This window comes from Sinorhizobium sp. KGO-5 (genome assembly GCF_036245905.1).
Lineage (GTDB): Bacteria > Pseudomonadota > Alphaproteobacteria > Rhizobiales > Rhizobiaceae > Sinorhizobium > Sinorhizobium meliloti_A.
Map to the genome: position 1 here is coordinate 1,204,741 of NZ_BDIZ01000001.1, position 56,868 is coordinate 1,261,608.

A 56,868-nucleotide genomic window follows, 5' to 3' on the forward strand; every position below is an offset into this window, starting at 1 on the left:
CCGATCGCCAGGCCGGTCGGAAGCGGAACGGAAGCCAGATGGTCGATTGCAAAGACCGCGACATAGGCCGTGAACGAACCGGCAGTGACGCCGAGGACGACAGGCATCCAGCGCCGGGCGGCGGAGATCTTGTCATCGCGATAGATGACGAACTCCTTCAGGAAGGCGAGGAAGAGTGCGGCAATGATCCCGCCGAGCACGGGCGAAATCGTCCAGCTCGCTGTGATGCCGGCGATCGCCCACCACTTGACGCTGGAAAGCCCGGCGGCGGCGACGCCTGCGCCGATAATGCCGCCGATGAGCGAATGCGTCGTCGAAACGGGCGCACGCGAGTAGGTCGCGATATTGATCCAGATCGCCGATGAGATAAGCGCCGAGAGCATCACCCAGACCAGCCCTTCGGCGCCGACCACCTGCGTGCCGTCGATGATCCCGGCCTCTACGGTCAGCGTGACCTTACGGCCGGCGATCAGCGCTCCGGCTATCTCGAACACCGCCGCAATCCCCAGCGCCACCGGCATCGATATCGCCTTTGCGCCGACCGCCGCTCCGACGTTGTTGGTGACGTCGTTGGCGCCGATGTTCATCGCCATGTAGCCCGCGACCGCCGCTGCTGCCACCACCACGGCCGCACCGGAGGCGCCGGTGAAATAGCTCGCCGCGAAACCCATGCTGAGGACCAGGAAGAGAGCGGCAAGTCCGGGAGCAGCCAATCTGCGCATGACGTGATGCGACGCTTCCTCGGCAAGGCTGAACTTGTCGAGATCCTTGTCGAGCGTCAGCTTTTCGAGGCGCGGTCGCGGCTTGGCCAATGGCTGTTCTCCAACTGTAATATTCGCCAGTAGCGGCACAAACGGGCGTATTCAAGAGGAATTGACGAGGGGGCGAGGGGGTGCGGCCGGGGCATTACCCGATCCGGCATGTCGCAGCCTGCGGCGAGCTTGCGTGTCCGACCAGTCGTCGGGGCGGGTGCCGTGGGCTTCCGCCTCGCCGTCAGTTGCTGGAGGCTTTCGGCCGCTGCTCCGGGTCGGGGCCGAGGCGTTTGCCGAAATCGAGGATAAGCTCTTTCAGCGAAGGCTCTGCAACGCGCTTTGCCGCCTCACGATAGTCGACCCATTCCAGCCGCCTGCTGCCCTTCTCCGGGAAGTTCTTGCAGAAATCCTCGACTTCGAGCGCATGCACCTGCACCTTGCAGGAGATCTCCAGGCCGTGGTCCATCCGCTTCTGATAGACGTAGGCGCCGATGGCGGCCCTCTGCACCTTGCCCTTCACCCCGGCTTCCTCATAGGCCTCGCGCTCGGCGACCTCGTGTGCCTGCTTGCCCTGCATCGGCCACCCCTTGGGGATGACCCACCGGCCGGTGTCGCGGCTGGTGATCACCAGGATTTCCAGCGCATTCGTCTTCCTGGCAAGCCGATAGCATAGCGCCGCATACTGCATTCGCGCCGGGCGACGCAGCATGAGTTGCACATCAGAAGCGAGCCGGTGCAGAAAGTTCAAGATTCCCGATACTCCTCAACGAATCAGTGGTTAGCGCGCGCGACCCGAGTATGAACCGTCGCATGCCGCTGTAAATGCGTTCGTCAAACGCGCCGCATTCATTCGGATTCACGCTCTTCCTTTTCGGGACTATGCATCACCCAGCTAACGCAAAGCGCGGAGTCGCGGTTCCGACCGAACCACTGTCCCATGACCATATTTAGGAAATCGGCTGGAATTTTACCACGGGGCACTCGCCATCCGTACTTTTGCGCTTGTCGGGCGCGCGACGGGTCAGGAACCCGCGCGATCGCGCTGCTGCAGGCGCAGGCGGGCAATGCGCACCCACTCTCCGCTGCGCTCGGCCTCGCGCGCTGCCGTGGCGACGAAATCGATGTGGCTCTGCGCGGCCGCCTTGGCGGTTTGCGGATCGCCGACCATGATCGCCGCATAGATCGCCTCGTGCTGCGCGAGAAGCTGGTCGCGCGCGCCGGGCGCGTCGAAGACGGAATTGCGGTGGAAGAAGATGCCTTGGGTCAGCAGCCTGTAACAGGCCCTGAGGGTGTGAAGCAGGATGATATTATGAGCGCTTTCGCCGATGGCATTGTGCAGTTCGATATCGGCTTCGAGTTCTTCGGCGAAGTTGCCGCTCTCGTGTGCGGCGCGCATGCGTTTGATGACGCGGGTAAGAATGTCGCGATCGAAGTCGGTTGCGCGGGTCGCCGCCAGTTCCGCCGTCAAGCCTTCGAGTTCGCCCCGGTATTCGAGATAGTCCTGGGTCGCCTTGTGGTGGCGTCCGATGAGCTCGATCAGGGGTTTGGAAAAGATCTGGCCGACCACGTCGGCGACGAACGTGCCGCCGCCATGCCGGCTTTCGACGAGACCGCGCGCCTCCAACTCCTTGAGCGCCTCACGCAGGATCGGCCGCGACACGTCGAAGCGCCTGGAGAGTTCTCGCTCGCCCGGCAAGCGATCGCCGTCGCGTAATACGCCCTCGAGGATCAGAAGCTCGATCTGCTGCACCACCTCGTCGGCCGTCCGGCCATGGCTAATACGGGCATAGAGGTCGTCCTGGTCTTCGGTCACGGCCACGTCTCCCGGAGCGCCAAGGGCATTGTGCACAGGTGTCGCCGGCCTCCGCTTCCATTCGGCAATCTAACAGGACCGATCAAGTGGTCAAATTGATTGTCCACTCTGCCGATGTTGACAAAGATCGAACTGCGTCAAAGCGCCCTGTTCTTTTTACCTTATCCGTTGATAAGAAGGTGATGATGAACGCGTGAGGGGGAAGAAGCGCTTCATGCCAAAGGGCAGTTTTGCATTTCCGGTGGCGCCCATGCGCGCCCAGGCGCTCGGCGAGGTCCATTCACGGCCCTATGCACTGGTGACGACCCCGCGCGTCATCTTTCAACTCGCCTTCATGACGGAGGGCGGGTCGATCGTCGATCACGCCGTGATGTCCGAGTTGTCGCGCTCGCGCGGCATCGCCCCGCCCGGTCGCGACGCCAATCACCACGCGATCCCTTGGGGACAGGGAACGCTGCGCTGGGAGCGGCACACGGAATTCTCCACCTATTTCTGGGACGCGCCCGCGCCGGAAAGCTTCGGCGGCGAGGTGCCGATCCATCCGTTCGGCGACGGTTTTTCGCCCCCGGGCTCGCTGATTTCCGGAGTTCGTCTGGAAATTCGTCCCGATACGCCGGAGACCCGCGAGGCGATCGCGGCTTTCGATCCCACGAGCCTCTGTTACAGCGAAACCAAGAACGGCCAGGCGGTGCTCCTGACCGACTTTCGCCAGAACGGCGACGGGCTGACCCAGGTGCTGGTCATCGATCGCGGCATGACGGAGGCGGGAACCGGCGCCCTGGTGCAGCGCCTGCTCGACATCGAGACCTACCGCACGCTCGCCATTCTCGGCCTGCCGCTTGCACAGTCGCTGTCGCCGGAGATCCGCCGCACCGAGGACGGCCTGACGGCGGTGACGCAGCGCATGAAGGAAAACGTCCGCGAGGAGGCTGACGAGATGCTGGCGGAGATCACCCGCCTTGCCGCCGATCTCGAAGCGGGTGCCGCCCTCAGCCTCTATCGCTTCGGCGCCAGCCGCGCCTATTATGGCATTGTCCAGGAACGCATCCGCACGCTTTCCGAAACGCCGGTGCCCGGTTACGAGACCATCGGCACCTTCCTCGAACGCAGGCTGGCGCCGGCAATGCGCACCTGTCAGTCGGTCGAGGAGCGGCAGGCGAACCTTTCGCGCAAGCTCGCTCGCGCTACGGCTCTCCTGAGAAGCTGGATCGACGTCGAACTGGAACGGCAGAACAGCGCCCTGTTGAATTCGATGGATCGCCGCGCCAAGCTGCAATTGCGCCTGCAGCAGACCGTCGAAGGATTGTCGGTGGCGGCGATTTCCTATTATGTCGTCGGGCTCTTCGGCTACCTCGCCAAGGCCGTCAGTCATGAAATACCCGTTGATCCCGGTCTCCTGACGGGCCTCGCCGTTCCCTTCGCGGTCGCCGGGGTCTGGCTGGTGGTGCGGCGCATTCGCCGGCATCACGACGAGCACGGATAGTCTATTGCTCCCAGTAGGGCACCGGGCCGTAGAGTGCGGCGAGATAGTCGATGAACTGCCTGACCTTGGCCGGTAGGAATTGCCGGCTCGGATAGACCGCCGAAAGCGTCAGCTTGTGCGATCCTTCCCATTGCGGCAGCACCTGAACCAGGCGCCCCTCCCGAAGTTCCCTGCCGATGTCCCAGGTGGACCGCAGGGCGATGCCGGCACCGGCAATCACCGCTTCGCGGATGATTTCCGACGAGTTGGTGACGAGCGGTCCCTCCGGCCGGTAGGAGAGGCTGCCGTCGGGCCCCTCCAGCTTCCAGTTGTCGTTGTTGTGCGCCGGCAGACAGATGTGATGCGCGAGTTCGCCGATCTCCGTCGGCGCTCCATGACGGGCGACATAGCTCGGTGCCGCGCAGAGAAGCCGGCGCACCGGCGCGAGCTTGCGGGCGACGAGGCTGGAATCGCTGAGTTCGCCTATTCGGATGGCGAGGTCGAAACCTTCTGCGACGATGTCGGTGAAATCGTCGGTCAGCACGATGTGCAGCTTCAGGTCGGGATGGTCCTTCATGAAACCGGTCAGATGCGGTGCGATGTGCATGCGGCCGAAGGAGGTCGGCGCGGAAATGCGCAGCGTCCCCTGGACCTGGGACGAGCGGCCCGAAGCATAGGCCTCCGCTTCCTCCAGACCGGCGAGAATGCCGAGAACGCGGTCATAGAAACCCTGGCCGGCCTCCGTCAGCGAAATCTGCCGAGTCGTGCGCTGCAGGAGCCGCGTGCCCAGCCTGTCTTCGAGCCGCTTGATACGTTTGGAAATCACGGCTGCGGAAAAACCGAGCGCGCGTCCCGCCGCCGACATGCTACCGGTCGACACGACCCGCGCGAAAATCTCGAGATCGCCTAGATTCGTCATCAATCCTGATCATTGTTTCCAAAGGCGAAAAGATCATTAACATTTGCCGGGTGTCCGTCCAGCCCTGTAAAAGGTTAGAGCGGGATGCGCTGAGGTCATTGCTTGTGTATGTCCTCGTCTCAAGTCCGCCGCACACTTTTGGGCGACATGCATTAGTGGTAAGCAAAAAATACCACTTTGCTGTGAATGGGAGGCGCTCATGCCCGAGACGATCGGCTTTCTGAAGCCAAGGCAGGCCGTCCTCGACCGTCGGGGGGAAATCGTCGCCGATCTTGCCGATCTGTTGCCGGAAGGCGGCCTCATCAGCGACGAGCGCGGCCTCAAGCCCTTCGAGACGGATGCGTTTATCGCCTATCGGCGGATGCCGCTCGCGGTCGTCCTTCCTCAGACGACGGAGCAGGTGGCCGCGGTGCTCAAATATTGCAGCCGCTACGGCATTCCGATCGTGCCGCGGGGCGCCGGCACCTCTCTCTCCGGCGGCGCCATTCCTCAGGAGGACGCGATCGTCGTCGGTCTGTCGAAGATGTCGCGCATCCTGGATATCGATCTGTTCAACCGCACGGCGACGGTTCAGGCGGGCGTGACCAATCTCAATATTTCCGATGCAGTTTCGGCCGACGGCTTCTTCTATGCGCCGGATCCGAGTTCGCAGCTCGCCTGCACCATAGGCGGGAACATCGGGATGAATTCCGGCGGCGCGCACTGTCTGAAGTACGGGGTTACGACCAACAACCTTCTGGGTGTCAAGATGGTGCTTTTCGACGGCACCGTGATCGAACTCGGCGGCAAGGCGCTCGACGCGCCGGGATACGACCTGCTTGGGCTCGTCTGCGGTTCGGAGGGGCAGCTCGGCATCATCACGGAAGCGACGGTGCGGCTGATTGCGAAGCCCGAGGGAGCGCGGCCCGTCCTCTTCGGGTTTGCCTCCTCCGAGTCCGCCGGCAGCTGCGTCGCCGATATCATCGGATCGGGCATCATCCCCGTCGCAATCGAATTCATGGACAAGCCGGCGATCGAGATCTGCGAGGCTTTCGCCCAGGCCGGCTATCCCCTCGACGTCGAAGCATTGCTGATCGTCGAAGTGGAAGGCTCCGAGGCCGAAATGGATGCCATGCTCGCCGGCATCATCGAGATCGCCCGTCGCCACGGCGTGATGACGATCAAGGAATCGCAATCGGCTCTGGAAGCGGCACTGATCTGGAAGGGGCGTAAGTCGGCCTTCGGCGCAACCGGCCGGATTGCCGATTATATCTGCATGGACGGAACGGTGCCGCTGAGCCAGCTCTCTCATGTGTTGAGGCGGACCGGCGAGATCGTCGCCGGCTACGGCCTGCGCGTTGCGAATGTCTTCCATGCCGGCGACGGCAACATGCATCCGCTGATCCTCTACAACATCAATGATCCGGAGGAAGCTGCCCGCGCGGAAGCTGCCGGCAATGACATACTGAAGCTCTGTGTCGAGGCGGGCGGCTGCCTGACCGGGGAACACGGCGTCGGCATCGAGAAACGCGATCTGATGCTGCACCAGTACAGCAGGGCCGATCTCGGTCAGCAGATGGCGGCGCGCGCCGCCTTCGATCCGCAATGGCTTATGAACCCGTCGAAGGTTTTTCCGCTCGAAGGGCGGCCCGCGGCATGATCGTCCATTTCGAGCCGGCAAGCGAGGAGGGGATCGCGTCCGTCGTGCGGTCCGCGGCGGCCGAGCGCGTCACGCTCGCCGTAGTCGGCGGCGGCACGCGCGCAGGTCTCGGCAATCCCACGCGTGCTGACAGAACGCTCTCGACCAGGCGTCTTTCCGGCATCGTCACCTATGACCCGGCCGAGATGACCATGAGTGCGCTTGCCGGAACGCCGCTCGCCGAAGTCGAGGCGGCACTGCACGCCAAGGGCCAGATGCTCTCCTTCGAACCGATGGACCACCGGCCGATTTTCGCAACGACGGGCGAACCCACGATAGGCGGGGTCTTCGCCGCCAATGTCTCCGGGCCTCGCCGCTACGTCGCCGGTGCCGCTCGCGACAGCTTGCTCGGGGTGCGTTTCGTCAATGGCCGGGGAGAACTCATCAAGGCCGGCGGCCGGGTGATGAAGAACGTGACGGGGCTCGATCTCGTCAAGCTCATGGCGGGGTCCTACGGCACGCTCGGCATTCTGACCGAAGTCACCTTCAAGGTGCTGCCACTCCCGCCGGCGGCGGCGACCGTCGTCGTCTCCGGGCTGAACGATGCGGAAGCCGCTGCGGTGATGGCGGAGGCCATGGCGCAGCCGGTGGAGGTTTCGGGTGCGTCGCATCTGCCGGAAAGCGTGCGCAGCCGCTTTCTCGACGGCGTATTGCCGGATGGCGCCGCAACGGTGCTCCGGCTCGAAGGCCTTGCGGCATCCGTTGCCATTCGGGCGGAGAAGCTCGGCGAAAAACTGTCGCGCTTCGGGCGGATTTCGCAACTCGACGAGGCGCAGACAGGAACCCTCTGGACGGAAATCCGCGACGTGAAGCCTTATGCCGATGGCACCAGACGGCCTTTGTGGCGCATATCGGTCGCCCCTTCGGCGGGCCATCAGCTCGTCGCCGCATTGCGCCTGCAGACCGGTGTCGATGCGTTCTACGACTGGCAGGGCGGTCTGGTCTGGCTGCGCATGGAGGCAGACCCGGAGGCGGAACTGCTCCGCCGTTATATTGGCGCGGTCGGCGGCGGACATGCGGCGCTTCTGCGTGCCGACGAGGAGGCGCGCGGCCGCATTCCGGCCTTCGAACCGCAATCCCCGGCCGTGGCACAATTATCGGAACGCATCCGCGCCCAATTCGACCCCTCGGGCATATTCAATCCAGGGCGCGCGGCCGCGTTGGTCCAGAACTAGGCGAAGGGACCTTTCGCCATCGTGCGGTCTAAAAGATCGGCCTAAGACGAAGAGAATCGATCATGACGATTTCCGGCTCGCCCGACGGAGATCAAAGTGATCCAAGGCGCAAGGCGCCACATGGAGTACTCGGTTGCAGACCAACTTCTCCCCTGAGCAGCTCGCCGACCCGCATGTCGCCGAATCCGAAACGATCCTGCGCAAATGCGTGCATTGCGGTTTCTGCACGGCCACTTGTCCGACCTACGTGGTTCTCGGCGACGAACTCGACAGTCCGCGCGGGCGGATCTATCTGATCAAGGACATGCTCGAAAACGGTCGTGCGGCAGACAGCGAGACGGTCACCCATATCGACCGCTGTCTCTCGTGTCTTTCCTGCCTGACCACCTGTCCTTCGGGTGTAGACTACATGCATCTTGTCGACCACGCCCGCGCCCATATCGAGAAGACCTACAAGCGGCCGTTCAAGGACCGGCTCGCCCGCGCCGTCATTGCCGCCACTCTTCCTTATCCGTCGCGGTTCCGGCTGGCGCTCGGGGCTGCCGGTCTTGCGCGCCCGCTCGCCGGATTGCTGAAGAGGGTTCCCTTCCTCAGGACCTTCGGCGTCATGCTCGATCTGGCGCCGAGCGCGCTGCCGGTATCGCGGGGGGCAAAGCCGGCGGTCTACGCGGCAAAAGGCACGCCGCGCGCCCGCGTCGCGCTTCTGACCGGCTGCGCGCAGCCGGTGCTGCGGCCGGAAATCAACGATGCGACCATCCGTCTGCTCACGGGCCAAGGAGTCGAGGTCGTCGTTTCGGCGGGAGAGGGCTGTTGCGGGGCACTCGTCCATCACATGGGACGGGATGAGGCGGGGCTGAAGGCTGCTCGGCACAACATCGATGTCTGGCTGAAGGCGGCGGAGGAGGATGGGCTCGACGCCATCATCATTACCGCATCCGGCTGCGGGACGACGATCAAGGATTACGGCCATATGCTGCGGCTCGACCCGGCCTATGCGGAGAAGGCGGCGAGGGTTTCCGCGCTGGCCAAGGACGTCACCGAATATCTCGCGACCCTCGACCTGCCGGAGCCGGGGGCACGGAATCTCACCGTTGCCTACCACTCCGCATGCTCGATGCAGCATGGGCAGAAAATCACCGCGGCACCGAAGCAGCTCCTTAAACGGGCGGGCTTTTCGGTTCGCGAGCCGGCGGAGGGGCATCTCTGTTGCGGTTCGGCCGGCACCTACAACATTCTGCAGCCGGAGATCTCGGCGAAGCTGAAGGCGCGGAAGGTGAGAAATATAGAGGCGACCAAGCCTGAAGTGATCGCCACCGGGAATATCGGCTGCATCACGCAGATCGCCAGCGGCACGGAGATACCGATCCTGCACACGGTGGAGCTGCTCGACTGGGCCTATGGCGGTCCAAAGCCGGCGGGGTTGTGACAGTCAGGGGGTGAGCAGGGGACCCTCATCCGCCTGCCGGCACCTTCTCCTATTTTGAGTGCGAGAAGGGACTCGCGGAAAGGTCCCTGTCCCCTCTCCCCGCGTGCGGGAAGAGGGCTGGTCCTCGGGTGAGGAGAGGTCCAGTGCCGCCGTCAGCCGCCGAAAATGGTGCGGAAAATGTCGACGCCGCGATCGTCGAAATAGGTGTCGCCGGGCTTGCTGCCGGGGCCGATGACGACGACTTTCGTGCCGATCCCGGCGCGCTCATAGAGGTGTTCGACATCCTCGTTCATCATCCGGATGCAGCCCGAGGACATGTTCTGGCCGATGGTCCAGGGCTGGTTGGTCCCGTGGATACGGAAGATCGTGTCGCGGCCACCCTTGTAGAGATAGAGCGCGCGGGCGCCGAGCGGATTGTCGATGCCGCCGGGCTGCGTGATCGGCAGGATGCGGCCATTCGCTCTCTCGCGCACGCGCATCTCGGCCGGCGGCGTCCAGCTCGGCCATTCGGCCTTTCGGCCAACCTTGACGACACCGGACCAGCCGAAGCCGTCGCGGCCGACGCCGATGCCATAGCGCGTCGCCCGGTTCGGGCCGTCGATGTAATAAAGATACTTGCTGTTGGTATCGACGATGATGGTGCCGGGAGCCTCGTCCGTGCGGAAGCGCACCTTGGTGCGCCAGTATCTCTGAGGCGGCTTCTTCTGCTTGGCGACTTGAATGATGTCGGAACTTTTTACGCCCGCGCCGACAGTATCGGCCGGAGTAAATGCCGAAGCGTTTCCGGAGACAAGAAGAGCAGCGGCCGCAACTGCAAGCGCGGCCATCCCCGTGACATGACGTCTCATTACGATTTCCCTCTGAACCCTCGTTGCAAGCAAGCCACGCGATTTAACCGCAAGTGGGCGCCCGCGATACATTCTATAGTGCAACGATTTCGACGAGACTTGTATCTGAGGGAACATCTGTTGCTTCAAAACCACGGTTTGCGGCGATGAAGAGGGAAAAGAAGTATTGTGCATCCATGGTCGCTATATCACGACGACTTTTGTGCCGACCTTAACTCTCTCATAGAGATCGACCACGTCCTCGTTACGCATGCGGATACAGCCGGAGGAAACGCCGTAGCCGATCGTCCAGGGTGCATTGGTGCCGTGGATGCGATAGAGCGTCGAGCCCAGATACATGGCGCGAGCGCCGAGCGGATTCTCCGGTCCGCCGTCCATCCGCGCCGGCAGATAGTGGCCCCGCGCTGCCTCACGCGCGATCATTTCCTGCGGCGGCGTCCAGTTGGGCCACTCGGCCTTGCGCGTGATCCTGTGCTCTCCCGCCCATTCGAAGCCCGGCTTGCCGACTCCGACGCCGTAGCGCCGCGCGTCGCCGTTGCCAGTGACGAGATAGAGAAAGCGGTTGTTGGTGTCGATGACGATGGTCCCGGGCTTCTCCTTCGTCTCGTAAGCGACCATTTGCGGGAGGAACTGCGGATCGATTCTCGACTTTGCCGGCTTCTGTCTGCGCGTGATCGAGGCTGGCTGAACGGCTGCGTTGGCGGGGCGGCGGCTGAGCTCGCGCCGCTCGACCCGCTTTCGGGTGGTCGTGGGAACCTGCTGGCGATAGACCACGCGCTTGCCCGTCAGCTGCATCACCCAGGGGGCGGTCAGATCCGGGCTGACGATGACAGGCGGACGGTTTTGATAACGGTCCTGTGCGGCTGCAACCCCGGAAAGGATCGAAAGAAAGCATGCGGCAAAACAAAGGGATTTCTTCAGCATCGGACGGACTCGCTACTTGGCCGGAACAATCTGGAGGAGCCCGGGTGAGTTGCCTCGCCAAGGCCCTTACGTTCAATTCAATGGGGCGGAGCTCTGGGGAAATCGCATGCGCGTTCCAGCGCTCCGGCAATGGCGCGATGCTCTCATCTGTCCGCAACCGAACCGTAAACGGTGCGGCGCTCAAGGGCGGCCTCGGCAATAAAGCTTTGGGTAGGGTTATTCGCCTCTTTATCGATGTGGTTTGCAAATGGTAAACGGAACAAAAGAGAAACGATGGAGAGAGGCGAAATGGCAGCCAGGGGCTTGATTACGGGGGAAGACGGCCTTGATCGCTGTGCCTGGCACGGCAATCTGGAGGATTACCGCCGCTATCACGACGAAGAATGGGGCCGGCCGGTCGCCGACGATCACAGGTTGTTCGAAAAGATCTGCCTCGAAGGCTTTCAGTCGGGCCTCTCCTGGCTGACGATCCTGAGAAAGCGCGATGCGTTTCGCGCCGCATTTGCGGGCTTCGATTTCGACAAGGTCGCCGAGTTCGGCGAGGAGGACGTCGAGCGTTGCCTCGCCGATGCCGGCATCGTTCGCCATCGCGGCAAGATCGTCTCGACCATCAACAATGCCCGCCGGGCGAAGGAGCTGCGCGCGGAATTCGGTTCACTGGCGGCCTATTTCTGGTCGCATGAGCCCGATGGAAGCGAGCGTCCGAAGATCATCGATTTCGAGACCCTCATCGCCAATCCGACGACGCCGGCCTCAGTGCGGATTTCGAAGGATCTGAAGAAGCGTGGCTGGACCTTTGTCGGCCCGACCACCGTCTATGCCTTCATGCAGGCGATGGGCCTCGTCAACGACCATATCGAGGGCTGCTTCTGCCGCGCGCCGATAGAGGACCTGCGCCGGCGCTTCGCACGTCCGGCGGCCTGATTGCCGCATCCGGCAAGAACATCGCCCTCCCCATTCGACGGGAGGGCGATGTTCTCTGATAGCAGTAGACTATCAAGGTTGGGCCGGGTATGGCCTGGCCGATTTGAAGGAGCGGAGCGCGTAGTATATCGCACCCGCTATGGCGACGCCGAAGAACCAGCCGTAGACGCCCCACCATGCCGGCATGACGGATGTAAGCCCCGGCAGGATCGAGGAGAAGACGATCCCGATGCCGGCGGCGATCAGCGCGTTGACGTGCCAGCCGTTCTCGAAGCGGAACTCGCCGTGTTCGCGGTAGAGCGCCTCCACATCCACGCGGCCCTTCCGGATGAGGTAGTAGTCGACCATCATGACGCCGAAGATCGGGCCCATCGTATTACCGATCATGTTGACGAAGTGCGCGGCCCCGCCTTCCCAAGGCGCGAATGGATAGAGCGCGAGGGCGATCAGCGCCGCGATATAGCCACCCTTCTTGAAGTCGATGTGCTTGGGAAAGACGTTGGCGAAGTCGAAGGCGGGCGAGACGAAGTTGGCGACGACGTTGATGCCGAGAGTCGCCACCGCGAAGGTCAGTGCGGCGAGCAGCGCCAGGAACCAGCTGTCGAACTTGGCCGAGATCTGGTCGGGGTGCAGCAGCACCTCGCCATAGACATTGAAGGCGGCGATGGTTGTAACGCCGGCGACCAGCGAGAACAGGATGAGGTTGACGGGCAGGCCCCAGAGGTTGCCGACCTTCAGCGACCGTTCGCTCGGGCAGTAGCGCGAGAAGTCGCAGAAATTGAGATAGAGCGCGGAGAAATAGGTCACCCAGATCGCGGCCACTGCGCCAAGTGCGGCGAGCGACCCCGGTACGCCGGGCACGCCGGCATTCTTGGTCTTTTCAAGCAACACGTCCATCGGGATCGTGTGGCTGAACGAGAAGCCGCCCGCCTTGACGACGAGATAGATCGCAAGCAGCAGCATCATCACCCAGACTGCTGGACCGGCCCAGTCCTGGAACTTTCGAACAGTCTCCATGCCGTTCTGGATGATCAGCAGTTGAAGACCCCAAACGACGACGTAGCAGACGAGTTCGAGGGTGGAATGACCGAGCATGTCGCTCGACTGGTGGAACTGAAGCAGGCTTTCATTGCGGACAAGCAGCGCGACGATGGCGCCCGAGGCTGCCGCCGTCTGGGCGCCGTACCAAAAGCACGCGACGATGGCGCGGACGATTGCCGGGAAGTTCGCGCCCCAGATACCGAAGGACGCCCGGGCCAGGACCGGGAACGGCACGCCGGTGCGGACGCCGGCAACGCCGACAAGCTGCATCAGGAAGAAGATGATGAGCGAGCCGATGCCGATCGCCAGGAGAAAGTTCATAAAGCTGCCGCAGAAGAGAAACAGGCTGGCGGCAAGATAGTAGCCCCACAGGCTGTGCACGTCCGATGTCCAGACGTTGAAAATGGAGAATGCGCCCCAGTTGCGTTCTTTGGCGGGCGCGAGGTCTTCGTTATACAATTGTGGAGATGCACCGGGTGGTATCGTCATCGTTTCCCCTCTTGACGTCATGGCACCTGTGCCTATGGAAGAGGAGCTTGCCGCCCACTGTCAATATCGCTGCGGGCTCAAAGTGCTACAGCGACCTTTGCGCGCCTCATAAGACGCGCGGCGCTGTAGGAAACGTATCGGAGGACTGCATCCTCTCCACCCTCATCCCTGTGCTCGTCACAGGGATCCAGCAGCGCCGCGTCTGCGGCGCGGGAAGCGTTCTTTCAGCCCAAGGACTTGGTCTGGCTGGATTCCTGTGACGAGCACAGGAATGAGGAGATCAAACAGGCGGCGGCGGGTGGCCCTTAGAGCGGAATGAGGAAAACTGTGCGCCGCCCGCATGCCGCTCTTCTTGCAATCGATCACGTTCATGCTTTTAGGTCGACCCGACCTAAGAGCATCGTGATCTAGCCGCCATTGCGGGCCAGCCATTCCTTCATCATCCTGATCTCCGCTTCCTGGGCCTTGATGATGTCATCCGCGAGTTTGCGGATCGCTTCGTCCTTGCCGTGTTCGAGCTCGACCTTCGCCATGTCGATCGCTCCCTGGTGATGAGCGATCATGGCGCGTACGAAATCGAGATCGGCATTGCCGCTGAAGGTGATATCCATGTCCTTGTGCATCTTGGCGTTCGCCTCGGCGAAGGCCTTGCTCGACGGGGACGCGTCACCCGCCGCGCCGCTCTCTGCCGAACCGTGATGCATGCTGCCGTGGTCGGTCTCCTGCGCCAGCACGGGAACAGCAGCGAACGTGGCGGCGAGAAACAGGGCAGACAGGGATCGTTTGAGGACCATTTCGTTTCCTTTCATCGAGTCCGCCGCTCACATGGGCGGACAGAATGCAAAGATGATGGAAATTGGCACGCGCCGTCAGGCGTCCGGATTGTCGCTATCCGGAAGGGCGAACACGCCTTCGAGCGAACCCTCTGCGCCCTCGTCCGTAAGCGTCGAATTGCCGATGCAATAGAGTGGCGAAGGATGTCCCGTTATGCCGCGGACGGTGGTCGAGAAGCAGAAGGACGAGGAGCTTTCCGTCGCCTGTTCCAGAATGTTCAGGATCGTGGAACGGTCGCCTCTGTCATAGGCCCTGACAAGGTCGACGATGCCGCAGGGATTGCGCCGCAGACCGAGGAGGGCAGCGGTTTTGGAACCTATCATAAAGGCGCCGCTGGAAAGGTCGCAGCGCCATGGCTCCACCAGGCAACCCGCCTGCGACACGCGGCGGGTCCAGGCTCTGTGCGTCTCCGGACTCAAAGGTTTTATGGATCCGGATCCCGGTGTCATGAAGTTCAGCATATCGCTCAGTCCCCAAAGTCGCCCTCGATCTGCTGCGTAACCTATACGCGTAAATTGCGAGATATACAATCACGGCATTGTGATCGGGCCTTTCGCGCAGGAACGCATGCAACGCCGCAATGTTCCGCAAGGCCGCACGCGCGCGGTCTTGCGGCTTGTCGCCGCCCTTGCCGCCCCTGCCATGATCCGGTAGGGAAGGCACCGACCAAGCTTGAAGTCCGGAATGCTTTCAATGAATGAAAAACAGAAGAAAACGCAGAAGCTCAGGGCACGCCTGCCGCGCGGCTTCGTCGACCGGTCGGCCGCGGACATTCGCGCCGTCGACGAAATGATCGCGAAAATCCGCGAAGTCTACGAACGTTACGGCTTTGATCCGGTCGAGACGCCGCTTTTCGAATATACCGACGCGCTCGGCAAGTTCCTGCCCGACAGCGACCGGCCGAATGAAGGTGTCTTTTCGCTGACCGACGACGACGACCAGTGGCTGAGCCTGCGCTACGATCTGACTGCGCCTCTCGCACGTCACGTGGCCGAGAATTTCAATGAAATCCAGCTTCCCTATCGTACCTATCGCGCCGGTTACGTTTTCCGCAACGAGAAGCCGGGCCCGGGCCGCTTCCGCCAGTTCATGCAGTTCGATGCCGATACGGTCGGTGCCGCCGGCGTGCAGGCCGATGCCGAAATGTGCATGATGATGGCCGACACGATGGAGGCGCTCGGCATTGCCCGCGGCGATTACGTGATCCGCGTCAACAACCGCAAGGTACTCGACGGCGTTCTGGAGGCGATCGGTCTCGGCGGAGTCGAGCAGACGAATACGCGGCTGACGGTGCTGCGCGCCATCGACAAGCTCGACAAGTTCGGTCCGCAAGGCGTGCGGCTGTTGCTGGGTGAAGGGCGCAAGGACGAGAGCGGCGACTTCACCAAGGGCGCCGGGCTGAACGAGGAGCAGATCGGCAAGATCCTTTTCTTCGTTGGGATCACGGACTATGCGAGCAGCGCGGACGATCTGGCGGCGCTCGTCGCCGGAACGGCCCGCGGCGCCGAGGGCGTCACCGAGTTGAACACGATCCGCAGCCTTGTACTCAGCGCCGGTTACGAGGCGGGCCGCATCAAGATCGACCCCTCCGTCGTGCGCGGCCTCGAATATTATACCGGTCCGGTCTTCGAAGCGGAGTTGCAGTTCGCCGTCACCAATGAAAAGGGCGAGAAGGTCGTCTTCGGCTCCGTCGGCGGGGGCGGCCGCTACGACGGCCTCGTGTCGCGCTTCATGGGTCAGCCGGTGCCGGCGACCGGCTTCTCCATCGGCGTGTCGCGGCTGATGACGGCACTCAAGAATCTGGGCAAGCTGGGCGCCGAACAGGTCACCGCTCCGGTTGTCGTTTGCGTCATGGATCGCGATATCGAAAGCATGGGGCGTTACCAGCGCTTCGTGCAGGATCTGCGGCATGCCGGCATCCGCGCCGAAATGTACCAGGGCAACAAGAAGAACTTCGGCGACCAGCTCAAATATGCCGACCGTCGCGGATCGCCGATCGCCGTGATTCAGGGGGGCGACGAGCGCGCCTCCGGCGTTGTGCAGATCAAGGACCTGATCGAAGGCAAGCGCCTTTCGGGCGAAATCGAGGATAATGTCGCCTGGCGCGAGGCGCGTGTCGCGCAGGTTTCCGTCCCGGAAGGCGAACTCGTCGCGAAGGTGCGCGAAATTCTGGCGGAACAGGCCGAGGACCGGAAAAGGGCGGGTTGACCGCAATGCCTCTGATCAATCTTCCCGCCTTTGCCGGTGACCTTCTCGCAGATTTCGAGCGGCGGAACACGCTGCGCGTCGATACGCCGGTCATCCAGCCGGCGGAGCCTTTCCTCGACATGGCCGGCGAAGATCTGCGCCGGCGCATTTTCATGACCGAGAGCGAGACCGGCGAGAGCCTTTGCCTGCGCCCCGAGTTCACCATTCCCGTCTGCCTCCGCCATATCGAGACCGCAACCGGTACGCCGCAGCGCTACGCCTACCTGGGCGAGGTGTTCCGGCAGCGCCGCGAAGGATCGAGTGAATTCTACCAGGCGGGCATCGAAGACCTTGGCGATCCGGATACGGCCGCTGCCGACGCCCGCGTGGTCGGCGACGCTATGTTCGTCCTCGCCAACCGGTTGCCGGGCGAGCGGCTGAACGTGACGCTCGGCGACCAGTCGGTGTTCGAAGCGGTGATTGCCGCATGCGGCCTGCCCGGGGGCTGGCAGAAGCGCCTCATCCATGCCTTCGGCGATCAGAAGCAGTTGGAACGGCTCCTGGCGGCGCTCGCCGATCCGAAGTCGCCCGGCGTCTTCGGTCACGACGTCGAGCGCGTCGCGTCGCTCGGCATGCTCGAGGACGAGGAGCGGCTCGTCGCCCATATCGGCGAGACGATGAAGGCGACCGGCTATTCGACCAATGCGAGCCGCTCGCCCCGCGATATAGCGCGGCGCCTGAAGGAAAAAGTCGAACTCGCCGCCACCCGGCTGGACAAGGAGGCGCTCGGCGTCATGCGCGCGTTCTTGGCTTTCGATCTGCCGCTCGCCGATGCTCCGGCGGCGCTCCACCGCTTCGCCGGCAAGGCGGGCCTGAAGATCGATGATGCGCTGGCGCTTTTCGACGCGCGCGTGGCCGCGCTTGCAAGGACCGGCGCCGATCCCGGCCTGATGCGCTACCGCGCCGCCTTCGGACGGCCGCTTGATTACTACACCGGGCTCGTCTTCGAAATCGGAGTCGAAGGCACGCCGGCGGTGCTCGCCGGCGGCGGCCGGTTCGACCGCCTTTTGACTTTGCTCGGTGCCCGCGAGCATATTCCGGCCGTCGGCTTTTCCCTCTGGCTCGACCGGATAGAACAGGCGATCGCTGCGGGGAGGGCGGAATGACCGTCACCATTGCGCTGCCCTCCAAGGGGCGAATGAAGGATGAGGCCTCGGCGATCCTCGAACGCGCCGGAATGAAGATTGCGGCAGTCGGCAGCGACCGGTCCTATCGCGGCCGCATTGAAGGGTGGGACGACGTCGAGATCGCCTATTTGTCCGCCTCGGAAATCGCCCGTGAGATCGGCAGCGGCGCGGTCGATTTCGGCGTCACGGGCGAGGACCTCGTGCGCGAAGGCCTGGCGGACGCCGATGCCCGTGTCGACTTCGCCGCCCGGCTCGGCTTCGGTCACGCTGATGTGGTCGTCGCGGTACCCGAGATCTGGTACGACGTCGACACCATGGCCGACCTCGGCGATGTCGCGGCGGACTTCCGCGCCCGCCATGGCCGCCGGCTTGCGATCGCCACCAAATACTGGCGTCTGACGCAGCATTTCTTCTCGGGCAGCCACGGCATCCAGCTCTACCGCATCGTCGAGAGCCTGGGAGCGACCGAAGGCGCGCCCGCGTCCGGCTCCGCCGACATCATCGTCGACATCACCTCGACGGGCTCGACGCTCAAGGCCAACCATCTGAAGATCCTTTCTGACGGCGTGATCCTGCGCTCCGAGGCCTGCCTCGTGCGGGCGCGCAAGGCCGCCCACGAGGGCAATCCGGTGATCGACCGGATCGTCGCTGCCGTGCAGGCCGCGCTCTGAGCGCGAGGACGGCGAAGGTGAAGACCGGCAAATTTGCCTTCGACCCTGACAAATGCAACCGACGCTCCCTATGTTGGGGCGGCAGACACCCTTTCGATTTCCCACCTAGAGGCATCCGTCATGGCTGATCTTTCTTCGTTTCCGATCACGGCTCGCTGGCCGGCGAAAAGTCCCGATATCATCCAGCTCTATTCGCTCCCGACGCCGAACGGCGTTAAGGTCTCGATCGCGCTCGAAGAACTGGGCCTGGGCTATGAGGCACACCGCATTTCCTTCGATACCAACGAGCAGAAGTCGCCCGAATTCCTGTCGCTCAATCCGAACGGCCGCATTCCGGCGATCATCGATCCGAACGGACCGGACGGAAAGCCGATCGGCCTCTTCGAATCCGGCGCGATTCTGATCTATCTTGCAGAAAAGACCGGCAAGCTCCTCCCGGCCGATGCGGCCCGCCGTTACGAGACGCTGTGCTGGGTGATGTTCCAGATGGGCGGCATCGGACCGATGTTCGGGCAGTTCGGCCATTTCTTCAAATTTGCCGCCGACAAGGTCGCCAACAACCCCTATCCGGTTCAGCGCTATCGCGACGAAGCGAAGCGTCTTCTCGGCGTCCTTGAAGCGCGGCTCGAGGGCCGTCAATGGCTGATGGGGGACGAATACACCATCGCCGACATCGCGACCTATCCTTGGGTGGAAGGGGCTCGCAAGTTCTATGGCGGCGCCGAGGTGCTCGACTATAAGAGCTTCCCGAACGTCATGGACTGGGTGGATCGCGGCCTGGCACGCCCCGCCGCCCAAAAGGGCATGGAGATCCCGCGCAAGGAGTAGTTTCGGGCGGGGGCCTCCGCCGGAGATTGACCGGGTGCCGGCCGGGAGGATAGCGATGGGCAGAGACGATTGAGACGGATGGAGCAGGTGTCGGGAAGACTTGTTGTTGTCGGTGGCGGTCAAGCCGCATTCGCTTTGGTCGCCAAGCTTCGCGCCCTCAAGGACATGCGTCCGATCACCGTGGTTGCCGCCGAAGCGAGCCTGCCCTACCAGCGGCCGCCGCTCTCCAAGAAATATCTGCTGCGCGAAATGACCCTCGATCGCCTGCTTTACCGGCCGGAGCCCTGGTATGCGGAGCACGAGATCGACATACGTCTTTCGACCGCCGCGACGGCGATCGATCGCGCCGCCAAACGCGTGACGCTCAGCGATGGCTCCAAACTTGCCTATGAGACGCTTGCCCTCGCGACCGGCGCCACGCCGCGTCGGCTGCCGGCTGCGGCGGGCGGCGATCTCGCGGGCGTTTTCGTCGTGCGCGATTTCCGGGATGCCGACCGGCTGGCAGAGGAGATGCAGCCCGGCCGGCGGGTGCTGGTCGTCGGTGGCGGTTACATCGGCCTCGAGGCTGCGGCGGTTGCCCGGACCACGGGGCTCGAGGTCACAGTCATCGAAATGGCCGACCGGATCCTTCAGCGTGTCGCCTCCGGCGCCACCTCGGCGATCGTCCGCGAAATTCACCGCTCGCACGGCGTGGATATACGTGAACGCATAGGGCTCCATCGTCTGATCGGCGACAACGGCCGCGTTACGGCGGCGGAACTCTCCGACGGCTCCGTCATTCCCGTCGATATCGTGATCGTCGGCATTGGCGTGGCGGCGAATGATGCGCTGGCGCACGAAGCCGGCATCGAAACCGCAAACGGCATTGTCGTCGACAGCCATGGCCGGACCTCAGATCCAACGATCTTCGCCATGGGCGACTGCGCCGTCCTGCCGTGGGACGGCATGCGCATCCGCCTCGAATCCGTGCAGAATGCCGTCGACCAGGCGGAAGCGGTTGCCGCGGTTCTCGCGGGCAGCACCGATCCCTACGACCCGAAGCCCTGGTTCTGGTCCGACCAGTACGACGTAAAACTGCAGATTGCCGGCTTCGGCCTCGGCCACGACGAAACGCTCGTCCGCCAGGGCCAGCGCGAGGGCAGCGTCTCGGTCTGGTATTTCCGCCAGGGCAAACTGGTCGCCGTCGATGCGATCAACGACGCCAAGGCCTATGTGACGGGGAAGAAGCTTCTCGAGGCGGGCGCCACGCCGGACCGTGTGCTGCTCGCCAATCCGCAGGTCGATCTGAAGGCATTGCTGACTTAGAGCACTTCCAGGAGAAGTGTGTAACGGTTTTCCGTCCGGAAATGCGTTGGACCAAAGGGTCAGAGCATTTCAGTGTTTCCATGAAACATTGAAATGCTCCAGCGCGGCCGCATGCGCTCCGGCATCATAAAACAAAAAGGGCGGCTCGAGAGCCGCCCTTCGGATCCGGATGGATCGTGCTAAGGCTGTCGCCTTATCACATCATGTCCATTCCGCCCATTCCGCCCATGCCGCCCGGCATTGCCGGAGCGTCCTTCTTGGGCAGTTCGGCGATCATGGCTTCGGTGGTGATGAGCAGCGAAGCGACCGAGGCTGCGTCCTGAAGCGCGGTGCGAACGACCTTGACCGGGTCGATGATGCCCATGGCGATCATGTCGCCATATTCGCCGGTCTGGGCGTTGTAGCCGAAGTCGTCGGTGTTCTTCTCGAGGATCTTGCCGACAACGATGGATGCTTCGTCGCCAGCGTTTTCGACGATCTGACGGGCCGGAGACTGCAGAGCGCGGCGAACGATGTTGACGCCGGCGTCCTGATCGTCGTTTTCACCCTTGACGGTGATCTTGACGGAAGAACGCAGCAGGGCAACACCGCCGCCCGGTACGATGCCTTCCTGAACTGCAGCGCGCGTCGCGTTGAGGGCGTCGTCGATGCGGTCCTTCTTTTCCTTCACTTCGACTTCCGTCGCACCGCCGACGCGGATGACGGCGACGCCGCCGGCGAGCTTGGCAAGGCGCTCCTGCAGCTTCTCACGGTCGTAGTCGGAGGTGGTTTCTTCGATCTGGGCCTTGATCTGAGCGACGCGGCCTTCGATGTCGGACTTCTGGCCGGCACCGTCGACGATCGTCGTGTTTTCCTTGGTGATCGAAACCTTCTTCGCGCGGCCGAGCATGTCGAGCGTGACGCTTTCGAGCTTGATGCCGAGGTCTTCCGAGATCACCGTGCCGCCCGTCAGGATGGCGATGTCTTCGAGCATGGCCTTGCGGCGGTCGCCGAAGCCCGGGGCCTTGACGGCAGCGATCTTCAGGCCGCCACGCAGCTTGTTGACGACGAGCGTTGCGAGTGCTTCGCCTTCGACGTCTTCAGCGATGATGAGGAGCGGCTTGCCGGTCTGAACGACGGCTTCGAGAACCGGGAGCATCGCCTGCAGGTTGGAGAGCTTCTTCTCGTGCAGGAGAATGAAAGCGTCTTCCAGGTCGGCGACCATCTTTTCCGGGTTGGTGACGAAGTAGGGCGACAGGTAGCCGCGGTCGAACTGCATGCCTTCGACGACTTCGAGCTCGGTTTCGGCAGTCTTGGCTTCTTCAACCGTGATGACGCCTTCGTTGCCGACCTTCTGCATCGCTTCGGCGATGTCGAGACCGATCTGCTTTTCGCCGTTTGCCGAGATCGTGCCGACCTGGGCGACTTCGTCCGAGGTGTTGATCTTCTTGGCCTTGGCGAGCAGGTCCTTGACGACTTCGGCGACAGCCAGGTCGATACCGCGCTTCAGGTCCATCGGGTTCATGCCGGCGGCAACGGCCTTCGCGCCTTCGCGAACGATCGCCTGGGCGAGAACGGTTGCAGTCGTCGTGCCGTCACCGGCGATGTCGTTGGTCTTCGAAGCGACTTCGCGGACCATCTGGGCGCCCATGTTCTCGAACTTGTCTTCGAGTTCGATCTCCTTGGCGACCGAAACGCCGTCCTTGGTGATGCGCGGCGCGCCGAACGACTTGTCGATAACGACATTGCGGCCCTTCGGGCCGAGCGTCACCTTGACTGCGTCGGCGAGGATGTCGACGCCGCGCAGCATCTTTTCGCGCGCGCTGCGGCCGAACTTGACTTCTTTAGCTGCCATTTTGAAAGCTCCTGGTTTCGAAACTCCGGAACTGGTCCGGTTTCAAATTACGGAATTTGAAGGGGTGCCGGCCGATCAGCCGATGACGCCCATGATGTCGGCTTCCTTCATGATCAGAAGGTCTTCGCCGTCGATCTTGACTTCGGTGCCGGACCACTTGCCGAACAGAATGCGGTCGCCGGCCTTGACGTCGAGCGGAACAACCTTGCCGCTTTCGTCGCGGGCACCCGAACCGACAGCCACGATCTCGCCTTCCTGCGGCTTTTCCTTAGCGGTGTCCGGAATGATGATGCCGCCCTTGGTCTTTTCTTCAGACTCGACGCGGCGGACGACAACGCGGTCGTGCAGCGGACGGAAATTGGTGCTTGCCATTGTCTAATCCCTCGATCAAATGACACTGCGGGTCGCGAATGGACCCGCCGGATGGGTGTTAGCACTCTTCTCAAGTGAGTGCTAGCGCCAGCCGAGATAAGGGTGGCCGTGAAATGAGTCAAGGATCGGCTCCGAGATTTTTTGCCGCCCGTGATCGTTGACAGAGCGAGGCCCCGCCGCGGCTTGTTTGATTACCTCATCCCTGGAAGAGGCGAGACTGCAGGATCCGTTTCCTGCCAAAGGAACATGCCGTAGACCGCGCAGTCGCCACGTGAGGAATTCAAGCGCATCGCCATGCGCGCCGACAAAACCGACCCGAGCTTCAACGCGCCGCTTCCTGGAATTGCTTTAAAATCCTTGGGAAGTGCCGCGTTTTTCTCGGCGTGAGGCTTGTATTCTTGCCCCTTCCTTGCGATGTCAGCCGGAAAGCCGAGTTTGCAGGAAGCCAGCATGGCCGTCAGGATCAACAGTTTTCGGGAAATCGCCGGTCGTTACGACGTGGTCCTTTGCGACGTCTGGGGCGTGCTTCACAACGGCATTCAAGCCTTTGCATCCGCCTGCGAAGCGCTGGCCGAGGCGCGCGCCCAGGGGCTGACCGTCGTTCTCATCACCAATTCACCCCGGCCGCATCCGGGCGTCACGGTGCAAATCCGCGGCCTCGGCGTCCCCGACGAAGCCTATGACCGTATCGTGACCTCCGGCGACGTGACGCAGGCGCTGATTGCGACGGCCGACAAACGCATCTTCTTCATCGGAGCCGACCGGGATCTGCCGCTGCTCGAAGGGCTCGGCACCGAGATCGTATCCGCCGACGAGGCCGAGACGATCGTCTGCGCCGGCTTCTACGACGACGAGACCGAGACGCCCGAGCACTACCGCGCGACGCTGACGGGGCTCGCCAAGCGGAAAATACCGTTCATCTGCGCCAACCCCGATCTTGTCGTGGAGCGCGGGCATAGGCTCATCCCCTGTGCCGGTGCCATCGCCAAACTCTATGAAGAGCTCGGCGGCGAGGCCCGCATTGCCGGCAAGCCCTATATCGCGATCTATCAGGCCGCTCTCGCGCAGGCCAAGTCCGCCAGGGGTAATTTCGATCTTTCGCGCGTCATCGCCATCGGTGACGGGATGCCGACCGACGTCAAGGGCGCGCAGGATGCCGGCTTTGACCTGCTCTACATCAGCGCGGGCATCCATGCGCAGGAATACATGCACGAAAGCCGCACCGACGAAGCGAGGCTCATGGCCTTCCTGAGGCAGAATGGGGCGCAGCCGAAATGGTGGATGCCGCGGCTGGCATGACGGGACGATCGGCATGACCGTTTTTCACCGCAACGAGACCCGCGATCCGCTGCCCGAACATCTACGCGGCGGTGTGGTCGCGATCGGCAATTTCGACGGCGTGCATCGCGGCCATCAGTCGGTGCTGAACCGCGCGCTGGAGGAGGCGGTGAAGCGGGCCGTTCCGGCGCTCGTGCTCACCTTCGAGCCGCATCCGCGTACCGTGTTCCGGCCCGACGCGCCGGTGTTCCGCCTCACCCCGGCACCGCTGAAAGCCCGCATACTCGAGGGAATGGGATTCGGTGCCGTCATCGAATATCCTTTCGACCGGAGCTTTTCGGAGCTTTCGGCCTCCGACTTCATTCATAGCATCCTGCGCGAATGGCTGCACGCCTCCCATGTCGTCACCGGTTTCGATTTCCATTTCGGCAAGGGGCGGGAAGGCGGGCCGGCCTTCCTGATGGCGGCCGGGGAGCGCGAGGGATTCGGCGTGACGCTTGTGGATGCATTCCGCGACGAAAACGCCGCCGTCATATCCTCGAGTTTCATCCGCTCGCTGCTAGCCGAGGGCGACGTTTCGCACGCGGCCGGGCTGCTTGGCTATCGCTATACGGTCGAAGCCGAGGTCATCGACGGCAAGAAGCTCGGCCGCACGCTCGGCTATCCGACCGCGAACATGCGCCTGCCGCCCGAGGCGGAGCTGAAGAGCGGCATCTATGCGGTGCGTTTCCGGAGGGCGGACGGGTCCCTCCATGACGGTGTCGCAAGCTTCGGCCGTCGCCCGACGGTCGACAGCGACGGCGAAGCCTTGCTGGAGACCTTCGTTTTCGATTTCTCCGCGGATCTCTACGGCGAGATCTGCGCCGTATCCTTCTTCGGCCGGTTGCGCGACGAACTCAAGTTCGACGGTCTGGAGCCATTGATGGTCCAGATGCGCAAGGACGAGAGCGAGGCCCGCGCGCTGCTTGCGGGCGTTCAGCCCCTGAGCGAGATCGACCGCAGGCTCAATTTCGCCTGAGCGGCGGCAGGGCCCTATGCCATCCGATGCGTCAAAGATTTCGGGCATGCGCGGCCGGCGGACCTTTTCAAAAGGCGGAAAACGCCTTAAAGAACCGGCCATAATGACCCGGTTCCATCGAGTGATCGTCGATCAGCGAATTATTGGCCCGGCTTTCCGCGCGCTCTAGTCTGCGCCGGAAGGTCCGGGATTTCGGCGTTTCAACGCCCCCATCATCTTCGAGATTACCGAACCCTTCCGCCTGCGTGACTGCCCCGCGCGGAAAACACGAATGCGAAAACCATGACCGAGACCGCTGAAAAGATCGACTATTCTTCCACTCTTTACCTGCCGCAGACGGACTTTCCGATGCGTGCCGGCCTGCCGCAGAAGGAGCCGGAGACCGTCGCCCGCTGGCAGAAGATGGAGCTTTACAAAAAGCTCCGCGCGTCCGCTGCCGGCCGCGAGAAGTTCGTCCTGCACGACGGCCCTCCCTACGCCAACGGCAACATCCATATCGGCCACGCCCTGAACAAGATCCTCAAGGATGTGATCAACCGCTCTTTCCAGATGCGCGGCTTCGATGCCAATTACGTGCCGGGCTGGGACTGCCACGGTTTGCCGATCGAATGGAAGATCGAGGAGAAGTACCGCGAGAAAGGCAAGAACAAGGACGAGGTGCCGGTCAACGAGTTCCGTAAGGAATGCCGTGAATTCGCAAGCGGCTGGATCGGGATTCAGACCGAGGAGTTCAAGCGCCTCGGCATCGAGGGCGACTTCGAAAACCCCTACACCACGATGAACTTCCACGCGGAAGCGCGCATCGCCGGCGAGTTGATGAAGATCGCCAAGTCCGGTCAGCTCTATCGCGGCTCCAAGCCGGTCATGTGGTCGGTCGTCGAGCGTACCGCACTTGCCGAGGCCGAGGTGGAATATGCCGACGTCGAAAGCGACATGATCTGGGTGAAGTTCCCGGTGATCGAAGGCCCCGATGCGCTTGCCGGCGCCTTCGTCGTCATCTGGACGACGACCCCCTGGACGATCCCCGGCAATCGCGCGATCGCCTACTCGTCGCGCTATGCCTATGGGCTCTATGAAGTCGCGACCGCCGAGAACGACTACGGCCCGCAGCCGGGCGAGAAGCTGATCTTCGCCAAGCGCCTCGCGGACGAGTCGGCGGCCAAGGCGAAGGTCACGTTCAAATTCGTGCGCGATGTGGAGGCGGCCGATCTGGCCGCGATTACCTGCGCCCATCCGCTGCACGGCCTGGGTGGCGGTTATGCGTTCAATGTCCCGCTTCTCGACGGCGAGCACGTCACCGACGATGCCGGTACCGGCTTCGTCCATACTGCACCCAGCCATGGCCGCGAGGACTTCGAGGCCTGGATGGACAATGTGCGCGTCCTCGAGGAACGCGGCATTTCGTCCACGATCCCGTTCCCGGTCGACGATGCCGGCTATTTCACCGCCGACGCGCCCGGCTTCGGTCCGGATGCGGAAGGCGGCGCCGGCCGCGTCATAGACGACAAGGGCAAGAAGGGCGACGCCAACGACCGCGTCATCAAGGCTCTGATCGGCCGTCACGCGCTCTTCGCGCGCGGCCGTTTGAAGCATTCCTATCCGCATTCCTGGCGGTCGAAGAAGCCGGTCATCTTCCGCAACACGCCGCAATGGTTCGTCACCATGGACAAGGATTTCGGCGACGGCACGACGCTGCGCTCGCGCGCGTTGAACGCGATCGACGAAACCCGTTTCGTGCCCGGCGCCGGCCAGAACCGTCTCCGGGCGATGATCGAGCAGCGCCCCGACTGGGTGCTTTCGCGCCAGCGCGCCTGGGGTGTGCCGATCGCGATCTTCGCCGACGACGAGGGCGAAATCCTCGTTGACGACGAGGTCAATGCCCGCATCCTCGACGCTTTCGAGAAGGAAGGAGCGGACGCGTGGTTCGCCGAAGGCGCGAAAGAGCGCTTTCTCGGCAACGACCACGACCATGCCCGCTGGCACCAGGTCACGGACATCCTGGACGTATGGTTCGATTCCGGATCGACCCACACCTTCACGCTGGAGGACCGTCCGGACCTGAAATGGCCGGCCGACGTCTATCTCGAAGGCTCCGACCAGCACCGCGGGTGGTTCCATTCCTCGCTGCTCGAAAGCTGCGCGACGCGCGGCCGCGCGCCCTACAACGCCGTCATCACCCATGGCTTCACCATGGATGAGAAGGGCGAGAAGATGTCGAAGTCGAAGGGCAATACCGTCACGCCCCAGGAGGTGATGAAGGATGCCGGCGCCGACATCCTGCGCCTCTGGGTCATGACGACGGACTATTGGGAAGACCAGCGCCTCGGCAAGACCATCATCCAGACGAATATCGATGCATACCGCAAGCTGCGCAACACGATCCGCTGGATGCTCGGCACGCTCGCCCACGACAAGGGTGAGGCTGTAGCGCTTGCCGACATGCCGGAACTCGAAAGGCTGATGCTGCATCGTCTTGCGGAACTCGACCGGCTGGTGCGCGAAGGCTACGACGCCTTCGACTTCAAGAGGATCGCCCGGGCGCTCATCGATTTCTCGAATGTCGAACTCTCGGCTTTCTATTTCGATATCCGCAAGGATGCGCTCTATTGTGACGCGCCGTCGTCGCTGCGCCGCCGCGCGGCCCTGCAGGTCATCCGCACCCTTTTCGATTGCCTGGTGACCTGGCTTGCACCCATGCTGCCCTTCACTGCCGAGGAGGCCTGGCTTTCGCGCAACCCGCAAGCCGTTTCCGTGCATCTCGAACAGTTCCCCACGGTCCCGGCGGTATGGCGTAACGACGCGCTCGCCGAGAAGTGGCGGAAGATCCGCGAAGTCCGCAAGGTGGTGACCGGCGCGCTCGAGATCGAGCGCAAGGAAAAACGCATCGGCTCTTCGCTGGAGGCGGCGCCGGCCGTCCATGTCGCCGATCCGGATCTGCTCCAGGCGCTCAACGGCCAGGACTTCGCCGAGATCTGCATCACCTCGGGGATCGAAGTCGACGGGGGCGAGGGCCCGGAGGATGCGTTCAGGCTGCCGGACGTCGCGAAAGTCAGCGTCGTACCGAAACTCGCCGAGGGCCGCAAATGCGCCCGCTCCTGGCGAATCACCACCGATGTCGGCTCCGATCCGCTCTATCCGGACGTCTCCGCGCGCGACGCGGCCGCCCTGCGGGAGTTCGGCTTCAAGCCGTAATCGATCGGCTTACCGGGTGAATTGCGTTCAGGCTCTTCATCCGGTAAAACCTGCCCGAAATTTGGCGGATTTTTCCGCCATGGGGCGCTGAATGGCCGTTTTAGCGACGCGCGGCCGGCTGGAAGGAATCTCATGGGAATGACGCGAGAGTTGCGAGCGGCTGCCGGCATTGCGGCCATCCTGGCGGGAGGTCTGGTGCTTTCCGGCTGCATCGGCGGCCCGACCTACGGAACGGACAAGACGGCCGGCGAGCATTTGCTCGACGATCTAGGCAGCGCGGTCAGCCTCGCTCCCGCGAAGAAGGATCCGGTCAAGTATCAGCCGCGCCCCGGTTTGGTGCTGCCGCCGCAACAGCAGCAGACCGCTCTGGTCGAGCCGCAGCAGTCGCTTGCAAGCCGCGAGGCCAACCCGGCCTGGGTCGAGTCTCCCGAAGAGACGCGCGCGCGTCTGCGCGAAGAGGCGGACGCCAACAAGAACGATCCCAACTACGTCTCGCCGCTGGCGAAAGCGAATGCCAACGGCCGCCGTCTTTCCGCCAAGGAGCAGCAGGAGGCCTATCGCGAGGCGCGCAAGATCGAACAGGGCGCCTATGCGGACAAGCGCCGTTTCCTGAGCGACCCGCCGCTCGAATACCGTCGACTGCCGGAGGGGGCTGAAGCCGATCTCGGAGAGCCCGAAAAGGACAAGGCGCGCCGCCGCAAGAAGGAGGCGCAGATCAAGAACTCCGGAAGCAAGTGGTACTGGCCGTTTTAGAGCGGAATGAGAAACTGCGTGCGGCTCCGTTCGCATCCAAGTTTTAGAATTGGTCCAAAGCCATGGCTATCAGCATTCGCGATGCCCTTCCCGGTGACGCTGCGACGATCCTCCGTTTCATCACGGAACTCGCGACTTATGAAAAGGCGCCGCACGAGGTCGAGGCGACTGTCGAGCGCGTGCACGAGTCGCTCTTCGGAGCCGATGCCGTCGCGCGCGCCGTGATCTGCGAGGCCGACGGCAAGCCCGCAGGCTTTGCCGTCTGGTTCTACAGCTATTCCACCTGGCAGGCGCGCAAGGGACTATATCTGGAGGATCTTTACGTCTCGCCGGAGTTTCGGGGCTCGGGCGCCGGCAAGGCGCTCCTGAAGCACCTGGCGCGGACGGCAGTCGCGGAAGGCTGCGGCCGCTTCGAATGGAGCGTGCTCGACTGGAACGAGCCAGCCATCCGCGTCTATGAGGCCGTCGGGGCGGAGCCCATGTCGGAATGGACGCGTTACCGGCTCGCCGGCAAGGGATTGGAAGCGTTCGCAGCGGACTGACACTTCACGCGGTCCCGGGGAAATCGCAACACAGTTTTCGCCGAGGTGATTTTTAACGCCGGCTGGCGAAGAATTCGCGCAGAATGTCGGCGGCCTCCCGCTCGGCAAGACCGGAATAGACATCCGGCACATGGTGGCAGGTGGGGGAAGCATAAAACCTGACGCCGTTGTCGACCGCGCCGCCTTTGGGATCCTCCGCGCCATAATAGAGGCGGCGGATGCGAGCGAAGGAGATCGCAGCCGCACACATGGTGCAGGGCTCGAGCGTGACATAGAGATCGGCTCCCGAAAGGCGCTCGTCGCCGACGGCGGCCGCCGCCTGGCGGATCGCCTCGATCTCCGCATGGGCGGTGATGTCGCTGCGTTCGCGGGTGCGGTTTCCGGCCGCGGCAATCATCTTGCCGTCGAGCACGATGACGGCGCCGATCGGCACCTCGCCGCGTGCCGCCGCCTTTCGGGCCTCCTGAAGGGCCGCCTGCATGAAGCGTGCCGTTTCTGCCATCGTTCGTTCGATAATTTCCTCTTAACCCACGGCCTACGACCTGATAGGACAGCCGCAAAAGGCAGGCAACACAAATGACATCCAAAGACAAGCCCACGAGGCCCGGCGGCAAGGCCAAGGGTCGCGACAAGAAACCTCATTCCGGCAGCGAGAAGCCTGCGGCACGGGCAGCCGGCAACAGTCCGGCAGCGCCCGCCGGTGCGGACGAGCCGCAACGCATCTCGAAGATCCTGTCGCGCGCAGGCGTCGCCTCGCGTCGCGACGTCGAGCGGATGATCATGGAAGGGCGGGTCAGCCTCAATGGCGTCGTGCTCGACACGCCGGTCGTCAATGCGACCCTTGCCGACAGGATCGAGGTCGACGGCCATCCGATCCGCGGCATCGAACGGACACGGCTCTGGCTTTATCACAAGCCGGGCGGCCTCGTGACGACCAACGCCGATCCGGAAGGCCGTCCGACGGTTTTCGAGAACCTGCCCGAGGATCTGCCGCGCGTTCTGTCGGTGGGCCGCCTCGACATCAATACCGAGGGCCTGCTGCTCCTGACGAACGACGGCGGGCTTGCCCGCGTGCTCGAGTTGCCGTCGACCGGCTGGCTGCGCCGCTACCGCGTGCGGGCGCACGGGGAAATCGATCAGGAGGCGCTCGACCGTCTGAAGGAGGGCATCGCGGTCGAAGGCGTTCTCTACGGAGCGATCGAGGCGACGCTGGATCGGGTGCAGGGCTCGAACGTCTGGATCACTATGGGCCTGCGGGAAGGCAAGAATCGCGAGATCAAGAATGTGCTCGGCGCGCTCGGCCTCGATGTCAACCGGCTGATCCGCATCTCCTACGGTCCGTTCCAGCTGGGCGAGCTGCCGATCGGTCAGGTTCAGGAAATACGCGGCCGCACGCTGCGCGAGCAGCTGGGGCCCCGGCTGATCGCCGATGCCAAGGCGAATTTCGACGCGCCGATCTATAACGATCAGCCGGCTGCTGCCGAGCCTGAAGCGGAGCCCGCCAACCACGCAAAGGCGGAATGGGGCAACAAGCGCGAAAAGGCCGAGGACAAGCGGGAGCGTGCTCTTGCCCGTCTCGATACCCGACGCGACGATGGTCGCCCGAATGAACGCGGCCGCAGCCGCGGTAAGCCGGAGGAGCGTCCGGTGCGCCCGCCGGTCCGGCGCAACCGCTCTTCCAACGTCTGGATGGCGCCGGGTGCGCGTCCGACCGTAGAGAAAAAGCCGAAGGCAGCGGAGGACGAGCTGTCGCCGAAGGCGGCGCGGCGCGCGCCTGCGGAAGGCAAACGGCGCGACCGGCCGAAGGACGCTGCGGCGAAAGCAGCGGGCGGCTTCGATGCGGAACGCCAGGGCAAGGGCGGTAAATCCGCCGGCCGCAAGGATGCCGCAGGCGCCGGCGGCTTCGAGAGGCGTCGACCGCTCGAAAGCGCGGAGCGGAAATCCCGCGACCATGGCGACCGTCCGCCGCGCCGGCCCAGCGGCGAGCGAGCGGCCCGCCCGGCCGACGACCGCATCTCGTCCGAAGGACGCAAGGAGAACGCTCGGCCGCCGCGTGGCGACGGCAGGAAGAGCTTCGCCGGCGACCGGCCACGTGCGAACGCCGGCGGCAAACCGGTTGCTGGAAAGCCGGCTTCGGGAAAGCCGGCCGCCCCTCGCTCGTCCGGCCCGCGTGCCGGAAAACCCGCCGGCAGCAGACCCGCCGGAGGCAAGCCCGGCGGTCGTCCGAGCGGCGGTAAGCCGCCGGGCAAGGGGCCGCAGGGCAGGGGGAAGTAGGCGGCCGTGCGCATCGTCGGTGGAGAATTTCGCGGCCGCACGCTGGCCGCGCCGAAATCGGACGATATCCGTCCGACCACGGACCGCACGCGCGAGAGCCTGTTTAACATCCTGAGCCACGCCTATCCGGAGGCGCTTGACGGAACGCGCGTTCTCGATCTTTTCGCGGGCACGGGGGCCGTCGGGCTCGAGGCGCTGTCGCGCGGCTGCCGGCAGGCTCTCTTCGTGGAGCAGGGGGTCGAGGGACGCGGGCTGCTGCGGATCAATATCGAGGCGCTCGGCCTTCAGGGGCGGGCCAAGATCTTTCGCCGCGACGCGACGGATCTCGGACCGGTCGGGACGATGGAGCCGTTTCATCTAGTGTTCGCAGATCCGCCCTATGGCAGGGGTCTCGGCGAACGCGCTCTGGCCGCGGCTGCCCGCGGCGGTTGGCTCGTTCCGGATGCCCTTGCAATCCTGGAGGAGCGCGCGGACGTCCGGCCGCAGTTCTCCGAAAGTTTCGAATCGGTCGACGAACGCGCCTTCGGCGATACGCTCATGCATTTTCTGCGTTTCCGAGGCGCCTGAGACCGGCGCAAAGGCGGTTGGAGCTGTTCAGATTCCGCGTGATCTCGGCCTGCCCCTCGTGCAGGATGGCCGATGACGGAGGTGGCGATGGAGCAGAACCTGTCCACGATACGCAAAGCCGCGGGTAGCGAGGGGGAGCCGACCATCGCGCTTGCCCTCGGCGGCGGCGGCGCGCGCGGACTTGCCCACATCCATGTCATCGAGGCGCTCGATGAGATGGGGCTTCGGCCGGCGGTCGTCGCCGGTTCGTCGATCGGCGCTCTCATGGGCGCGGGTGTGGCCGCCGGCATGAGCGGGAAGGAAATCCGTGAACACGTGCTTTCGACCGTCGGCCGGCGTGGGGAGGTTCTCAACCGCCTATGGCGATTGAGGCCGACCAGTCTTGCCGAGGCTGTGGCGAGCGGCTTCCGCGTCGGCCAGTTCAATATAGAGCGTGTGCTGAAGGCCTTCCTGCCCGAGGCGGTGCCTGTCCGCTTCTCCGATCTGGCCATCCCCCTGAAAATCATCGTCACCGACTATTACGGGCAGACGGAGCGGGTCTGCGAAAGCGGGGACCTCTACAAGGCGCTCGCTGCCTCCTGTGCCCTGCCGGCGGTATTCATGCCGGTGAAGATCGACGGCCGCGTGATGATCGACGGCGGCATCTATAATCCGATCCCCTTCGATCACCTGCGCGGACTGGCGGATATCGTCGTCGCCGTCGATGTCGTCGGCGGGCCGGATGGCGACGGGGAGACGATCCCGAGCCGTATCGACAGCCTGTTCGGCGCGACCCAGTTGATGATGCAGTCGATCATCACGATGAAGATGCAGGCCGGCGCACCGGATATTCTCCTGCGTCCCGATGTCGGGCGGTTCCGCGTCCTGGATTTCCTGCGCGCCCAGGAATTGCTTACCGCCACCAGCGGGACCAAGGACGAGGTGAAGCGCGCGCTGGCAGAGCGCATCGATCGGTGGAAGAAGGGGATATAGGCGACCGAGGGGCAAATGATCTGTTCAACCGGCTTGAAAACATCCCCGGTCGGAGACGCGGGATGCGGGGAGAAAACCGCACGCGCTTTTCTCCCGCTCTAGGGCCTGTCGAGGTTCGGGCCACCCGCTGCGGCTTGTTTAATTGCCTCAGCCAGACCAAGTCCTTGGGCTGGAAAGGCTCTTCCGCGCCGCGGACGCGGCGCTGCTGGATCCCTGTGACGAGCACAGATCGGCTACGATCAAAGGGAACAAGCTTCAACGCCATTATCCATGTCGCAGCAGCCGTCATAAACTCAAAATGAATCTCAACAGGCCTTAGCACAAGTGTTAACAGGCCCTGACATCTCTCCGCCTTTTCCAGCGTCTCGTCGGCAAGATCCGGCAGAGCATCGTCAGGCTGAGTGACTTCACGCTTCGCCTTTACCAGCGGTTCCGGCCGGACGGGCCTTGAATGCAGCATGTCGCGGCCGGCGGTGACCCTCCGCTTCCTGCAGGACCAACTGCGCGAGCCCTTACGCCGCCGGGATATCGGTTTGCGAGAAATCACTTCCCTTGAACAGGAGCGGTTCATTTGTCAGAAAGGCTAGGGCGTAGGAAAAACAATCACCGAAATTCAAACCGGCCGGATGGCGGCCTTTGCCGAAACGGCGCCAGGCACGGCGGGCCTGGTCCATATGCTCGGCGGTTACCGCAACAATCTCCACGTTTGCCTTGTAAAGCCAAAGGTCAAGTTCCGCGCCGGCAGCTTCGCCTAACCGGGTTTCGATTACCATGGCTGCTTCCAGAGCGGTTGCCGCGGAGATGAGCCGAACCGGGTCGTGCGCGATTTTCTCGCGGAAACTTCCGGCCTCCTGTTCATTGAAGGCAATCGCGGCAATGGCGGATGTGTCGATTACCATTATGAGGGGAGTCCATCCTCGTCATAACCGATGATGTCATCGGAGCTGCGACCGTCGAGGACGGGCATGGCATTCCAGCGGCGTTGAATGGCCTCCAGATCCTCCAGAAGGGCCGCGCGCCGGGCAGCGGTGTCGGTTCGGCGCAATCGTTCTTCGAGGGCACGCTTGGTGGCCAGCGTGATGGATTCCCCGGTCCGCCGGGCAAGTGTGCGGGCAAGCTGCTCGGTTTCGATATCCTTGATGCTCAGCGCCATCAGATGCTTCCTGGTTCCTACCGTTCAATATTCTACCATGATGGCGCATTGATATCCAGAACGCACGTCATATTGCGGCAGTAGGGCCGGTCAGAGTCCCTGGGTCATTTCGGCCCTGACAGAAGGGCCTTTCTCGTAGATCCCCGATGTTTTAGTCGGGTCGACCCACAACATGAACGCCCTGATATCACTCCGCCTTTTCCAGCGTCTCGTCGGCAAGATCCGGCAGAGCATCGTCAGGCTGAGTGACTTCACGCTTCGGCTTTACCAGCGGTTCCGGCCGGACTGGCCTTGAATGCAGCATGTCGCGGCCGGCGGTGATGCCCTCCGCTTCCTGGAGCACCAGCCTTGCCTCGTCGCGGCGGCGTATATCGTCCATGATGCCAATTGCTTCATCGCCGTTCACGCCGAGCGCCTCGAGCGTCTTTCGGCCGAAAAGCAGACCAGACTCGAACGTTTCGCGCAATTCGTAGTCGACACCCCGTGCGCGCAGTTCCAGCGTGTGCAGGCGGTCGTAGGAGCGCGCGAAGATGCGGGCATTCGGGTATTCGGCATGGACGAGATCGATGATCTTGTCCGTGACCTCCTTCTTCTGCGTGCACACGGCGACAATCTTCGCCTTCTCTATTCCGGCCGCTCGCAAGACGTCGAGGCGTGTGCCGTCGCCGAAATAGATGCGGAAGCCGAATGTGGCCGCCTGACGCACGCGTGCCGCGGAATGGTCGATGATCGTCACATCGCGGCCGCCGGCGAGAAGGATCTGCGAAGCGATCTGGGCGAAGCGGGAAAAACCGATCATCAGCACGTCGGCGCCGGCGCCCTCGAAATCCTCTTCCATTTCCTCGGCCAGTTCGTCCTGCTTGTGCATCAGCCGCCTGGAGAGCATCGCTGCCACGGGTGTCAACGCCATGGAGAGCGTGACGATGGCGACGAGCAGGGAGGACGTGGCTTGCGAGAAGACGCCGGCCGCGGCGGCTGCGGTGAAGAGCACGAAGCCGAATTCGCCGCCCTGCGGCAGAAGCAGGCCGATGCGCACGGCGTCGTTGTGGCGTGAGCCGGCGGCCCGGCACAGTCCGTAAAGGACCAGGCTCTTTACCAGCATCAGCACGGGAACGGCGATGATGATGCTCCGCAGGTTCTCTGCCACCACATGGAGCTCGAGCGACAGGCCGACCGCCATGAAGAAAAGCGCCTGGAGGATACCGCGGAATGGCTCGATGTCGGCCTCCAGCTCGTGACGATAGGACGATTCCGCCAGCAACACCCCGGCAAGGAAGGCGCCCATCGCCATGGAAAGGCCGGCGAGCTGCATCATCGTCGCCGCGCCCATGACGACGAGAAGCGCGGCTGCGATCATGACGTCGCGCGCGCCGGTGCGCGCGATCACCTGAAAGAGCGGATTGAGAAGATAGCGACCGGCGGCGAAAAGCGCGGCCACGGCGGCGATGGCGATCGCGAAGTCTTCGATCGGCGTGGTCGTATCCTCCGGTGCCTGCGCCGCCATCAGCGGAATGATCGCAAGCAGAGGCACGATCGCCAGGTCCTGGAGCAGGAGAATGGAGAAGGCGCGCTGGCCATAGCGCGTGTTGGTATCGTTGTTCTCCTCCAGGATCTGCATGGCGAAGGCCGTGGAGGATAGCGCCAGGCCGAAGCCGGCGATGACGCTGCCGGCGCCTCCGAGAAGACCGCTGAACGCGATCAGGAACGAAAGAACGGCGCCGGTGATCACGACCTGTGCCGTACCGAGACCGAAGATGTCGCGCCGCATCTGCCACAGCCGCGACGGTTTCAGCTCGAGGCCGATGATGAACAGCAGGAAGACGACGCCGAGTTCCGAGACATGCAGAATCTCTTCGCCCTCCGTGATTTGCAGGGCGACGGGACCGATCAGGATGCCGGCGGCGAGGTAACCAAGGATGGTGCCGAGCCCGAGACGCTTGAACAGCGGCGCTGCGATCACGGCGCCGGCAAGCAGCATCAGCGCCTGCGAATAGATTATCGTTGTCGTTTCCATGCTCGGTGCTTCCGCTATAACGGCCGGGGGACCCGTGGAGAGGGCGTATTCGGCCGCATATCATTTTGCTGCTGGGGCGGGAATCACGATGATGCCCTTGATGCATGCTTCAGTGCACAATAAATGGGACAGGAATGAAAGGCCAAAATCATGTCTGAGACGATCGATTCCGCCGTCCTCGAGCAACGTGCCGCCGAGCTTGTCGATCAGGCTCGCCGCGCCGGCGCGGATGCCGCGGATGCCGTGGTGGTGCGTGGCCGCTCCCGTTCGGTTTCGGTGCGGCTCGGCAAGGTGGAGGCGACGGAAGCTTCCGAGAGCGACGATTTCTCGCTCAGGGTTTTTGTCGGGCGGCGCGTCGCCAGTGTTTCCGCCAATCCGGGCTTCGATTTGAAGGTCCTGGCAGAGCGTGCGGTGGCGATGGCGAAGGCGTCGCCGGAGGATCCTTACGCATCGCTTGCCGACCCCGATCGCCTGGCGAAGTCCTATCCGGATCTCGAACTTTTCGACAACCGGGACGTATCGACCGAAGCACTCACGGAGGCGGCGCTCGCTGCCGAAGGAGCCGCGCTTTCGGTCACAGGCGTCACCAATTCCAGCGGGGCGGGCGCATCGGCCGGCATGGGCGGGCTCGTGCTCGTCACGTCTCATGGTTTCTCCGGCTCCTATATGGCCACCCGTTTCGGCTGCTCCGTCAGCGCCATCGCCGGCGAAGGCACCAAGATGGAACGCGATTACGACTTCGACAGCCGCCTCTATTTCGATGAGCTCCGCACTGCCGAGGACATCGGCCGGGTCGCCGGCGAGCGGGCGGCGGCGCGCGTCAACCCCCGCCGCGTCGCGACGCAGAAGAACGTGACGGTCGTTTTCGATCCGCGCGTCGCACGCGGCTTCGTCGGACATCTTGCGGGAGCCATCAACGGAGCGTCTGTCGCCCGCAAGACCAGCTTCCTGCGCGACATGATGGGTAAGCAGATCATGAAATCGGGCATTGCCGTTACCGACGATCCGTTGATCGTCCGCGGCGCCTCCTCGCGTCCTTTCGACGGCGAGGGGGTCAGCGGCTCGAAATTGTCGATGGTCGAGGATGGCGTGCTGCGCCATTGGTTCCTGTCCACGTCTGCGGCCAGGGAGCTCGGCCTCGAGACCAACGGGCGCGGCGTTCGCGGCGGTCCGGCGGTCAGCCCGGCCTCCACCAATCTCGCCCTCGAGCCCGGCTCCGTCTCGCGCGACGATCTGATCCGCGGCGTCGGCACCGGCTTCTATGTCACCGAGCTCATCGGCCAGGGTGTCAACATGGTGACGGGCGAATATAGTCGCGGCGCCTCCGGCTTCTGGATTGAAAACGGCGAAATCCTCTATCCTGTTTCCGAGGTGACGATCGCCTCCAATCTCAAGCAGATGTTCATGGCGCTGACGCCGGCCGACGACATCGACAGGAAGTTCGGCATCGCCGCGCCGACGCTTGCGATCGAAGGCATGACGATCGCCGGAACTTGAATGTGGGCGGTGCGTTGCACTACAGCGCCGCGTGTAAGGATTTGCATGTCAGAAACAGCCCTTTCGATCCGCCCGGCCTGGGACGAGGACCTCGAACTCATTCTTACCGCTGCAGTCGCGGCGGGCGACACTGCGCTTGGCTATTTCCGCAAGACGCTGGACGTCCGCTGGAAAAATGAGGGCCGTTCCCCCGTAAGCGAGGCCGACCTCGCCGCCAACGACATCCTCAAGGGGCGGCTGCTCGCCGCACGGCCGGACTATGGCTGGCTTTCGGAGGAGACTGACGACGACGAAAGCCGTCTCGTCCGCGAGACCGTCTTTGTCGTCGATCCCATCGACGGCACCCGGGCCTTCATCGCCGGCAAGGATCTCTGGTGCGTCAGCGTCGCCGTCGTCCACCGTGGCCAGCCTGTGGCCGGCGTTCTCTATGCGCCCGCCCTCGACGAGATATTCCAGGCGACCCGCGATGGCGAAGCGCGGAAGAACGGCAAAGCGATTGCCGTGCGGGAGGCGGCATCCGGCGCGGTGCTGAAGGTGGCGGCGGCCGAGGATGTCATGGGCAGGCTGGCATTGCCCTATCGCAACAGGATGATGCGTGTGTCGCACGTGCCGTCGCTCGCCTATCGCCTTGCGATGATCGCGGATGGACGCATCGATGGAACGATCGTCAAGCGGAATTCGCACGATTGGGATTTGGCGGCCGCCGACCTCATCCTTTCGCGCGCCGGGGGGGCGCTTTGCAGTCTCGATGGCGAGCCCTTGTCCTACAACCGCCCGACTGTCACCCACGGCGTTCTGGGAGCGGCCTCGGGAACCGCGCTGCCGGCGTTGCTCGCCGCCTCCAGGCCGCTTGAGCCCCATTGACCTTTAGGGGCGAATGCCGCAAACCACCCCAACACCAATAAGAACACAGATGGAATTTCGATGGCTCACGACTCCGAGAAAAAACAACGGCTGCACCTCGTCTTCGGCGGCGAATTGGCAACGCTCACCGACGTGCAGTTTCGCGATCTGGAAAATCTGGATATCGTCGGCATCTTCCCGGACTACGAGAGCGCGCATGTCGCCTGGAAAGCCAAGGCTCAGATGACCGTCGACAATGCGCATATGCGCTATTTCATCGTCCACATGCATCGCCTGCTCGATCCGGAAGTGAAGTAATGCCGTCGGCGTCGGACGCGGCGGAGGGTAAGCGTTCATGAGCAGCCTGCGCGCAAGGCTGGCACTTTCCGGCTATCGCTGGCTCGGAACGGCCGTCTATCCCTTCTTCTGGTCCTATCTTGCGCTCCGCGCGGCGAAGGGCAAGGAGGACCCGGCGCGCCGGCGCGAACGCTATGGCTATGCTAGTGCGCCGCGGCCCCAGGGCCCTCTCGTCTGGTTCCACGCCGCCAGTGTCGGAGAGACGAATGCAGTCACTCCGCTGATCAAGGAAATCCGCCGCCGCGGCATCGCCGTGGTGCTGACCACCGGTACGACGACCTCGGCGCGCGTCGCCGCAGAGCGGTTGGGCTCGGCCGTCGTGCACCAGTATGTGCCGCTCGATTTCAAGCCGGCCGTGAGCCGTTTCCTGGAATATTGGCAGCCTGATCTGGCGATCATCGCCGAATCGGAGATCTGGCCGATGACGATCATCGAGCTCGGCAGGCGCCATATTCCGCAGGTTCTGGTCAATGGCCGTCTTTCCGACCGCACCTTCGCCCGATGGAGGCGCCGGCCGTCGCTTGCCGATGCTCTCTTCGAAAATCTCGCGCTCGTCATCGCTCAGTCCGATGTCGATGCGGAGCGTTTCCGCACTCTGGGTGCGCTCCCGGTTACGGTCTCCGGCAACCTCAAGGTGGACAACGACGCGCCGCCGCACGATCCCAGAGACCTGCGCGAATACCGCCAGCAGATCGGTGCACGAAAGACCTGGGCTGCGATCTCGACCTTCGAGGGGGAGGAGAATGCGGCCGGGACCGTTCACCAGGCGCTGAAGGAGAGAACCGGCCTGCTGACGATCATCGTTCCTCGCCATCCGGAGCGCTGCGACGCGATCGAGGCTGCCCTGGTCGCTAAGGGGTTGACCGTCGCGCGCCGCACGCGCGGCGATCCGGTCACACCGGAAGTCGATATTCTACTCGGCGACACGATCGGCGAAATGGGGCTCTATCTGAGGCTGACGGAAGTCGCTTTCGTCGGACGTTCGCTTTTCGCCGAGGGCGGCCAGAACCCGCTCGAGCCGGCAATGCTCGGCTGCGCGGTGCTTTCCGGCGGGAATGTGCAGAATTTCCGCGAGACCTACCAGATGCTCGCAAAGAACGGCAGCGCCAAGATCGTGCGCGACACCGAGATGCTCGCCAAGGGGGTCAACTACCTGCTCGCCAACGACGACATGCGTCGCTCGATGATCGATGCCGGACTCGAAACCGTGCAACAGATGCGGGGCGCGCTGACGGCGACGATGAAGGGCCTCGACCCCTACATCAACCCGCTTGTGGTGAAGGCGCGGCTGGAGCCGCGCCCTGAAGCCTGAAACGTGAAGCCTCGACTCTGGAAGGGACCATGCCCGCAACGAAACCGATCGCCGGCATATTGTTCGACAAGGACGGCACCCTTCTCGACTACGTGAAGAGCTGGGTGCCGGTGAATTACGAGCTGGCGCGGATCGCCGCCAAGGGCAATGAGAGCCTTGCGCGTGTCCTCCTTCAGGCGGGCGGGATGGATCCGGAGACCGGATATGTCGTTCCCGATAGCCTGCTTGCGGCCGGGAATACCGTGGAGATTGCCACCGGCATGGTCGGCGCCGGCGCGCCGTTTACAGTGGAAGAATTGACGGCGCTGTTCGACGGGCTCTTTGCACAATCCGCGCATTATGCCGTGCCGGTGACCGATCTCGCGTCCTTTTTTGCCGGGCTGCACGCGAAAGGCTACCGGCTCGGCGTCGCCTCCAGCGACAACGAGCGATCGATCCGGGAAACCGCCAGACGCTTCGGTTTCGAGGACTACCTCCATTACGTCGCCGGCTACGATAGCGGCTATGGCACAAAGCCGGAGCCCGGCATGGTGCTCGGGTTTTGCGCCGCAACGGGGCTTGCACCCGACGAGGTGGCCGTAGTCGGCGACAACAATCACGACATGCATATGGGCCGCAGTGCCGGCGTCGGCATGACGGTTGCCGTTTTGACCGGCACCGGATCGCGCCAGTCGCTTGCCGCGTCTTGCGACCACTGCCTCGCCGATATTACCGAGCTGGAAGCGGTGCTCACGAACTGATCGGCTTGCCTTTTTCTCCGTTCTGACGTTCTTTGTCGCCGGTCACACCGCTCACGGCCGATGTCCGCGGCGGAAAGTTCTGGATTTGCCGTTCCTGCCCTCGATGTGCAGGAGCGGCCGCACGGATATTTACGGGTAAAGATGGTTTCAGAAGCGCCCCCGTTCTGGTGGACCAAGGCCGACTGGCGCGCCTATGCTCTTTGGCCCTTTTCCTGGGTTTACGGCCGGATCGCCGGGATGCGCATGGACCGGGCGCGCCGGGCGACCTCCGCCGTGCCGCTGATCTGCATCGGCAACTTCACCGTCGGCGGAGCCGGAAAGACCCCGACGGCGATCGCGATTGCACGTGCCGCCAGGGCACGGGGCCTGAAGCCCGCTTTCCTGAGCCGCGGCTATGGCGGGTCGCTGGACGTCACGACGGTGGTCGACCCCGAGCACCATCGCGCGCGCGACGTCGGCGACGAGCCGCTGCTGCTTGCCCGCGAGGCCCTCACCGTGATCTGCCGACGCAGGGTGGATGGCGCACGCAAGCTTGCTGCGGAAGGCGCCGATATCATCATCATGGATGATGGCTTCCAGAGTGCCCGGCTCGTCTTCGATTTCGCCCTTCTGGTGGTCGATTCCGGCCGCGGTATCGGCAATGGCCATCTCGTGCCTTCCGGCCCGGTTCGGGCGCCGATCGGCAATCAGCTGCGCCATGCCAACGCTCTCCTGAAACTCGGCCACGGCTCCGCCGCCGATACTCTCGTCCGCCAGGCGGCACGGGCCGGCAAGCCCGTCTATGTGGCCGAAACGGTGCGCACGGATACAGGGCCGCTCGACGGCGTCAAGGTCCTTGCCTGGGCCGGGATCGCCGATCCGGAAAAGTTCTTCAAGACCGTTCGCGAGACCGGCGCGGTGATCGAAGAGACCCGGACCTTCCCGGATCACCACCATTTCTCCGAGGACGAGATTGCCGATCTGGTCGACCGTGCCGCAAGCCGGGGCTATACGCTGGTGACCACCGCCAAGGACATGGTTCGCCTGGAGCCCGGCCACGGGCGGGCAGGGGAACTGGCGGCGAAAAGCCGCGTGATCGAGATCGAGGTGCGCTTCGACGATCCGGCAGCGCCGGGTGCAATCATCGACGCGACACTTGCCTCCGCCCGCGCCCGCCGATTGCGCGAGCGCAAGACGGGTTAGTCAAGCCTGACCCGCCAGGCCGCCGGCGCGTCGTTCCGCTTCGAGCGAGGCGTCCGCGTCGGCGTAAGCCTCCTGGCGCGCGACGCTCCAGTACCTGAGTTCATCGACCGGAACGGGCTTGCCCGTAACGGCACAGATCACGTGCGAGCCGGCAAGTACGACTTGGAAGTCTCCGTCGAGATAGCGGATCTTCGCCTCCCGGGAGGAGCTTCCTTCAAAACGGTTCATCATGCCTGAACGGGCCTCGTCTTATCGTGGACGTCCTGATCTATCGCGGCGCTCTGCAAAAAACCAGCGGTTTTGGAAGATGGTTCCAGCAGGGTCTCAGCTCCGCCCGAAAAGCCGCTCGATGTCGGCCAGCTTCAGCTCGATATAGGTCGGCCGGCCGTGATTGCACTGCCCGGAGCCGGGCGTGGCCTCCATCTGGCGAAGCAGAGCGTTCATCTCTTCGGTGCGCAACCGGCGGCCCGAGCGAACCGAGCCGTGGCAGGCCATGGTGGCGGCGAGATATTCGAGCCGGCCGGCGAGCCCACCGGCCGTATCCCATTCCGCAAGCTCGTCGGCAAGCTGGCGAACCAGTCCGGCGGCGTCCATTTCTCCGAGCATCGCCGGCGTTTCGCGGACGGCGATCGCCGCGGGGCCGAAACGCTCGATGGCCAGTCCCAGGCGCGTGAACTCCTGCGCATGCGCAATCAGCCGGTCGCAATCGTCTTCCGGCAGGTCGACGATCTCGGGGATCAGCAGCGCCTGCGCCGGTACCGGGCGGGCGTGGAGCGCCGTTCGCATCGTCTCGAAGACGAGACGCTCATGGGCGGCGTGCTGGTCGACGATCACGAGCCCGTCGTCGGTCTGGGCGACGATATAGTTTTCATGAAGCTGGGCGCGGGCGGCACCAAGCGGGAAGGAAACCGCCCGTCCATCGGCGGCCCGCGTCGCCTCGACGGCGGCGGCAGCGCTGCGCGCCGACGGCTGGGCGAAATCGGAGAAGGCCGCCTGGGGTGCTTCTGCAAAACCCCGCGCGGCCTCGTCGAAGCGCAGCGGCCGATAGGGCGAGACGGCGGCCGTCCAGGGCTCCTGCGGCCTGTCTGCCCGGTGGAACTCGGGACGGAAGGCGCGCATCAGCCCATGCGCCCCGGTCGTCGCCGCCCGGTCTCCCTCACGCGCCAGTGCCTCGCGGATGGCGCCGATGATCAAGCCGCGGATCAGTCCGGGATCGCGGAAGCGCACGTCCGATTTTGCCGGATGGACATTGACGTCGACGAGAGCCGGGTCGAGCGTGATCGACAGCACCGCGATCGGGTAGCGCCCCTGCGGAATGGTCTCGGCATAGGCGGCGCGGATAGCGGACATGATCAGCTTGTCCTGGACCGGCCGGCCGTTGACGAAGGCATATTGCTGAAGCGAATTGCCGCGGTTGAAGGTCGGCACGCCGGCAAAGCCAGTCAGCCGCGCATCCTCGCGCTCGGCGTCGATCTCGATGGCATTGTCGCGGAAGTCGCGGCCGAGCACTTGCGCCATCCGCGCCAGCCGGTCGTCGCCTGTTGCGGGGAATTCGAGCGTCGTGCGATCGGAGCCGGAAAGCACGAAACGCACTCTCGGAAAGGCGATCGCCATACGCCGGACGACTTCCGAGATCGCCGCCGCCTCGGCCTTTTCCGACTTCATGAATTTCAGCCGCGCCGGGGTCGCGAAGAAGAGGTCGCGCACCTCGACCACGGTGCCTACGATAGCGGCCGACGGCCGGGCGGGCTCGCTCCTGCCGCCGGTGACCGTGATCGCCGCGCCTTCCCGGGCCTCCGCCGTCCTCGTGGTGATCGACAGGCGCGCCACCGATCCGATCGAGGGCAGGGCTTCGCCGCGGAAACCGAGCGTCCGGATATCGGCGAGGCTGTCGTCGAGCTTGGAGGTGCAATGGCGGCGGATCGCCAGTTCGAGATCGGCCGGCGACATGCCGATGCCGTTGTCGGTGACCCTGAGGAGCGTCTTGCCGCCACCGGCGGTCGCAATCTCGATCCTCGTCGCGCCCGCATCGAGCGCGTTCTCGATCAGTTCCTTCGCGGCGCTCGCCGGTCGTTCGATGACTTCGCCGGCGGCGATCTGATTGATGAGCGTTTCGGAAAGTTGCTTGATGGCCATGCCCTATTTTCCAGGATTCGGAGAGGGAGGGAAAGCCCCGCGCGCACACTTCTCCAAGGCTGCCGGCCGGCACTCTGCAAAAAGCGGGATTGCGACTTAATCGGGCTTTAACGTTCTGCTGCAATTTTCCACTGCAACCCGAATGATCGTCGGGTTTTTGCCTCTGGAGCACCGCGGCGTTGCTGGACGCCGCCCGCATCCCTTCAAAAGGATGCCTCAAAGGCGGCCAGCATGTCCCGAAATGAAACCGCTGCTGATCGGTTGGCCGGACCGTAGCCGGGCCGGGAAGGCCGTTCAGCGGACAGAGTGCTACAGCACCCGTTATGCGTCCAAGGACGACTGGCGCTGTAGCGGGAACGAGGGCAGCGCGATGAATGATGTGGCGTCGGGCGGCGCAGACATCAGCAGGATCATTCTGGAGGCAAGCGGTGAAACGCTTGGCGCCGCCTTGCTCGTTTTCGGCCGGGACGACACCATCACCTTCGCAAGCGCCTCGATACTGCAATTTTTCCCCGTGCCAGCCGCCATGCTGGTTCCCGGGACGCGGCTGCGCGATTTTCTGGGGGCGGTATACGATACCGGCGTGCGCCCCGGAACCTTGCCGGAGTCCAGCCGGCACAGGCCGAACCGCGAAGACTGGATCGCCGAGCAGATGGCGCTCCACTGGCGGGAACGCTACGAGAATGTCGAGAGGGCCGGCCGTACGCGCTGGCTCTCTCTGCGTCAGCGGCGGCTGTCGAGCGGTATCGGCCTTCTCGCCGTCAGCGACGTCTCCGAACAGAAGAAGCGCGACGAGCAGGCCCGGACCGATCTCCAGCGGATCGCCCTGACGGAAGAGATCCTCAACGCTCAGCCCAATCCCATCTGCGTCAAGGACAGCAACCTCCGCTACATCGCCGTAAACAAGGCCTTCTACGTCATCCACGATCTCGCGCCGGAGGCCATGCTCGGACGTTCCGCCTCGGACCTCGTAGAAACGGAGCTTGCGAAGCACTTCGAACGGTCGGACCGCCACGTCCTGGAGACAGGCATGCCGCATTCGGAGGCGGAGCATATCGTTCGCGCCGACGGCAGCGACCTTTGGGTCGTGACGCGCAAATATCGTATCGGCCTGCCCGGCCGCCATTTCGTCGTCACCTGCATGACCGACGTCACCGATATCGCCGTCTGGTATGACGGCTCGGAAAAGGGCGGCGACACCGGCCTGCAGATCCGGGACTATAGCATCTTCACGCCCGCGCAGAATTTTTACGATCCCTTCCGGTCGCTCGACTTGCAGCAACTCGCCCACGCCGGATCGAAGATCGACATGCTGCCGGCTCGGGAATTGCGCGTACTTCTGGCGACCGCCGACCGGGACATGGAAGAGCGATTCGTGGCGCGGCTGCGCGGCTCCGGGCTCGACGCCTGTGCGGTCCGCAATGGCGAGGAACTCGACGCCTTCGCGCTGGCTGCCGAGGCCCGCGGATTGGAGATCGACCTTCTTCTGCTCGACACCGCTTTTCCGGAGAAGCATCGCGTTCTCGCCTCCTGGCGCGCCTGTACCAGGGTCGAGGTATCGGGCGATATGGATGCGACGATCCTGCTTGCGGAGATCTTCGCTGTCCGCGCCCGCGACGCGCGTTCGCCGTTGATGCAGCCCGAATGGGGGATTGCGCTCGACCGCGATCTCGCGCCCGCGACGCATGCGCCGACGGTGGAAGTCCTCGTCGCGGAGGACAACCAGGTCAACCAGTTCGTCTTCGCGCAGATCCTGGAGGGGCTCGGGATTTCCCACCGGATCGCCGCGGATGGAAGAGAAGCGGTGGACCTCTGGCACGAACTCCAGCCCGCCCTGGTTCTGATGGACGTCTCCATGCCGGTGATGAACGGCTTTGAAGCCGCCATTGCCATTCGACAGGCCGAGAAGGGCACGGGCCGTCGCACGCCGATCGTGGCCGTGACCGCCCAGGCGATCGATATCGACCTCGAGCGCTGCAGGACATCGGGAATGGATGACCACATCATGAAGCCGGTCAGCCCGGATATGATCGAGATGCTGCTGCGGAAACACCTGCCGGCGGCCGAAAGGCGCGTTTCGGGTTCTGGTCGGAGCGGATCACAATGACATTGCAGGAGCTCGGTATCGATCGGGCGAAGCGGGACAGGCCGTATAGTGCCTCCTTCGTCGATCCATTGACCGAGCTCGGCAATGCACGCCACCTCAAGCAAACCGTCTGCGCCCTCGCGGCCGAACGGGCAAGCGATCCCGCACCCTTTACCATCGCCCTTGCAAATCTGGACGGGTTCAAGCCGATCAACGACCTCTTCGGCCCTGAGGCCGGCGATCAGATCCTGCGCCAGGTGGCGCACCGGCTGAAGGCCTGCGTTCCCGAGGGCGCGACGGTGACGCGTACCGCGGATGACGAATTCGCCATCGTCCTGCCGCTGGTCTTTGAACGAAGGAGTGCGGAGAAGCGCGGCCAGATGCTAAAGGAAGTGCTCTCTTCCCCCTTCGCACTCGGCGACCGGAACGTTCGGCTTTCGGCCTCGTTCGGCTTTGCTGTCTTTCCCTTTGCCGGAGACACGTTCGACGACCTGCTGAAGAGCGCCGATACCGCGCTCTACCGCTCCAAACGGCGCGGCCGCGGACAGATCACCGTCTATTCGCAAGAGATCGCACAGGAGATGAAGCACGCGACGCAGCTTGAGCAGGCACTGCGCAATGCTATCATCGCCGGTGGGATCGATGTCCACTTTCAACCGATCGTCGATCTGCGCAGCGACCGTCCGGTGGGTTTCGAGGCGCTGGCGCGGTGGTGCGACGCCGACCTCGGCTATGTCTCGCCGGCCGTCTTCGTGCCTTTCGCGGAAGAGCGCGGATTCATCGACGCGCTTTCCGAAATGCTTCTGCGCAAGGCGGCGCGGGCTGCCCTGTCCTGGCCGGAGGACCTCTTCCTGTCCTTCAACCTGTCCTCGGTCCAGCTGATGGATCCGGCGACGAGCGCTCGGCTCCTGGCAATCACAGCTCAGGTGGGCCTCGACCCCCGGCGCCTCGAACTCGAGATAACCGAGACCGCTGCGATGGCCGACGCCGGTACTGCCCAGAGGATCGTCACCGAATTGAGAGCGGCCGGTGTGCGCGTGTCGCTGGACGATTTCGGAACGGGCCAGTCGAGCCTCGGGCGGCTCAGGGATTTTTCCCTCGACAAGGTGAAGATAGACCGGACCTTCGTTTCGGGGATTTCCACCGACCGGACTTCAGAACATATCGTCAAGGCGATCGTTTCGATGTGCGAGGGGCTGGAACTCGCCGTGGTCGCCGAAGGCATCGAGCATTCATCCGAGGCGCTGAAGCTCAAGGCGCTCGGCTGCGGCCTGGGACAGGGCTATTTCTACGGCAAGCCCGCCGATGCCGATGCCACCTTGCGTTACCTTTCCGAGCATTACCCGGATATGGCGGCGGCGCGCTGAAGCGCCTCATGCCCGCTTGCGGTTTCGGCTCCCGAACGGTCGCTGCGGCCCTCCTCCAAAAGCCAGTCGCGGATGCGGCGCGCCTGACTGTTGAGTTCGCGTGACCGCGGCCAGACGACGTAGAAGGCCTGGCCCGTCTTCAGCACATGCCCCCCGACCGGCACCAGCGCGCCGGAGCGCACCTGTCGGGCGGTCAGATGCTCCCAGCCGAGCGCAATGCCCTCTCCCGCCAGCACGGCCTGGATCACGAGCACGTAATCGTTGATCGCGAGCCGCTTGCCTTGCGCCGGATAGGCAAGGCCCGCGCTCGCGAACCATTCGGTCCAGTCGCAGGCCCGCCTTACGGGCTCTTCGAGGTGGATAAGATTGTGCCTGATGAGGTCCGCGGGCGTTGCCGGCAGCCCATGCGTCTCGATATAGGCGGGAGTCGCCACGGCCTGGATGACTTCATCGGCCAGCACCGCCGCATGATAGCGCGGCCAATGGCTGGGGTCCCCGCCACGAATGCCGAGCGGGATCGGCTCCTCATCCAGATCGAGGTCGCGCACGCTTGTCTGGATGCGAAGGTCGATCTCCGGCAGGTCTTCGCGCAGCCGGGCTAGCCGCGGCAGCATCCACATGGAGGTGAAGGCCGTCGAGGCCGCCAGCGTCACATTGGTCTCGCGCCCTTTGGCGCGGATGTCTTCGGCCGACTTCTGGATCCGCGCGAGGCCGACCGAGACATCCGCGTGAAACTTTTCTCCGGCCTCCGTCAGTTCGACGGCCCGGTGCACACGGTGGAACAGCGGCACGCCCAGCTGGTTCTCGAGTCCTCGAATGGCGTAGGACACCGCTGCCTGAGTCATTCCGAGCTCGCCGGCAGCGCGTGTGAAGTTCTGATGCCGGCCGGCTGCCTCGAAGACGATGAGGCTCGCGGCAGACGGTAGGAGACGGCGCAGGTTTTCCATAAGCACCACTTATATCAAGCGTCGAATTTTTCCTGCGTTACAATAGCCTTTCTCGTCAATACCATCATTGCAAATGATGGGAGATCGACCATGGAAGTGTTGGAAGCAACCGGCGAGGCGCCGAAACGGACCCGGAGCGGGCGACCGCAGCGACGCGAGGGCGGCAAGAATCTCGGTGTCCCCTACATCGCCCGCAATATACCGACCTATGACATCCTCGGCGAGGAGAACCTGGAGCGGATCGAAGGGGTGGCCGACCGCATTCTCGCAGAAGTAGGCATCGAGTTTCGCGACGACCCGGTGGCGCTCGACCACTGGCGGCGCGCCGGGGCGAAAATCGAAGGCCTTCGCGTCACCTTCGAGCCGGGGATGCTGAAAGAGATCGTCCGCTCGGCGCCGGCGCAATTCACGCAGCACGCCCGCAACCCTGCCCGCAGCGTCGAGATCGGCGGCCGCAACGTGGTGTTCTCTCCGGCATACGGTTCTCCCTTCGTCATGGATCTGGACAAGGGCAGGCGTTACGGCACCATCGAGGACTTCCGAAATCTGGTGAAGCTCGCCCAGTCGAGCCCCTGGCTGCACCACTCCGGCGGCACCATCTGCGAACCGTGCGACGTGCCGGTGAACAAACGTCATCTCGACATGGTCTACAGCCACATAAAATACTCCGATCGCGGCTTCATGGGGTCGATTACCTCGGAGGAACGCGCCGAGGATTCGATCGAAATGGCCCGCATTCTTTTCGGTGCCGATTTCGTCGACGGCAACTGTGTCATTCTCGGCAATGTCAACGTCAACTCGCCGCTCGTCTGGGACGGCACGATGACGAAGTCGCTGCGGGCCTATGCTCGCGCCAACCAGGCCGCGGTGATCGTGCCGTTCATCCTCGGCGGCGCGATGGGGCCGGTCACCAATGCCGGGGCGATTGCGCAATCCTATGCCGAAACGCTTGCCGGCTGTGCGCTGACGCAGCTCGAACGCAAGGGCGCGCCCGTCATCTTCGGAAACTTTCTTTCCTCGATGTCGCTCCGCTCGGGCTCGCCGACCTTCGGCACGCCGGAGCCGGCGATAGGCAGCATGGTCATCGGCCAGCTCGCGCGCCGGCTCGGCCTGCCGTTGCGCTGCGCCGGAAACTTTTCAAACTCGAAGCGCCCGGATGCTCAGGCGATGCAGGAAGGCGTCATGTCGATGCTGTCGGCGGTCCATTGCGGCGCCAATTTCGTCCTGCACTCGGCAGGCTTTGCCGACGGCCTGCTGGCGATGTCCTACGAAAAATTCATGATGGACATGGATTTCTGCGGGGCGCTGCATTCCTATCTTGCCGGCGTCGTTGTCGACGACAATACGCTCGCCATGGATGCCTTCCTCGAGGTGGGTCCCGGCAGCCACTTTCTCGGCTGCGAGCACACGATGCGCAATTATCAGACCGCCTTCTGGGACAGCGCCCTTTCCGATAACGAACCCTTCGAGAAATGGGTGGAACAGGGCGAAACCGACATGGCGCTGCGCGCGAACAGGAGCTGGAAAAAGGCTCTCGCCGAATACGAGGCGCCGCCCTTGGATGCGGCCATCGACGAAGCGCTGAACGACTATGTCGCAACGCGCAAGAACGGCATGCCCGACGCGTGGTACTAAATGCAAAGAAAATAATGGAGTAGGCCGCCCAGCGCAACTGAATGCAGGGCGGCCTACTTGGGTAGAGCGGCGCACGCGCCGAAGCGCAGCCGCATTTTTCGTGTCAAAAGTTCAAGGTGAACCTTGCGCCGATTGAGCCCGTAAACTGTGTTGTTTGTTCGATTCGCGCCGGGCCAGGAGAGTACGAATCGGAATCGCTGGCGACGAGTCCAGTCCGTGAACGGGGATTAACGATCTCATACGCATCGTTGCGCACACCAAGTCCGCCGTACAGACTCAACTTGCCGGCCCCCAATGCCAGGAGCGAGACACCGGCACGAATTTCAGCCATGCCGGCCAGATCGTCACGCTCATCCTCGACATTCAACGCCGCGGGTAGGTTCGACGCGGTCTGCACCCCGTCGAACGCGCCATGCGCGTAGAGGACGGCAGCACGCCCCTCGATAAAGCCCTCGATCGAGGGTGTTAGCGCCGTCGTCTTCCGGAGTGCGATCATCGGACCGACCGAGACGGCGTCAACCTCTTCGTCAAGTGTTATGAAGCCGCCGCCGACGCCGCGCACGGACGACCCGAAGTTCAACCGGCTGAGGGCGCCATATGCGCCAAGCGCGATATCGGCGTCCAGCGGACTGAAAGCGAGCTTATGAGCTGCGGCAACAGAGGTGCGACGGAAGTCGGCGTCGGCAGAGATGTTCGCTTCGCTTCCCGCGCCTGCGACAATGAGACCGGGGGAAGGGGTTCCGTCCAGCGGGAGCGTGTCCAGAAAAGGACGTGCGCCCGTCGTCGGCAGTGCCAGCCGAATGTCGTCGTCGTCCCTGGCGATCAGGAAGTCTGCCGCAAGGTAAACGTCTCCCAGCCCGAGGCCGGAACCCCAGTAATCGCCGCCGACCTCAGCGCCAGCGGACGAAATGTCCAAGCCGCTATCCGGCTGAGTGATGAAGAGGAAACTGCCTTGGTCGATGGCAGCTCCGAACCCGTTCGTGACGTTCATGTCAACATAGGCGGCGCCGAGCCAGATATTCATCAACCCGTCTGCGGTCTCAATGGTTTCTGTCTGGGGTTCGGCTGCCAGTGCACTGCCGACAGCTAGCGGTGATGCCGCAATTCCCAGAAAACCTGCCACAGCAAGAAAAGTTCGTGTCCTCATGTCGATCCCTCATCGCGAAAGCCCTCCCGGACCTCTACCTAAAATTGCAGTAATTCACAAGGGATATTTCGCAAGCGATTCTATTTCAGAAGAACATATGAGGGTTAAAGTAATCGAAGTATCGAATATTTCCGTTATATCTCAGTACATCTCCATATATTTCACAAATTATTATTATTTAATACAGACGAAGTAATTGGTGTATGAGGTTTGTACCAATTTGTTCATGAAAAAAGAGCGGCGCCAGTCGGTGCCGCTCCTTCTTTATCATTGTAACGCGTATGCAGCTTACTGCTGTGGGGCAGGTTCCGCAGGCGCCGGTGCCGGGGTCGTACCCGTTGCCGAAGTTGTCGACGTATCGACCGGCTGGTCGGCGTTACGCTCGGCCATTACCTGCGATTTCGTCTTGAACTCCGGCGCGGCCTTCAGGGAGTCGGCCGTTTCGGTGGTCGTCAGCTTGATCTCATCCGAATCGGGCTGGTCGGCAATCGCGATCTTGTCGAACGGAACTGCGACGTTCTTTTCCCCGATGCCGAGGAAGCCGCCAACTCCGACGATGGCAGCAGCGATACCGCCTTCCTTCTCGATGATCAGGTCGTTGATCTCGCCGATGCTTTCATCGCTGGCATTGTAGACGGACTGGCCGATATAGGTATTCGCGGACACTTGGTCTTCCGCTTGCTCCGTCAGGTAGCTGGCGTCACCAGCCGCCATATCGGTCGTCTTGTCTGCCGTATCCGGTGTCTGCGCCTGCTCGTCGGCGGCCGGCGGGGTAGCCGGAGCCGGGGCGGGTTCCATGGTCTGGGTTTCAGGTGCCGTAGCCGGAGGCGTCGTGGTTTGCTGTGCGAAGCTCATCGGGGCAACGGCAACGCCCACGAGAAGCGCGCCAGCGGCAACGGAAGATATAAGTCTCTCTTTCATGTCAGACTGCCTTTCGTTGACGTTGTCGGCTAGAGGGCATTACGTGCGCTTTTCGCCCGCATTCCCTTCCAGCCCTTTGGCATCGATCACGATGTCATCACCGTGATCCAGGCGCAGCCTCAAGTTGGGCCAGGGATGCTGCGCCGATGACACTCAAGCAACGCCCGGCAACGCAAACTGTTCCGGAAAAAGTGAACGCCGAGCTGGCCGGCACGAGGCTTCCATTGGTGTGCGCTCGATGCGGTTGCGCCGCATGCTCGGGTGAACACGCGGCGCAGAAGCTCGCATTCCGGTTGCCTTTCGCAGGGGACGCCTTCATGGCTCCAGGGGTCCGGGGGCGAAGGCTCGATCAGTGACTTTCGCGCAGAACCTCGCTGCCGCTCTTGCCGACGAGGAAATCGAGGTCCGCGCCCCTGTCGGCCTGCAGCACCGTGTCGTGATAGAGTTTGTAGTAGCCGCGGCGCCATTTCTGTTCGGGCGGCTGCCAGGCCGCCATGCGGGCCGCCAGTTCTTCCTCGCTGACGAGCAGGTTCAGCTCGCCTTTCAGGGCGTCGAGGCGGATCCGGTCGCCGGTCCTGACGATCGCCAGGGGCCCGCCGGCATTGGCTTCTGGGCTCACATGAAGAACGACGGTGCCGAAGGCGGTGCCGGACATGCGCGCATCGGAGATGCGCACCATATCGCGCACGCCCTTTTCGACGAGCCGGCGTGGAATCGGCATGTTGCCGACTTCCGCCATGCCGGGATAGCCCTTCGGTCCGCAACCCTTGAGAACGAGGATCGTGTCTTCGGTGACCGGCAGGTCGGGATCGTCGATCTTGGCCCTGAGGTCTTCGATCGTGTCGAAGACATAGGCCGGTCCCTCGTGGGCGAGCAGATGTTCGCTTGCCGCAGACGGCTTGATCACCGCACCGTTGGGCGCAAGATTACCCTTCAGCACGCGAATGCCCGCCGCCGCACGCAACGGGTTGTCTAGCGGGCGGATGACGTCGTCGTTATAGACCTCCGCGCCCTCCCAATACTTGCTGATGGGAACGCCGAAGACCGTCGGTGCGTCGGGATGCAGCAGGTGCTGGATCCGATTCATCACGGCCGGCAGGCCGCCCGCATAGGCGAGATCCTCGATCAGATACTTGCCTGACGGCATGCAGTTGACGATGCAGGGCACCTGACCGCCCACCCGATCGAAATCCTCGAGACAGAGGTCGATACCCGCGCGCCCGGCGATCGCCAGCATGTGGACCACGGCATTGGTCGATCCGCCGACGGCGGCATTGGCGATGATGCCGTTCTCGAAATTCTCCTTTGTCAGGATTTTCGACAGCCTGAGGTCCTCGTGCACCATCTCGACGATGCGCTTGCCGGTCATGTGCGAGAGCGCTATGCGGCGGGCGTCGACCGCGGGCAGGGCGGCGTTCGTCGGAAGCGACAGGCCCATGGCTTCCACGATCGACGCCATCGTCGTCGCCGTGCCCATGGTCATGCAGACGCCCGGCGAGCGCGACATGCCGCTTTCGGCGGCCATGAATTCCTGCAGGCTCATTTCGCCGGCGCGCACCGCCTCCGAAAACTTCCAGACATCCGTGCCCGACCCGATATCCTTGCCCTTCCACTTGCCGTTCAGCATGGGGCCGGAGGAAACGACGATCGTCGGGAGGTCGACCGAGGCCGCTCCCATCAGTTGGCCCGGAGTGGTCTTGTCGCAGCCGCCGAGAAGCACGACGCCGTCGATGCCATAGGCGCGGATAGCCTCTTCGACGTCCATTGCGAGCAGGTTGCGGAAGAGCATGGCGGTCGGACGCATCTGCGTCTCCCCGAGCGACGACACCGGAAATTCGACCGGAAAGCCCCCCGCTTCCCAGACGCCGCGCTTCACGCCTTCGGCGAGGATACGCAGATGGCTGTTGCAGGGCGTGAGCTCCGACCAGGTGTTGCATATGCCGATGATCGGCCGGCCGTCGAACACATGGTCGGGAAACCCCTGATTCTTCATCCAGGACCGATGAATGAAGCCGTCCTTGTGCGTGCCGCCGTACCAGTGACGGCTTCTCAGTTCTTTTTTCTTGTCGCTCATCCGAGCACTCCTTCCACCGCGATTCAGCGCAATGGAGCAATTGTATGATTTTTCGCCGGCGCGACGCCAGTCTTTGTTGTTTGGCGGATTTAAAGTCGGAATGCGGGCTCGAAGCGCCCTTTGACCTCGATCCCGAGGTCGAAGGTTTTCCCGCCCTGCGGGTCGGCTGCCCGCGCGGCGTCGTCCATGCCCTGCCAGGCCGAGGTCAGCAGCAGACGTTCGGCCCTGGCGCCGACGAAAGCCGGGCAGCTCGGCTGCGTCGCCGGCACGGCGTAGCGGGCGACCTTCCGGCCGTCGGGTTTATAGACCTCCACGGCGCTTGCGCCCCACCGGGCGTTCCAGATCAGCCCGTCGGCATCGCAGACGGCGCCGTCGACGCCGCCCGGGCTCGTGCTTTCGTCCGAAAGCAGCACCGGATCGCCGGTCGGGAGCGCCGTCGCCGGATTTATGTCGACGCGCATCAGCTGGTTGACGTCGGTGTCGGTGAAATAGGCGGTAGCCCCGTCCGGGGAAAAGCAGATCGCGTTGGGAATGGTGATGTTGCCATAGAGCCTCGTGACGCGGCTGCCGGCCACATGGTAGATCGCACCCGCATGTTTCTCGGCGTTGCGCCCCATGGTGCCGACCCAAAGCGCGCCGCAGGGATGGACGCGTCCGTCGTTGGAGCGGTTGCCCGGCTTTTCCTCGAGCGTCGCGAAATGGCGTAGCTTCGAGCTTTCGGTGTCGCGCACGAAAAGGCCCTGATCCGAGGCGATCAACTGCCGTAGCGGATCGATCGCCGCAAGCACGCTGCCGAGGAAGGGCAGGGGATGGATCGCCTTCCGTCCGCTTTCGAGATGAAGCTCATGCAACTCGCGGCCCGTTATATTGAACCACCAGGCCGTTCCGGTGTCGGGGTCGAAGGTGGGGCCTTCGCCGAGTTCGCACGCGGCTTCCGAAAGGGTTCGGCCGGAAAAGGGAACGAGATCGGTCACTGCTGGCCTCCATAGACGGCATCATAGGCTGCGAGCGTGGCAATGGCCCGCTGCCGCACTTCCCCGGCGCTCATCCCGGCCTTGTAAAGGCTCGAACCGAGCCCGAAGCTGCGGATCCCGATCGCTGCATAGTCGGCGAAATTGACCTCCGACACGCCGCCGACCGCCGCGATCTCGAGATCGCCCGGCAGCACCGCGCGGATCGCCGCGATGCCGGAGGGGCCGAGCACGCTTGCCGGAAAGAACTTGAGGCCGCTGGCTCCGGCGGCGGCGGCGGCCAATGCCTCCGTCGGCGTGAAAACGCCTGGCATCGTCACCATGTCTTTCGTCGCAGCAAGCCGGATGACTGCCGGCTCTACATTGGGGCTCACCATCAGCCGCCCGCCGACATCGGCGAGGCGTTCCACCTGGGCCGTCGTCAGCACCGTACCGGCGCCGATAAGGCACCCGGCCGGAGCCATTTTGACGGCCGTCTCGATGGAGCGAAACGGGTCCGGCGAATTCAGTGGGATTTCGATCGCCGTGAAGCCTGTTTCGATGAGGGCACCGACCACGCCTTCCGCCTCCTCAGGCTTCAGGCCGCGCAGGATCGCGATCAGCGGGCGTTTCATCGGGGGCAGGGGGATTCTGTCCATGTTCTTTCTTTCTATCACAAAGGCCAAATCGCACGGGCGGCTGCGGAAAGACCGGCCCGCACCGCCTCATCGGCGTCGACGGCCCGGACGTTGAGGCCCTGGCTTTCGAGGGCAGTACGATAAAGCGTGCCGAGCCCACCGGAGCCGACGAGGCATACGCCGTCCACCGTGCCCGAGGCCGCGAGCGCTCCGGCGATCTCCAGGCCTATCAGGGTCCCGGACAATTGCGCTCTCGCGTCGGCGGCGCCGGTGCCGTGCAGAAGCTGCCCGGCGCGAACGGAGAAGAGCAGATTGGTTGCGAGCGCCGGGTTCTCCCTCGTGCGGCTTACTGCATCCGTAAAGGCTGCGCTCCCGGTCGCGAAGGTTTCCGCTTCTGCCACCGCGTGGCTGAGGATGGTGTGGCGCGCGATGGTGTCGAAGAGCTCGCCGGTCATGAAGGTGGAAAAGCCCTCGACCCTGTCGTCGGCAAGACGAACCCATTTGCTGTGCGTCCCGGGCATGCAGACGAGATGGCTGCCGGCGCCGAGATGCCCGGCTGCGCCGAAGAGCTGCGTCTCCTCGCCGCGCATGACGTCCGGATGCC

Annotated in this window: 52 protein-coding genes (2 of these 52 cut by a window edge); 27 read left to right on the forward strand and 25 right to left on the reverse strand. The window is 63.6% G+C overall.

Annotated features, from left to right (window positions below; genetic code table 11):
• The 3 genes from BHD07_RS05720 to BHD07_RS05730 all read right to left on the reverse strand — a co-directional run.
• Positions 1-812: the 5' portion of an inorganic phosphate transporter gene (locus BHD07_RS05720; protein ID WP_338278346.1), read on the reverse strand. The gene continues 694 nt to the left of window position 1, outside the view; only the first 812 of its 1,506 coding nucleotides appear in the window; it begins with the start codon at positions 810-812; the stop codon falls past the left edge of the window.
• Between the two features lie 181 nt (positions 813-993).
• The gene (locus BHD07_RS05725; RefSeq protein ID WP_275596701.1) at positions 994-1,500 is read right to left on the reverse strand and encodes an NUDIX hydrolase; all 507 of its coding nucleotides are present in this window, start codon (positions 1,498-1,500) and stop codon (positions 994-996) included.
• Between the two features lie 273 nt (positions 1,501-1,773).
• Positions 1,774-2,565 carry a FadR/GntR family transcriptional regulator gene (locus tag BHD07_RS05730; protein WP_338278348.1) on the reverse strand — a complete coding sequence of 264 codons (792 nt, stop codon included), beginning with the start codon at positions 2,563-2,565 and terminating at the stop codon, positions 1,774-1,776.
• Between the two features lie 214 nt (positions 2,566-2,779).
• Between BHD07_RS05730 and BHD07_RS05735 the strand changes: the two genes are divergently transcribed.
• Positions 2,780-4,048 carry a DUF3422 family protein gene (locus tag BHD07_RS05735; RefSeq protein ID WP_018094324.1) on the forward strand — a complete coding sequence of 423 codons (1,269 nt, stop codon included), beginning with the start codon at positions 2,780-2,782 and terminating at the stop codon, positions 4,046-4,048.
• 1 nt (position 4,049) lies between these two features.
• Here the strand turns inward: BHD07_RS05735 and BHD07_RS05740 are convergent, their stop codons facing one another.
• Positions 4,050-4,946, reverse strand: a complete 897-nt coding sequence (locus BHD07_RS05740; RefSeq protein WP_018094325.1) for a LysR family transcriptional regulator — start codon at positions 4,944-4,946, stop codon at positions 4,050-4,052.
• A gap of 199 nt (positions 4,947-5,145) precedes the next feature.
• Here BHD07_RS05740 and BHD07_RS05745 point away from each other — a divergent pair, with 199 nt between their 5' ends.
• The 3 genes from BHD07_RS05745 (at position 5,146) to glcF (ending at position 9,225) form a co-directional block, all read left to right on the forward strand.
• Positions 5,146-6,585: an FAD-binding oxidoreductase gene (locus BHD07_RS05745; protein WP_338278351.1), complete on the forward strand. Its 1,440-nt coding sequence runs from the start codon at positions 5,146-5,148 to the stop codon at positions 6,583-6,585.
• Complete coding sequence (glcE, locus tag BHD07_RS05750) at positions 6,582-7,799, forward strand: glycolate oxidase subunit GlcE (protein ID WP_338279326.1); 1,218 nt, start codon at positions 6,582-6,584, stop codon at positions 7,797-7,799. Before BHD07_RS05745 ends, glcE begins: the two co-directional genes overlap by 4 nt.
• A 133-nt stretch (positions 7,800-7,932) precedes the next feature.
• Positions 7,933-9,225, forward strand: coding sequence for a glycolate oxidase subunit GlcF (glcF, locus tag BHD07_RS05755; protein WP_338278353.1), 1,293 nt, complete (start codon positions 7,933-7,935; stop codon positions 9,223-9,225).
• A gap of 152 nt (positions 9,226-9,377) precedes the next feature.
• On the opposite strand, the gene BHD07_RS05760 is transcribed toward glcF, so the two are convergent.
• On the reverse strand, positions 9,378-10,073 hold the full coding sequence (locus BHD07_RS05760) for a L,D-transpeptidase (protein WP_100669341.1): 696 nt from the start codon (positions 10,071-10,073) through the stop codon (positions 9,378-9,380).
• Between the two features lie 183 nt (positions 10,074-10,256).
• Entirely contained in the window at positions 10,257-10,997 is a 741-nt protein-coding gene (locus BHD07_RS05765; protein ID WP_338278356.1) for a L,D-transpeptidase, read from the reverse strand.
• Positions 10,998-11,285: 288 nt separating this feature from the next.
• Between BHD07_RS05765 and BHD07_RS05770 the strand changes: the two genes are divergently transcribed.
• Positions 11,286-11,921 carry a DNA-3-methyladenine glycosylase I gene (locus BHD07_RS05770; protein WP_275596695.1) on the forward strand — a complete coding sequence of 212 codons (636 nt, stop codon included), beginning with the start codon at positions 11,286-11,288 and terminating at the stop codon, positions 11,919-11,921.
• Between the two features lie 72 nt (positions 11,922-11,993).
• Here the strand turns inward: BHD07_RS05770 and BHD07_RS05775 are convergent, their stop codons facing one another.
• The 3 genes from BHD07_RS05775 to BHD07_RS05785 all read right to left on the reverse strand — a co-directional run bounded on the left by BHD07_RS05775 (position 11,994) and on the right by BHD07_RS05785 (position 14,746).
• On the reverse strand, positions 11,994-13,451 hold the full coding sequence (locus BHD07_RS05775) for an NCS1 family nucleobase:cation symporter-1 (protein ID WP_100669335.1): 1,458 nt from the start codon (positions 13,449-13,451) through the stop codon (positions 11,994-11,996).
• A 407-nt stretch (positions 13,452-13,858) separates the two neighbouring features.
• A complete protein-coding gene (copM, locus tag BHD07_RS05780; RefSeq protein ID WP_100669331.1) occupies positions 13,859-14,245 on the reverse strand; it encodes a CopM family metallochaperone in 387 nt (128 codons plus the stop codon).
• A gap of 75 nt (positions 14,246-14,320) precedes the next feature.
• Entirely contained in the window at positions 14,321-14,746 is a 426-nt protein-coding gene (locus BHD07_RS05785) for a hypothetical protein (protein WP_100669329.1), read from the reverse strand.
• 232 nt (positions 14,747-14,978) lie between these two features.
• Here BHD07_RS05785 and hisS point away from each other — a divergent pair, with 232 nt between their 5' ends.
• The 5 genes from hisS (at position 14,979) to BHD07_RS05810 (ending at position 20,463) form a co-directional block, all read left to right on the forward strand.
• On the forward strand, positions 14,979-16,493 hold the full coding sequence (gene hisS / locus BHD07_RS05790; protein ID WP_198516569.1) for a histidine--tRNA ligase: 1,515 nt from the start codon (positions 14,979-14,981) through the stop codon (positions 16,491-16,493).
• 5 nt (positions 16,494-16,498) lie between these two features.
• Complete coding sequence (locus BHD07_RS05795; protein WP_100669325.1) at positions 16,499-17,638, forward strand: ATP phosphoribosyltransferase regulatory subunit; 1,140 nt, start codon at positions 16,499-16,501, stop codon at positions 17,636-17,638.
• Complete coding sequence (hisG, locus tag BHD07_RS05800) at positions 17,635-18,330, forward strand: ATP phosphoribosyltransferase (RefSeq protein WP_338278362.1); 696 nt, start codon at positions 17,635-17,637, stop codon at positions 18,328-18,330. Before BHD07_RS05795 ends, hisG begins: the two co-directional genes overlap by 4 nt.
• A 120-nt stretch (positions 18,331-18,450) precedes the next feature.
• Positions 18,451-19,158: a glutathione binding-like protein gene (locus tag BHD07_RS05805; protein ID WP_275596690.1), complete on the forward strand. Its 708-nt coding sequence runs from the start codon at positions 18,451-18,453 to the stop codon at positions 19,156-19,158.
• A gap of 78 nt (positions 19,159-19,236) precedes the next feature.
• Entirely contained in the window at positions 19,237-20,463 is a 1,227-nt protein-coding gene (locus BHD07_RS05810; RefSeq protein ID WP_275596689.1) for an NAD(P)/FAD-dependent oxidoreductase, read from the forward strand.
• Between the two features lie 196 nt (positions 20,464-20,659).
• Here BHD07_RS05810 and groL read toward each other — a convergent pair whose 3' ends face one another.
• The 3 genes from groL to BHD07_RS05825 all read right to left on the reverse strand — a co-directional run bounded on the left by groL (position 20,660) and on the right by BHD07_RS05825 (position 23,136).
• Positions 20,660-22,297 (reverse strand): chaperonin GroEL, encoded by a 1,638-nt coding sequence (groL, locus tag BHD07_RS05815; protein ID WP_010968823.1) that lies wholly within the window; start codon positions 22,295-22,297, stop codon positions 20,660-20,662.
• A gap of 75 nt (positions 22,298-22,372) precedes the next feature.
• The gene (groES, locus tag BHD07_RS05820; protein WP_011970827.1) at positions 22,373-22,669 is read right to left on the reverse strand and encodes a co-chaperone GroES; all 297 of its coding nucleotides are present in this window, start codon (positions 22,667-22,669) and stop codon (positions 22,373-22,375) included.
• 191 nt (positions 22,670-22,860) lie between these two features.
• The gene (locus BHD07_RS05825; RefSeq protein ID WP_275596688.1) at positions 22,861-23,136 is read right to left on the reverse strand and encodes a hypothetical protein; all 276 of its coding nucleotides are present in this window, start codon (positions 23,134-23,136) and stop codon (positions 22,861-22,863) included.
• Here BHD07_RS05825 and BHD07_RS05830 point away from each other — a divergent pair.
• The 5 genes from BHD07_RS05830 to BHD07_RS05850 all read left to right on the forward strand — a co-directional run bounded on the left by BHD07_RS05830 (position 23,120) and on the right by BHD07_RS05850 (position 29,452).
• Positions 23,120-23,968, forward strand: a complete 849-nt coding sequence (locus BHD07_RS05830; RefSeq protein ID WP_275596687.1) for a TIGR01459 family HAD-type hydrolase — start codon at positions 23,120-23,122, stop codon at positions 23,966-23,968. The two genes, BHD07_RS05825 and BHD07_RS05830, sit on opposite strands and share 17 nt — an antisense overlap.
• A 13-nt stretch (positions 23,969-23,981) precedes the next feature.
• Positions 23,982-24,965 (forward strand): bifunctional riboflavin kinase/FAD synthetase, encoded by a 984-nt coding sequence (locus BHD07_RS05835; protein ID WP_100669315.1) that lies wholly within the window; start codon positions 23,982-23,984, stop codon positions 24,963-24,965.
• A gap of 282 nt (positions 24,966-25,247) precedes the next feature.
• Positions 25,248-28,157 carry an isoleucine--tRNA ligase gene (gene ileS / locus BHD07_RS05840; protein WP_338278380.1) on the forward strand — a complete coding sequence of 970 codons (2,910 nt, stop codon included), beginning with the start codon at positions 25,248-25,250 and terminating at the stop codon, positions 28,155-28,157.
• Positions 28,158-28,289: 132 nt separating this feature from the next.
• A complete protein-coding gene (locus tag BHD07_RS05845; protein WP_018094344.1) occupies positions 28,290-28,910 on the forward strand; it encodes a hypothetical protein in 621 nt (206 codons plus the stop codon).
• Between the two features lie 62 nt (positions 28,911-28,972).
• Positions 28,973-29,452: a GNAT family N-acetyltransferase gene (locus BHD07_RS05850; protein ID WP_018094345.1), complete on the forward strand. Its 480-nt coding sequence runs from the start codon at positions 28,973-28,975 to the stop codon at positions 29,450-29,452.
• A 52-nt stretch (positions 29,453-29,504) separates the two neighbouring features.
• Here the strand turns inward: BHD07_RS05850 and BHD07_RS05855 are convergent, their stop codons facing one another.
• A complete protein-coding gene (locus BHD07_RS05855) occupies positions 29,505-29,954 on the reverse strand; it encodes a nucleoside deaminase (RefSeq protein ID WP_100669311.1) in 450 nt (149 codons plus the stop codon).
• A 74-nt stretch (positions 29,955-30,028) separates the two neighbouring features.
• On the opposite strand from BHD07_RS05855, the gene BHD07_RS05860 reads away from it, so the two are divergent.
• From BHD07_RS05860 to BHD07_RS05870, 3 genes are all read left to right on the forward strand, one after another.
• The gene (locus BHD07_RS05860; protein ID WP_100669309.1) at positions 30,029-31,726 is read left to right on the forward strand and encodes a pseudouridine synthase; all 1,698 of its coding nucleotides are present in this window, start codon (positions 30,029-30,031) and stop codon (positions 31,724-31,726) included.
• A 6-nt stretch (positions 31,727-31,732) separates the two neighbouring features.
• Complete coding sequence (gene rsmD, locus BHD07_RS05865) at positions 31,733-32,293, forward strand: 16S rRNA (guanine(966)-N(2))-methyltransferase RsmD (protein WP_100669307.1); 561 nt, start codon at positions 31,733-31,735, stop codon at positions 32,291-32,293.
• Positions 32,294-32,365: 72 nt separating this feature from the next.
• On the forward strand, positions 32,366-33,265 hold the full coding sequence (locus BHD07_RS05870) for a patatin-like phospholipase family protein (RefSeq protein ID WP_100669305.1): 900 nt from the start codon (positions 32,366-32,368) through the stop codon (positions 33,263-33,265).
• Positions 33,266-33,777: 512 nt separating this feature from the next.
• Here the strand turns inward: BHD07_RS05870 and BHD07_RS05875 are convergent.
• The 3 genes from BHD07_RS05875 to BHD07_RS05885 all read right to left on the reverse strand — a co-directional run bounded on the left by BHD07_RS05875 (position 33,778) and on the right by BHD07_RS05885 (position 36,432).
• Positions 33,778-34,164 carry a type II toxin-antitoxin system VapC family toxin gene (locus tag BHD07_RS05875; protein ID WP_100669303.1) on the reverse strand — a complete coding sequence of 129 codons (387 nt, stop codon included), beginning with the start codon at positions 34,162-34,164 and terminating at the stop codon, positions 33,778-33,780.
• The gene (locus BHD07_RS05880) at positions 34,164-34,418 is read right to left on the reverse strand and encodes a type II toxin-antitoxin system VapB family antitoxin (RefSeq protein ID WP_100669301.1); all 255 of its coding nucleotides are present in this window, start codon (positions 34,416-34,418) and stop codon (positions 34,164-34,166) included. Before BHD07_RS05880 ends, BHD07_RS05875 begins: the two co-directional genes overlap by 1 nt.
• A 187-nt stretch (positions 34,419-34,605) precedes the next feature.
• Positions 34,606-36,432, reverse strand: coding sequence for a monovalent cation:proton antiporter-2 (CPA2) family protein (locus BHD07_RS05885; protein WP_338278388.1), 1,827 nt, complete (start codon positions 36,430-36,432; stop codon positions 34,606-34,608).
• Between the two features lie 150 nt (positions 36,433-36,582).
• Here BHD07_RS05885 and BHD07_RS05890 point away from each other — a divergent pair, with 150 nt between their 5' ends.
• From BHD07_RS05890 to lpxK, 6 genes are all read left to right on the forward strand, one after another.
• A complete protein-coding gene (locus BHD07_RS05890) occupies positions 36,583-37,929 on the forward strand; it encodes a TldD/PmbA family protein (RefSeq protein ID WP_100669297.1) in 1,347 nt (448 codons plus the stop codon).
• A gap of 45 nt (positions 37,930-37,974) precedes the next feature.
• On the forward strand, positions 37,975-38,793 hold the full coding sequence (locus BHD07_RS05895) for a 3'(2'),5'-bisphosphate nucleotidase CysQ (protein WP_100669295.1): 819 nt from the start codon (positions 37,975-37,977) through the stop codon (positions 38,791-38,793).
• Positions 38,794-38,853: 60 nt separating this feature from the next.
• Positions 38,854-39,090, forward strand: a complete 237-nt coding sequence (locus BHD07_RS05900; protein ID WP_018094356.1) for a DUF4170 domain-containing protein — start codon at positions 38,854-38,856, stop codon at positions 39,088-39,090.
• A 37-nt stretch (positions 39,091-39,127) separates the two neighbouring features.
• A complete protein-coding gene (gene waaA, locus BHD07_RS05905) occupies positions 39,128-40,441 on the forward strand; it encodes a lipid IV(A) 3-deoxy-D-manno-octulosonic acid transferase (RefSeq protein ID WP_100669293.1) in 1,314 nt (437 codons plus the stop codon).
• Between the two features lie 29 nt (positions 40,442-40,470).
• Positions 40,471-41,181: an HAD family hydrolase gene (locus BHD07_RS05910; RefSeq protein ID WP_100669291.1), complete on the forward strand. Its 711-nt coding sequence runs from the start codon at positions 40,471-40,473 to the stop codon at positions 41,179-41,181.
• Positions 41,182-41,322: 141 nt separating this feature from the next.
• A complete protein-coding gene (gene lpxK / locus BHD07_RS05915; RefSeq protein WP_100669289.1) occupies positions 41,323-42,363 on the forward strand; it encodes a tetraacyldisaccharide 4'-kinase in 1,041 nt (346 codons plus the stop codon).
• Here lpxK and BHD07_RS05920 read toward each other — a convergent pair whose 3' ends face one another.
• Complete coding sequence (locus tag BHD07_RS05920; protein WP_018094360.1) at positions 42,364-42,594, reverse strand: DUF2093 domain-containing protein; 231 nt, start codon at positions 42,592-42,594, stop codon at positions 42,364-42,366.
• Between the two features lie 93 nt (positions 42,595-42,687).
• A complete protein-coding gene (gene mutL, locus BHD07_RS05925; RefSeq protein WP_100669287.1) occupies positions 42,688-44,499 on the reverse strand; it encodes a DNA mismatch repair endonuclease MutL in 1,812 nt (603 codons plus the stop codon).
• Between the two features lie 241 nt (positions 44,500-44,740).
• On the opposite strand from mutL, the gene BHD07_RS05930 reads away from it, so the two are divergent.
• Both BHD07_RS05930 and BHD07_RS05935 read left to right on the forward strand, forming a co-directional pair.
• Positions 44,741-46,606, forward strand: coding sequence for a response regulator (locus BHD07_RS05930; protein WP_338278395.1), 1,866 nt, complete (start codon positions 44,741-44,743; stop codon positions 46,604-46,606).
• Positions 46,603-47,952 (forward strand): putative bifunctional diguanylate cyclase/phosphodiesterase, encoded by a 1,350-nt coding sequence (locus BHD07_RS05935; RefSeq protein ID WP_100669285.1) that lies wholly within the window; start codon positions 46,603-46,605, stop codon positions 47,950-47,952. Before BHD07_RS05930 ends, BHD07_RS05935 begins: the two co-directional genes overlap by 4 nt.
• On the opposite strand, the gene BHD07_RS05940 is transcribed toward BHD07_RS05935, so the two are convergent.
• Positions 47,925-48,899: a LysR substrate-binding domain-containing protein gene (locus BHD07_RS05940; RefSeq protein WP_198516566.1), complete on the reverse strand. Its 975-nt coding sequence runs from the start codon at positions 48,897-48,899 to the stop codon at positions 47,925-47,927. The two genes, BHD07_RS05935 and BHD07_RS05940, sit on opposite strands and share 28 nt — an antisense overlap.
• 90 nt (positions 48,900-48,989) lie before the next feature.
• Here BHD07_RS05940 and BHD07_RS05945 point away from each other — a divergent pair, with 90 nt between their 5' ends.
• Complete coding sequence (locus tag BHD07_RS05945) at positions 48,990-50,534, forward strand: trimethylamine methyltransferase family protein (RefSeq protein ID WP_100669281.1); 1,545 nt, start codon at positions 48,990-48,992, stop codon at positions 50,532-50,534.
• 103 nt (positions 50,535-50,637) lie between these two features.
• Here BHD07_RS05945 and BHD07_RS05950 read toward each other — a convergent pair whose 3' ends face one another.
• From BHD07_RS05950 to BHD07_RS05975, 6 genes are all read right to left on the reverse strand, one after another.
• Positions 50,638-51,681, reverse strand: coding sequence for a hypothetical protein (locus BHD07_RS05950; RefSeq protein WP_100669279.1), 1,044 nt, complete (start codon positions 51,679-51,681; stop codon positions 50,638-50,640).
• Positions 51,682-51,969: 288 nt separating this feature from the next.
• Positions 51,970-52,602 carry a PRC-barrel domain-containing protein gene (locus BHD07_RS05955; protein WP_100669277.1) on the reverse strand — a complete coding sequence of 211 codons (633 nt, stop codon included), beginning with the start codon at positions 52,600-52,602 and terminating at the stop codon, positions 51,970-51,972.
• 349 nt (positions 52,603-52,951) lie between these two features.
• A complete protein-coding gene (locus BHD07_RS05960) occupies positions 52,952-54,676 on the reverse strand; it encodes an IlvD/Edd family dehydratase (RefSeq protein ID WP_100669275.1) in 1,725 nt (574 codons plus the stop codon).
• 89 nt (positions 54,677-54,765) lie between these two features.
• Entirely contained in the window at positions 54,766-55,650 is an 885-nt protein-coding gene (locus BHD07_RS05965) for an SMP-30/gluconolactonase/LRE family protein (protein WP_100669273.1), read from the reverse strand.
• Entirely contained in the window at positions 55,647-56,285 is a 639-nt protein-coding gene (locus BHD07_RS05970; protein WP_100669271.1) for a 2-dehydro-3-deoxy-6-phosphogalactonate aldolase, read from the reverse strand. The genes BHD07_RS05965 and BHD07_RS05970 overlap by 4 nt, the downstream gene beginning before the upstream one ends.
• 14 nt (positions 56,286-56,299) lie before the next feature.
• Positions 56,300-56,868, reverse strand: partial view of a 2-dehydro-3-deoxygalactonokinase gene (locus BHD07_RS05975; protein ID WP_100669269.1) — the 3' portion only. The gene runs 352 nt beyond the window's last position; 569 of the gene's 921 nt are visible here — the last part of the coding sequence; its start codon lies beyond the right edge, outside the window — the gene reads right to left on this strand; it ends in the stop codon at positions 56,300-56,302.

Coding starts and splice junctions, on each gene's coding strand:
- BHD07_RS05770 (WP_275596695.1), top strand. CDS start 11,286: ATGGCAGCCAGGGGCTTGATTACGGGGGAAGACGGCCTTGATCGCTGT.
- BHD07_RS05880 (WP_100669301.1), bottom strand. CDS start 34,418: ATGGCGCTGAGCATCAAGGATATCGAAACCGAGCAGCTTGCCCGCACA.
- groES (WP_011970827.1), bottom strand. CDS start 22,669: ATGGCAAGCACCAATTTCCGTCCGCTGCACGACCGCGTTGTCGTCCGC.
- BHD07_RS05805 (WP_275596690.1), top strand. CDS start 18,451: ATGGCTGATCTTTCTTCGTTTCCGATCACGGCTCGCTGGCCGGCGAAA.
- ileS (WP_338278380.1), top strand. CDS start 25,248: ATGACCGAGACCGCTGAAAAGATCGACTATTCTTCCACTCTTTACCTG.
- BHD07_RS05855 (WP_100669311.1), bottom strand. CDS start 29,954: ATGGCAGAAACGGCACGCTTCATGCAGGCGGCCCTTCAGGAGGCCCGA.
- BHD07_RS05845 (WP_018094344.1), top strand. CDS start 28,290: ATGGGAATGACGCGAGAGTTGCGAGCGGCTGCCGGCATTGCGGCCATC.
- BHD07_RS05945 (WP_100669281.1), top strand. CDS start 48,990: ATGGAAGTGTTGGAAGCAACCGGCGAGGCGCCGAAACGGACCCGGAGC.
- BHD07_RS05920 (WP_018094360.1), bottom strand. CDS start 42,594: ATGATGAACCGTTTTGAAGGAAGCTCCTCCCGGGAGGCGAAGATCCGC.
- BHD07_RS05735 (WP_018094324.1), top strand. CDS start 2,780: ATGCCAAAGGGCAGTTTTGCATTTCCGGTGGCGCCCATGCGCGCCCAG.
- copM (WP_100669331.1), bottom strand. CDS start 14,245: ATGGTCCTCAAACGATCCCTGTCTGCCCTGTTTCTCGCCGCCACGTTC.
- BHD07_RS05970 (WP_100669271.1), bottom strand. CDS start 56,285: ATGGACAGAATCCCCCTGCCCCCGATGAAACGCCCGCTGATCGCGATC.
- BHD07_RS05895 (WP_100669295.1), top strand. CDS start 37,975: ATGTCAGAAACAGCCCTTTCGATCCGCCCGGCCTGGGACGAGGACCTC.
- BHD07_RS05870 (WP_100669305.1), top strand. CDS start 32,366: ATGACGGAGGTGGCGATGGAGCAGAACCTGTCCACGATACGCAAAGCC.
- BHD07_RS05785 (WP_100669329.1), bottom strand. CDS start 14,746: ATGCTGAACTTCATGACACCGGGATCCGGATCCATAAAACCTTTGAGT.
- hisG (WP_338278362.1), top strand. CDS start 17,635: ATGACCGTCACCATTGCGCTGCCCTCCAAGGGGCGAATGAAGGATGAG.
- BHD07_RS05745 (WP_338278351.1), top strand. CDS start 5,146: ATGCCCGAGACGATCGGCTTTCTGAAGCCAAGGCAGGCCGTCCTCGAC.
- lpxK (WP_100669289.1), top strand. CDS start 41,323: ATGGTTTCAGAAGCGCCCCCGTTCTGGTGGACCAAGGCCGACTGGCGC.
- groL (WP_010968823.1), bottom strand. CDS start 22,297: ATGGCAGCTAAAGAAGTCAAGTTCGGCCGCAGCGCGCGCGAAAAGATG.
- glcE (WP_338279326.1), top strand. CDS start 6,582: ATGATCGTCCATTTCGAGCCGGCAAGCGAGGAGGGGATCGCGTCCGTC.
- BHD07_RS05960 (WP_100669275.1), bottom strand. CDS start 54,676: ATGAGCGACAAGAAAAAAGAACTGAGAAGCCGTCACTGGTACGGCGGC.
- BHD07_RS05930 (WP_338278395.1), top strand. CDS start 44,741: ATGAAACCGCTGCTGATCGGTTGGCCGGACCGTAGCCGGGCCGGGAAG.
- waaA (WP_100669293.1), top strand. CDS start 39,128: ATGAGCAGCCTGCGCGCAAGGCTGGCACTTTCCGGCTATCGCTGGCTC.
- BHD07_RS05835 (WP_100669315.1), top strand. CDS start 23,982: ATGACCGTTTTTCACCGCAACGAGACCCGCGATCCGCTGCCCGAACAT.
- BHD07_RS05860 (WP_100669309.1), top strand. CDS start 30,029: ATGACATCCAAAGACAAGCCCACGAGGCCCGGCGGCAAGGCCAAGGGT.
- BHD07_RS05940 (WP_198516566.1), bottom strand. CDS start 48,899: ATGGAAAACCTGCGCCGTCTCCTACCGTCTGCCGCGAGCCTCATCGTC.
- BHD07_RS05810 (WP_275596689.1), top strand. CDS start 19,237: ATGGAGCAGGTGTCGGGAAGACTTGTTGTTGTCGGTGGCGGTCAAGCC.
- BHD07_RS05910 (WP_100669291.1), top strand. CDS start 40,471: ATGCCCGCAACGAAACCGATCGCCGGCATATTGTTCGACAAGGACGGC.
- BHD07_RS05890 (WP_100669297.1), top strand. CDS start 36,583: ATGTCTGAGACGATCGATTCCGCCGTCCTCGAGCAACGTGCCGCCGAG.
- BHD07_RS05900 (WP_018094356.1), top strand. CDS start 38,854: ATGGCTCACGACTCCGAGAAAAAACAACGGCTGCACCTCGTCTTCGGC.
- BHD07_RS05935 (WP_100669285.1), top strand. CDS start 46,603: ATGACATTGCAGGAGCTCGGTATCGATCGGGCGAAGCGGGACAGGCCG.
- BHD07_RS05850 (WP_018094345.1), top strand. CDS start 28,973: ATGGCTATCAGCATTCGCGATGCCCTTCCCGGTGACGCTGCGACGATC.
- BHD07_RS05950 (WP_100669279.1), bottom strand. CDS start 51,681: ATGAGGACACGAACTTTTCTTGCTGTGGCAGGTTTTCTGGGAATTGCG.
- BHD07_RS05765 (WP_338278356.1), bottom strand. CDS start 10,997: ATGCTGAAGAAATCCCTTTGTTTTGCCGCATGCTTTCTTTCGATCCTT.
- BHD07_RS05875 (WP_100669303.1), bottom strand. CDS start 34,164: ATGGTAATCGACACATCCGCCATTGCCGCGATTGCCTTCAATGAACAG.
- BHD07_RS05885 (WP_338278388.1), bottom strand. CDS start 36,432: ATGGAAACGACAACGATAATCTATTCGCAGGCGCTGATGCTGCTTGCC.
- BHD07_RS05830 (WP_275596687.1), top strand. CDS start 23,120: ATGGCCGTCAGGATCAACAGTTTTCGGGAAATCGCCGGTCGTTACGAC.
- BHD07_RS05955 (WP_100669277.1), bottom strand. CDS start 52,602: ATGAAAGAGAGACTTATATCTTCCGTTGCCGCTGGCGCGCTTCTCGTG.
- BHD07_RS05760 (WP_100669341.1), bottom strand. CDS start 10,073: ATGAGACGTCATGTCACGGGGATGGCCGCGCTTGCAGTTGCGGCCGCT.
- BHD07_RS05795 (WP_100669325.1), top strand. CDS start 16,499: ATGCCTCTGATCAATCTTCCCGCCTTTGCCGGTGACCTTCTCGCAGAT.
- mutL (WP_100669287.1), bottom strand. CDS start 44,499: ATGGCCATCAAGCAACTTTCCGAAACGCTCATCAATCAGATCGCCGCC.
- BHD07_RS05740 (WP_018094325.1), bottom strand. CDS start 4,946: ATGACGAATCTAGGCGATCTCGAGATTTTCGCGCGGGTCGTGTCGACC.
- hisS (WP_198516569.1), top strand. CDS start 14,979: ATGAATGAAAAACAGAAGAAAACGCAGAAGCTCAGGGCACGCCTGCCG.
- BHD07_RS05775 (WP_100669335.1), bottom strand. CDS start 13,451: ATGACGATACCACCCGGTGCATCTCCACAATTGTATAACGAAGACCTC.